Source organism: Hydrogenophilus thermoluteolus (assembly GCF_003574215.1).
Classification (GTDB): domain Bacteria; phylum Pseudomonadota; class Gammaproteobacteria; order Burkholderiales; family Rhodocyclaceae; genus Hydrogenophilus; species Hydrogenophilus thermoluteolus.
Window position 1 is genome coordinate 1,208,937 of the sequence record NZ_AP018558.1, and the last position, 55,958, is coordinate 1,264,894.

The 55,958-nt window shown below is 59.4% G+C and carries 57 protein-coding genes and 3 tRNA genes (2 of these 60 cut by a window edge); 23 read left to right on the forward strand and 37 right to left on the reverse strand.

What is annotated here, in order from left to right; translation table 11 throughout:
• Positions 1–860: the 3' portion of a glycoside hydrolase family 17 protein gene (locus HPTL_RS05845; RefSeq protein WP_179949073.1), read on the forward strand. It extends 694 nt beyond the left edge of the window; only the last 860 of its 1,554 coding nucleotides appear in the window; its start codon lies beyond the left edge, outside the window; it ends in the stop codon at positions 858–860.
• On the opposite strand, the gene HPTL_RS05850 is transcribed toward HPTL_RS05845, so the two are convergent.
• On the reverse strand, positions 787–1,200 hold the full coding sequence (locus tag HPTL_RS05850; RefSeq protein ID WP_119335137.1) for a hypothetical protein: 414 nt from the start codon (positions 1,198–1,200) through the stop codon (positions 787–789). The genes HPTL_RS05845 and HPTL_RS05850 overlap by 74 nt on opposite strands.
• 75 nt (positions 1,201–1,275) lie before the next feature.
• On the opposite strand from HPTL_RS05850, the gene HPTL_RS05855 reads away from it, so the two are divergent.
• The 16 genes from HPTL_RS05855 to HPTL_RS05935 all read left to right on the forward strand — a co-directional run bounded on the left by HPTL_RS05855 (position 1,276) and on the right by HPTL_RS05935 (position 16,011).
• Complete coding sequence (locus tag HPTL_RS05855) at positions 1,276–3,966, forward strand: glycosyltransferase (RefSeq protein WP_119335138.1); 2,691 nt, start codon at positions 1,276–1,278, stop codon at positions 3,964–3,966.
• An 85-nt stretch (positions 3,967–4,051) separates the two neighbouring features.
• The gene (locus HPTL_RS05860) at positions 4,052–5,338 is read left to right on the forward strand and encodes an NAD(P)/FAD-dependent oxidoreductase (protein WP_119335139.1); all 1,287 of its coding nucleotides are present in this window, start codon (positions 4,052–4,054) and stop codon (positions 5,336–5,338) included.
• Between the two features lie 138 nt (positions 5,339–5,476).
• Positions 5,477–7,144, forward strand: coding sequence for an energy-dependent translational throttle protein EttA (gene ettA, locus HPTL_RS05865; protein ID WP_119335140.1), 1,668 nt, complete (start codon positions 5,477–5,479; stop codon positions 7,142–7,144).
• A 122-nt stretch (positions 7,145–7,266) separates the two neighbouring features.
• Entirely contained in the window at positions 7,267–7,779 is a 513-nt protein-coding gene (locus tag HPTL_RS05870; RefSeq protein WP_119335141.1) for a hypothetical protein, read from the forward strand.
• Between the two features lie 85 nt (positions 7,780–7,864).
• A tRNA-Val gene (locus HPTL_RS05875) sits at positions 7,865–7,939 on the forward strand.
• 13 nt (positions 7,940–7,952) lie between these two features.
• Positions 7,953–8,028 (forward strand) — tRNA-Ala (locus HPTL_RS05880).
• Positions 8,029–8,194: 166 nt separating this feature from the next.
• Positions 8,195–9,370, forward strand: a complete 1,176-nt coding sequence (locus tag HPTL_RS05885) for a tyrosine-type recombinase/integrase (protein ID WP_119335142.1) — start codon at positions 8,195–8,197, stop codon at positions 9,368–9,370.
• Between the two features lie 4 nt (positions 9,371–9,374).
• On the forward strand, positions 9,375–10,148 hold the full coding sequence (locus HPTL_RS05890) for a hypothetical protein (protein ID WP_119335143.1): 774 nt from the start codon (positions 9,375–9,377) through the stop codon (positions 10,146–10,148).
• Positions 10,149–10,219: 71 nt separating this feature from the next.
• Positions 10,220–10,417, forward strand: coding sequence for a helix-turn-helix transcriptional regulator (locus HPTL_RS05895; RefSeq protein WP_119335144.1), 198 nt, complete (start codon positions 10,220–10,222; stop codon positions 10,415–10,417).
• A gap of 10 nt (positions 10,418–10,427) precedes the next feature.
• Complete coding sequence (locus tag HPTL_RS05900; protein WP_170141289.1) at positions 10,428–12,374, forward strand: AAA family ATPase; 1,947 nt, start codon at positions 10,428–10,430, stop codon at positions 12,372–12,374.
• 78 nt (positions 12,375–12,452) lie between these two features.
• Positions 12,453–13,619, forward strand: a complete 1,167-nt coding sequence (locus HPTL_RS05905) for an IS256 family transposase (RefSeq protein WP_119334379.1) — start codon at positions 12,453–12,455, stop codon at positions 13,617–13,619.
• 326 nt (positions 13,620–13,945) lie between these two features.
• Positions 13,946–14,572, forward strand: coding sequence for a hypothetical protein (locus HPTL_RS05915; RefSeq protein ID WP_119335147.1), 627 nt, complete (start codon positions 13,946–13,948; stop codon positions 14,570–14,572).
• Complete coding sequence (locus tag HPTL_RS05920) at positions 14,573–14,773, forward strand: hypothetical protein (protein WP_119335148.1); 201 nt, start codon at positions 14,573–14,575, stop codon at positions 14,771–14,773.
• A gap of 14 nt (positions 14,774–14,787) precedes the next feature.
• Positions 14,788–15,081: a hypothetical protein gene (locus tag HPTL_RS05925; RefSeq protein WP_119335149.1), complete on the forward strand. Its 294-nt coding sequence runs from the start codon at positions 14,788–14,790 to the stop codon at positions 15,079–15,081.
• Positions 15,078–15,362 (forward strand): LexA family protein, encoded by a 285-nt coding sequence (locus HPTL_RS05930; RefSeq protein WP_119335150.1) that lies wholly within the window; start codon positions 15,078–15,080, stop codon positions 15,360–15,362. Before HPTL_RS05925 ends, HPTL_RS05930 begins: the two co-directional genes overlap by 4 nt.
• A 124-nt stretch (positions 15,363–15,486) precedes the next feature.
• On the forward strand, positions 15,487–16,011 hold the full coding sequence (locus HPTL_RS05935) for a hypothetical protein (RefSeq protein WP_119335151.1): 525 nt from the start codon (positions 15,487–15,489) through the stop codon (positions 16,009–16,011).
• Between the two features lie 394 nt (positions 16,012–16,405).
• Here HPTL_RS05935 and HPTL_RS05940 read toward each other — a convergent pair whose 3' ends face one another.
• Complete coding sequence (locus HPTL_RS05940; RefSeq protein ID WP_119335152.1) at positions 16,406–16,960, reverse strand: L,D-transpeptidase; 555 nt, start codon at positions 16,958–16,960, stop codon at positions 16,406–16,408.
• The gene (tadA, locus tag HPTL_RS05945; protein WP_217127029.1) at positions 16,957–17,436 is read right to left on the reverse strand and encodes a tRNA adenosine(34) deaminase TadA; all 480 of its coding nucleotides are present in this window, start codon (positions 17,434–17,436) and stop codon (positions 16,957–16,959) included. The genes HPTL_RS05940 and tadA overlap by 4 nt, the downstream gene beginning before the upstream one ends.
• A 106-nt stretch (positions 17,437–17,542) precedes the next feature.
• Between tadA and HPTL_RS05950 the strand changes: the two genes are divergently transcribed.
• Positions 17,543–18,991: a putative nucleotidyltransferase substrate binding domain-containing protein gene (locus tag HPTL_RS05950; RefSeq protein ID WP_119335154.1), complete on the forward strand. Its 1,449-nt coding sequence runs from the start codon at positions 17,543–17,545 to the stop codon at positions 18,989–18,991.
• A gap of 11 nt (positions 18,992–19,002) precedes the next feature.
• Here HPTL_RS05950 and HPTL_RS05955 read toward each other — a convergent pair whose 3' ends face one another.
• From HPTL_RS05955 to HPTL_RS05975, 5 genes are read right to left on the reverse strand one after another with little or no spacing between them, the layout of a single operon-like run.
• Positions 19,003–19,893, reverse strand: coding sequence for a PilZ domain-containing protein (locus HPTL_RS05955; RefSeq protein ID WP_119335155.1), 891 nt, complete (start codon positions 19,891–19,893; stop codon positions 19,003–19,005).
• Between the two features lie 30 nt (positions 19,894–19,923).
• Positions 19,924–21,492: a glutamine-hydrolyzing GMP synthase gene (guaA, locus tag HPTL_RS05960; RefSeq protein ID WP_119335156.1), complete on the reverse strand. Its 1,569-nt coding sequence runs from the start codon at positions 21,490–21,492 to the stop codon at positions 19,924–19,926.
• 17 nt (positions 21,493–21,509) lie between these two features.
• Positions 21,510–22,970: an IMP dehydrogenase gene (gene guaB, locus HPTL_RS05965; RefSeq protein ID WP_119335157.1), complete on the reverse strand. Its 1,461-nt coding sequence runs from the start codon at positions 22,968–22,970 to the stop codon at positions 21,510–21,512.
• Positions 22,971–23,005: 35 nt separating this feature from the next.
• Positions 23,006–23,293, reverse strand: coding sequence for an RnfH family protein (locus HPTL_RS05970; RefSeq protein WP_119335158.1), 288 nt, complete (start codon positions 23,291–23,293; stop codon positions 23,006–23,008).
• Entirely contained in the window at positions 23,293–23,769 is a 477-nt protein-coding gene (locus tag HPTL_RS05975) for a type II toxin-antitoxin system RatA family toxin (RefSeq protein ID WP_119335159.1), read from the reverse strand. Before HPTL_RS05975 ends, HPTL_RS05970 begins: the two co-directional genes overlap by 1 nt.
• Positions 23,770–23,835: 66 nt before the next feature.
• Here HPTL_RS05975 and smpB point away from each other — a divergent pair, with 66 nt between their 5' ends.
• A complete protein-coding gene (gene smpB, locus HPTL_RS05980; RefSeq protein WP_119335160.1) occupies positions 23,836–24,285 on the forward strand; it encodes an SsrA-binding protein SmpB in 450 nt (149 codons plus the stop codon).
• 63 nt (positions 24,286–24,348) lie between these two features.
• Positions 24,349–25,146, forward strand: a complete 798-nt coding sequence (locus tag HPTL_RS05985; RefSeq protein ID WP_119335161.1) for an enoyl-ACP reductase FabI — start codon at positions 24,349–24,351, stop codon at positions 25,144–25,146.
• Between the two features lie 76 nt (positions 25,147–25,222).
• Here HPTL_RS05985 and HPTL_RS05990 read toward each other — a convergent pair whose 3' ends face one another.
• Positions 25,223–27,097, reverse strand: coding sequence for a SurA N-terminal domain-containing protein (locus HPTL_RS05990; RefSeq protein WP_119335162.1), 1,875 nt, complete (start codon positions 27,095–27,097; stop codon positions 25,223–25,225).
• Positions 27,098–27,199: 102 nt separating this feature from the next.
• Between HPTL_RS05990 and HPTL_RS05995 the strand changes: the two genes are divergently transcribed.
• Complete coding sequence (locus HPTL_RS05995) at positions 27,200–27,514, forward strand: DUF3579 domain-containing protein (protein WP_119335163.1); 315 nt, start codon at positions 27,200–27,202, stop codon at positions 27,512–27,514.
• Positions 27,515–27,603: 89 nt separating this feature from the next.
• Here HPTL_RS05995 and rpsT read toward each other — a convergent pair whose 3' ends face one another.
• Positions 27,604–27,867 (reverse strand): 30S ribosomal protein S20, encoded by a 264-nt coding sequence (gene rpsT / locus HPTL_RS06000; RefSeq protein ID WP_119335164.1) that lies wholly within the window; start codon positions 27,865–27,867, stop codon positions 27,604–27,606.
• A 77-nt stretch (positions 27,868–27,944) separates the two neighbouring features.
• Between rpsT and murJ the strand changes: the two genes are divergently transcribed.
• A complete protein-coding gene (gene murJ, locus HPTL_RS06005; protein ID WP_119335165.1) occupies positions 27,945–29,483 on the forward strand; it encodes a murein biosynthesis integral membrane protein MurJ in 1,539 nt (512 codons plus the stop codon).
• Here murJ and HPTL_RS06010 read toward each other — a convergent pair.
• The 25 genes from HPTL_RS06010 to HPTL_RS06130 form a co-directional block, all read right to left on the reverse strand.
• Positions 29,463–30,188 carry a putative bifunctional diguanylate cyclase/phosphodiesterase gene (locus tag HPTL_RS06010; protein WP_232000028.1) on the reverse strand — a complete coding sequence of 242 codons (726 nt, stop codon included), beginning with the start codon at positions 30,186–30,188 and terminating at the stop codon, positions 29,463–29,465. The genes murJ and HPTL_RS06010 overlap by 21 nt on opposite strands.
• The gene (locus HPTL_RS06015) at positions 30,071–31,942 is read right to left on the reverse strand and encodes a PAS-domain containing protein (protein ID WP_119335167.1); all 1,872 of its coding nucleotides are present in this window, start codon (positions 31,940–31,942) and stop codon (positions 30,071–30,073) included. The genes HPTL_RS06010 and HPTL_RS06015 overlap by 118 nt, the downstream gene beginning before the upstream one ends.
• Entirely contained in the window at positions 31,932–33,170 is a 1,239-nt protein-coding gene (locus HPTL_RS06020) for a diphosphate--fructose-6-phosphate 1-phosphotransferase (RefSeq protein ID WP_119335168.1), read from the reverse strand. Before HPTL_RS06020 ends, HPTL_RS06015 begins: the two co-directional genes overlap by 11 nt.
• Before the next feature lie 95 nt (positions 33,171–33,265).
• Complete coding sequence (locus HPTL_RS06025) at positions 33,266–33,835, reverse strand: NUDIX domain-containing protein (protein WP_119335169.1); 570 nt, start codon at positions 33,833–33,835, stop codon at positions 33,266–33,268.
• A gap of 15 nt (positions 33,836–33,850) precedes the next feature.
• A complete protein-coding gene (nuoN, locus tag HPTL_RS06030) occupies positions 33,851–35,323 on the reverse strand; it encodes an NADH-quinone oxidoreductase subunit NuoN (protein WP_119335170.1) in 1,473 nt (490 codons plus the stop codon).
• A gap of 16 nt (positions 35,324–35,339) precedes the next feature.
• A complete protein-coding gene (locus HPTL_RS06035) occupies positions 35,340–36,824 on the reverse strand; it encodes an NADH-quinone oxidoreductase subunit M (protein ID WP_119335171.1) in 1,485 nt (494 codons plus the stop codon).
• A gap of 15 nt (positions 36,825–36,839) precedes the next feature.
• A complete protein-coding gene (gene nuoL / locus HPTL_RS06040) occupies positions 36,840–38,837 on the reverse strand; it encodes an NADH-quinone oxidoreductase subunit L (RefSeq protein WP_119335172.1) in 1,998 nt (665 codons plus the stop codon).
• A 9-nt stretch (positions 38,838–38,846) separates the two neighbouring features.
• Complete coding sequence (nuoK, locus tag HPTL_RS06045; protein WP_119335173.1) at positions 38,847–39,149, reverse strand: NADH-quinone oxidoreductase subunit NuoK; 303 nt, start codon at positions 39,147–39,149, stop codon at positions 38,847–38,849.
• Between the two features lie 14 nt (positions 39,150–39,163).
• Positions 39,164–39,751, reverse strand: coding sequence for an NADH-quinone oxidoreductase subunit J (locus HPTL_RS06050; protein ID WP_119335174.1), 588 nt, complete (start codon positions 39,749–39,751; stop codon positions 39,164–39,166).
• Positions 39,752–39,762: 11 nt separating this feature from the next.
• Positions 39,763–40,248 carry an NADH-quinone oxidoreductase subunit NuoI gene (nuoI, locus tag HPTL_RS06055; protein WP_119335175.1) on the reverse strand — a complete coding sequence of 162 codons (486 nt, stop codon included), beginning with the start codon at positions 40,246–40,248 and terminating at the stop codon, positions 39,763–39,765.
• A 13-nt stretch (positions 40,249–40,261) separates the two neighbouring features.
• Entirely contained in the window at positions 40,262–41,311 is a 1,050-nt protein-coding gene (gene nuoH / locus HPTL_RS06060) for an NADH-quinone oxidoreductase subunit NuoH (protein ID WP_119335176.1), read from the reverse strand.
• A complete protein-coding gene (gene nuoG / locus HPTL_RS06065; protein ID WP_119335177.1) occupies positions 41,308–43,461 on the reverse strand; it encodes an NADH-quinone oxidoreductase subunit NuoG in 2,154 nt (717 codons plus the stop codon). The genes nuoH and nuoG overlap by 4 nt, the downstream gene beginning before the upstream one ends.
• Entirely contained in the window at positions 43,461–44,756 is a 1,296-nt protein-coding gene (gene nuoF / locus HPTL_RS06070) for an NADH-quinone oxidoreductase subunit NuoF (RefSeq protein WP_119336101.1), read from the reverse strand. The genes nuoG and nuoF overlap by 1 nt, the downstream gene beginning before the upstream one ends.
• 20 nt (positions 44,757–44,776) lie before the next feature.
• The gene (nuoE, locus tag HPTL_RS06075; RefSeq protein WP_119335178.1) at positions 44,777–45,274 is read right to left on the reverse strand and encodes an NADH-quinone oxidoreductase subunit NuoE; all 498 of its coding nucleotides are present in this window, start codon (positions 45,272–45,274) and stop codon (positions 44,777–44,779) included.
• An 11-nt stretch (positions 45,275–45,285) separates the two neighbouring features.
• Positions 45,286–46,539 (reverse strand): NADH-quinone oxidoreductase subunit D, encoded by a 1,254-nt coding sequence (locus tag HPTL_RS06080; RefSeq protein WP_119335179.1) that lies wholly within the window; start codon positions 46,537–46,539, stop codon positions 45,286–45,288.
• A 2-nt stretch (positions 46,540–46,541) separates the two neighbouring features.
• A complete protein-coding gene (locus HPTL_RS06085; RefSeq protein ID WP_119335180.1) occupies positions 46,542–47,132 on the reverse strand; it encodes an NADH-quinone oxidoreductase subunit C in 591 nt (196 codons plus the stop codon).
• 14 nt (positions 47,133–47,146) lie between these two features.
• The gene (locus HPTL_RS06090) at positions 47,147–47,626 is read right to left on the reverse strand and encodes a NuoB/complex I 20 kDa subunit family protein (RefSeq protein WP_119335181.1); all 480 of its coding nucleotides are present in this window, start codon (positions 47,624–47,626) and stop codon (positions 47,147–47,149) included.
• 3 nt (positions 47,627–47,629) lie between these two features.
• Complete coding sequence (ndhC, locus tag HPTL_RS06095; RefSeq protein ID WP_119335182.1) at positions 47,630–48,001, reverse strand: NADH-quinone oxidoreductase subunit A; 372 nt, start codon at positions 47,999–48,001, stop codon at positions 47,630–47,632.
• A gap of 168 nt (positions 48,002–48,169) precedes the next feature.
• Positions 48,170–48,254, reverse strand: a tRNA-Leu gene (locus HPTL_RS06100).
• Between the two features lie 54 nt (positions 48,255–48,308).
• Entirely contained in the window at positions 48,309–48,653 is a 345-nt protein-coding gene (gene secG, locus HPTL_RS06105) for a preprotein translocase subunit SecG (protein WP_119335183.1), read from the reverse strand.
• 2 nt (positions 48,654–48,655) lie between these two features.
• The gene (tpiA, locus tag HPTL_RS06110; protein ID WP_119335184.1) at positions 48,656–49,396 is read right to left on the reverse strand and encodes a triose-phosphate isomerase; all 741 of its coding nucleotides are present in this window, start codon (positions 49,394–49,396) and stop codon (positions 48,656–48,658) included.
• Between the two features lie 29 nt (positions 49,397–49,425).
• Positions 49,426–50,784: a phosphoglucosamine mutase gene (gene glmM / locus HPTL_RS06115; RefSeq protein ID WP_119335185.1), complete on the reverse strand. Its 1,359-nt coding sequence runs from the start codon at positions 50,782–50,784 to the stop codon at positions 49,426–49,428.
• 69 nt (positions 50,785–50,853) lie between these two features.
• Complete coding sequence (gene folP, locus HPTL_RS06120; RefSeq protein WP_119335186.1) at positions 50,854–51,705, reverse strand: dihydropteroate synthase; 852 nt, start codon at positions 51,703–51,705, stop codon at positions 50,854–50,856.
• Between the two features lie 19 nt (positions 51,706–51,724).
• A complete protein-coding gene (gene ftsH, locus HPTL_RS06125; RefSeq protein ID WP_119336102.1) occupies positions 51,725–53,629 on the reverse strand; it encodes an ATP-dependent zinc metalloprotease FtsH in 1,905 nt (634 codons plus the stop codon).
• Between the two features lie 178 nt (positions 53,630–53,807).
• Positions 53,808–54,431: an RlmE family RNA methyltransferase gene (locus tag HPTL_RS06130; RefSeq protein WP_119335187.1), complete on the reverse strand. Its 624-nt coding sequence runs from the start codon at positions 54,429–54,431 to the stop codon at positions 53,808–53,810.
• A 60-nt stretch (positions 54,432–54,491) separates the two neighbouring features.
• Here HPTL_RS06130 and HPTL_RS06135 point away from each other — a divergent pair, with 60 nt between their 5' ends.
• Entirely contained in the window at positions 54,492–54,887 is a 396-nt protein-coding gene (locus HPTL_RS06135; protein ID WP_119335188.1) for a YhbY family RNA-binding protein, read from the forward strand.
• Here HPTL_RS06135 and greA read toward each other — a convergent pair.
• Both greA and carB read right to left on the reverse strand, forming a co-directional pair.
• Positions 54,878–55,351, reverse strand: coding sequence for a transcription elongation factor GreA (gene greA, locus HPTL_RS06140; RefSeq protein ID WP_179949074.1), 474 nt, complete (start codon positions 55,349–55,351; stop codon positions 54,878–54,880). The two genes, HPTL_RS06135 and greA, sit on opposite strands and share 10 nt — an antisense overlap.
• Positions 55,351–55,958, reverse strand: partial view of a carbamoyl-phosphate synthase large subunit gene (carB, locus tag HPTL_RS06145; RefSeq protein WP_119335190.1) — the 3' portion only. The gene runs 2,629 nt beyond the window's last position; the window shows 608 of its 3,237 coding nt (coding positions 2,630–3,237); the start codon falls outside the window, past its right edge; the stop codon is at positions 55,351–55,353. Before carB ends, greA begins: the two co-directional genes overlap by 1 nt.

A 55,958-nucleotide genomic window follows, 5' to 3' on the forward strand; every position in this document is an offset into this window, starting at 1 on the left:
AAGTGCTCGGTGCCATTCCGATCGCGATCGGCGAGACCGGCTGGCCCAGTGCTGGCAAACAACGCGAAGGCGCCGTTCCCTCCCGGGTGAATCAGGCGAAATACGTTCGCGATGTTCTCTCACTGGCGGCTACGTTCAACTGGGACGTCAATTTCATCGAATCCCACGACCAACCGTGGAAACGCGCTTTGGAAGGGACCGTGGGTGGGTATTGGGGGGTTTTGAATACCGCTCAGGAACCGAAATTTCCCCTCACTGGGCCGGTTGCGGAGCGGGACACCCTCTGGCCCCCTTTGACTGCGGCGCTCATGGGCGCGGTGCTGCTGCCGCTCATCGCGTCGCTGCGACGCTGGCCGGTGACGCTTCTTGGGGCAGCGCTGGGATTCACGGCCTTTTGGCAATGGGAACATGCGGTGGTCGCCTATCGCAACGCGTGGGAATGGGGAGCATTGGGCGCTACCGGGGTCGTTGCGCTTGTCGTCGCGGTCGCGTTGGCGGCACGACCCACGTACCGCGCGACTCCACCAGACTGGCTGACCGTTGCGACCAGCTATCTCCTCTTTGCCCTGGCCGTCGCCAACGTTTGGCTCGTCGTCGATGGCCGTTATCGCGACTATGCCACCTGTCTCTACCTACCGCTTGCGTTGGTGGCGCCACTGCGTCACTGGTCCGTTACCCTCACCGAACGGCTCTGGAGTGCGATCGCACTCCTTTGCGCCGCGTTCGTCTGGCTGAAAGAGGCGATGAACGGCCAAGCGCTCTTGTGGTTTCTCACCACCGCGGCGATCACGCTGTCGCTTCCGCGCGCCCGCGCTGCGTCCAGCCAAGCCACACGGGTAGCGCCAACAGCGCCGCAATGACCCCCGTCGTCGCACTATAGAAAACCGTGGCGAAGAGTCCCAACCAAAGCGCCCCAAACGCGATCTGTCGCCAGGAAAAGCGGAACGCAGCCATCGCGAGCGCAACGGCGACCCAACCCGCTCGTTCCTCGATGAACGCTTGCACGAGCAAGGTCTTTGCAACACACGCCCAACCCAGTTCCGGCTGCCATGTCGCACCACACGCAAAGGGGGCTACCCCACTTTCCAACCACAGAAAACGCAGCGCCAGAAAACCGGCAAGACTTACGAAGAGAACGAACCAACCACCTTTTTCCGCGACTACCAGCCTGTTAGAATCCTGCCTGCCTGTCGTATCCACAGCCGTTCTCCGCCCGTTTTCCCGTTGTGTCGTGATTCTACCGATTTTCCTTCACGCGATTTCGTAGGGACCACCATGCTCCGCTCTGTCACGCCCCTCCTGCCACTGCTGCGCCGAACGCTCACGGCGCTCCTCCTCACCGTGCTCGTCCTTACCGCTTTCTGGCAAGCCTGGGCCTGGCACGTGCGGCTGGGAACCGAACCTGGGGTTGCTGGAGAGATCAACGGGTTTGCCTACACACCGTTTCGCCGGGATCAATCGCCGCTCGAAAAGCGTTATCCGAGCCCGGAGCAAATTGCGCAAGATCTCGATCTACTCGCTCTCTATACGAAACGGATCCGCACCTACGGGGTCACCGACGCCCCCGCCATCTACCCTCTGGCCCACCAGCGCAAATTCGAAGTGGCTATGGGTCTCTGGGTCTCCGCGGATCAAGCGCTCTCGGAACGCGAAATCGCAGCAGGGCTCGAAATGGCGGAACGCTACGACAACATCACCCGCATCGTCGTGGGCAACGAAGCGCTCTTGCGCAAAGAGATGACCGTTGCCGAAATGGCTGCCTACCTCGATCGCGTCCGTGATGAACTGCGCCGCCGCTTTCCCGACAAAAATCGCCGCCCGCTCGTCTCGACAGCCGAACCGTGGCACGTTTGGCTGAAGAACCCCGAACTGGCGGACCACGTCGATTTCGTGATGATCCACCTGCTCCCCTACCACGAGGGGATCGACGTCGCCCGGGCGCTCGATTACGCCTTTGGACGCCTTGAAGAAGTGCAAAAGCGTTTCCCGAAACTGCCCGTCGTGATCGGTGAGATCGGCTGGCCCAGTCGCGGCGAAGTCATGCCCAACCTCTTGGGAGGGGATGAACGGGCTGAAGCTTCGATCGAAAACGCTGCCCATTTCGTCCGTGGCTTTCTCTCCGACCCTCGCTCGCTCTTTCTCGACTATTACATCATGGAGGCGTTCGATCAACCCTGGAAGGTGGCCGTCGAAGGGTGGGCAGGAGCCCATTGGGGGGTCTTTGACGCCGACCGGCAACCGAAATATTCGCTCGATGGCCTCATCGTCCGCGACGTCCGTTGGCAAGAGAAGGCCAAACTTGCAACCTTCATCGGCGCGCCGCTCCTCTTTGCGCTCGCCTTTGCGCTCGCCAGCTGGAACCTGCTCGGGCGTCTGTGGTTGATGGGGCTGACGCAGCTCTGTGTGATCGTGCTCCTCATCGGCGTCTATCTCCCCAAAGACTATTACCTTTCGCGCGGGGATCTCGTCGGCCTGATCTTCCTCATCCTGGCAACACTGATGACCGCCGCAGTGCTCCTCTCCCATGGGTTCGAATTCGGTGAAGTGCTCTTCAAACGGCAATGGCGGCGACGCTTCACCCCTCTGCCCCCAGTTCCTCCTGAAAAAGCCCCATTCGTTTCGGTCCACCTTGCTTGCTATAACGAACCGCCCGAAATGGTGATCGCCACCATCGATTCGCTCGTTGCGATGGACTACCCCCACTTCGAAGTGATCGTCGTCGACAACAACACTACCGACGAAGCGCTGTGGAAGCCGGTCGAAGCCCACTGTGCCCAATTGGGCGATCGGGTGAAATTTTTCCATCTGCCCAAATGGCCCGGATTCAAAGCAGGGGCGCTCAATTTCGCGCTTCGGCAAACCGACCCACGTGCCGAGGTGGTTGGCGTCGTCGATGCCGATTACGTCGTCGAACGGGACTGGCTTGCGCGGCTCATCCCCCATTTCCTCGAGTCACCGCTGGTCGCGGTGGTTCAGGCGCCGCAAGCCCACCGGGAATATGAACACTCCTTCTTCCAACGGATGTGCAATTGGGAGTTCGAAGGTTTTTTCCGGATCGGGATGCACCACCGCAACGAACGCAACGCCCTCATCCAGCACGGGACGATGACGCTCATTCGCCGCCCGATGCTCGAAGCGGTTGGCGGGTGGTCCGAATGGTGCATCTGTGAAGACACCGAGCTGGGGTTGCGGCTCTTGGAGCGGGGCTACGAGATCCGTTACGTCGACCACATCTTCGGCCGCGGACTTACTCCTTCGGATTTCGCCGCGATCAAGTCGCAGCGCTTCCGCTGGGCGTTTGGGGCGATGCAGATCCTCAAAGCCCATATGCCGTATCTTCTGGGGAAAAAGCCATCCCAACTGACCTTTGCGCAACGCTACCATTTCCTCACCGGCTGGTTTGCCTGGTTTGGGGATGCGCTCCACCTCATCTTCGCGATGGGATCGCTCTTCTGGACGCTGGGCATGATCTACGCACCCAAAACCTTCACCCTTCCCGTTGCAACGCTGGCAGCACCGGTGCTCGGCTTCATGGCGTTCAAGTCGGCGTTGGGGCCGATCCTCTATCGCCGCACCATGCAGACGAAATGGATCGACATTCTGGGCGCGTCGATCCTTTCGGTGGGACTGTCGCACACCATCGCGCGCGGCGTGTTGGCGGGGCTCACCCACAAAAAAGGGACGTTCGTGCGCACGCCCAAAGGGTGGCGCGCTAAGGGCACCTTCGCCTTTTTCGGACCGATCCGCGAAGAGCTGGGTATGCTCATCGCGATCACCGCAAGCGGCGCGCTCCTCGTTGCACAACGGGGATGGCTCTCACTGGAAATCCAGCTCTGGGTTGCGATCCTGGCGCTGCAAACGATCCCTTACCTTGCGGCGGTGTTGTGCCAGATCTTTGCCTATCTGCCCGACAATACTCCACCCGAAACCGCTGCAAGCACCCCATCGCCAGCGCCACACTCCTGAAAACAGCGCATCGCTGGCGATACGGTTGACAAGCTATGATTATTAGAAAATAATTATATATACTATCACCAAAGGAGGCAGTGAAATGGCACACATCGTCATCCTCGGGTCGGGAATCGGCGGCATGCCTGCGGCATACGAAGCTCGTGAACTCATCGGGCCGCCGCACAAAATCACCGTGATCAACGCCACCGACTATTTCCAATTCGTCCCGTCGAACCCCTGGGTTGCGGTGGGGTGGCGCAAAAGAGAAGAGATCGTCTTGCCTATCCGCCCCTATCTCGAACGCAAAGGGATCGACTTCATCGCGCAGCCCGCGACACGGATCGACGCGAACCACAACACCATCACGCTCGCAAACGGGGAAACGGTCGATTACGATTTTCTCATCATCACCACGGGTCCGAAGCTGGCGTTCGACGAAGTCCCAGGATCGGGGCCCAACGGGGGCTTTACCCAATCGGTCTGTACCGTAGACCATGCCGAGCAGTGTTACACCGATTTCGAAAAACTGTGTGCCGATCCGGGCCCCGTGATCGTCGGTGCGATGCCGGGAGCGAGCTGTTTCGGCCCCGCTTATGAATACGCGATGGTGCTCGACACTGCGCTGCGCAAACGCAAACTGCGCAGCAAAGTTCCGATCACTTTCGTCACTTCCGAACCCTACATCGGCCACCTGGGGTTGGATGGCGTCGGTGATTCCAAAGGGATCATGGAACACGAATTCCGCCAGCACGACATCCGTTGGATCACTAACGCCAAAACCACGCGGGTGGAAGACGGCAAGATGTTCGTCGACGAGCTCGACCGCAACGGCCAACTGGTCAAGCAACACGAACTCCCGTTCAAGCACGCGATGATGCTCCCGGCGTTCAAAGGAGTCGATGCCGTGGCAGCGGTCGAAGGGTTGTGCAATCCCCGCGGCTTCGTGATCGTGGATGAGTACCAGCGCAGCCCCAAATATCCGAACATCTACTCGGCTGGCGTTTGTATCGCCATCCCTCCGGTGAGACCCACGCCCGTCCCCACCGGCGTTCCCAAAACCGGGTACATGATCGAGTCGATGGTGACCGCGATCGTCCATAACCTCAAAGAGGTGCTCGACGGCAAGGAGCCCTCGCACAAGGGAAGCTGGCAGGCGCTCTGCCTGGCGGACTTCGGCGACCGTGGCGCTGCTTTTGCTGCAATCCCGCAACTGCCACCGCGTGACGTCAACTGGTTCGCGTCGGGCAAATGGGTGCATTGGGCGAAGATCGGGTTCGAGAAATACTTCCTCAACAAGATGAAAACGGGCAACTCCGAACCGTTCTACGAAAAAGCCTTGATGAAGATGATGGGTTTCTCCCGACTCAAAGAGAAACTCCACCTCTGATCCATTGTGCGCACCTCCGCCCAGCGCGGCCGGAACCAAACGGTTCCCGCCGCGCTTCTTGCGTTTTCTGCGGCGCAAAACGCTCGAGCAACGCCGGTATATAATGAACCCTCATCAGTAAAACGAATGGGTACACCGATGGCGCAGTACGTGATGTCGATGTTTCGGGTCAGCAAAACCGTCCCTCCGAAACGGCAAATCATCAAAGACATTTCGCTCTCTTTCTTCCCCGGAGCCAAGATCGGACTTCTGGGGCTCAACGGTGCCGGAAAATCGACCGTGCTCCGCATCATGGCCGGCGTCGATAAAGAGTACGAAGGCGAAGTCCAGTGGCAGCCGGGGATCAAGATCGGTTATCTGCCGCAAGAACCGGAACTCGACCCCAACAAAACGGTGCGCGAAGAGGTCGAATCGGGGTTGGGAACGATCATCGAAGCGAAAAAACGGCTCGACGAAATCTACGCCGCGTACGCGGAACCCGACGCCGATTTCGACAAACTGGCCGAAGAGCAAGCCAAATACGAAGCGATCCTGGCCAACGCCGGTGCGGACATCGAAAACCAGATGGAACAGGCGGCCGATGCGCTTCGCCTACCCCCCTGGGACGCCAAAATCGCGAACCTCTCTGGCGGTGAAAAGCGTCGCGTGGCGCTCGCGAAATTGCTCCTCTCCAAACCCGATATGCTGCTTTTGGATGAACCGACCAACCACCTCGACGCCGAATCGGTCGAATGGTTGGAGCAGTACCTGGTGCGCTTCCCAGGAACGGTCGTCGCGGTGACCCACGACCGCTACTTCCTCGACAATGCCGCCGAATGGATTCTGGAGCTCGACCGCGGCGAAGGAATCCCTTGGAAAGGGAACTACAGCTCGTGGCTGGAGCAAAAAGAGAAGCGGTTGGAGCAAGAGGCCAAAGCCGAAGCAGCGCGCCTCAAAGCGATGAAACACGAATTGGAGTGGGTGCGCAGCAATCCCAAAGGGCGTCAGGCAAAATCCAAAGCGCGCTTGGCGCGCTTCGAGGAGCTCGCCAGCGTCGAGTACCAGCGGCGCAACGAAACGCAAGAGATCTTCATCCCACCTGGGGAGCGGTTGGGTGACCAGGTGATCGAATTCCGCAACGTCAGCAAAGGTTTCGGCGACCGGCTCCTGATCGACAACCTCTCGTTCATCGTCCCGAAAGGGGCGATCGTTGGGATCATCGGCCCCAACGGCGCCGGTAAATCGACCCTCTTTCGCATGATCTTGGGGAAAGAGCAACCCGACAGCGGCGAAATCCTGATCGGCCCGACGGTAAAAATCGCCGCCGTCGACCAAACCCGCGAAGGGCTCGACCCCAACAAAACGGTCTGGGAAGAGGTCTCGAACGGTCAAGACATCCTCAAGATCGGCAATTTCGAAATCAACAGCCGCGCCTACCTGGGCCGTTTCAACTTCAAAGGGGCGGACCAACAGAAGATCGTCGGGAAGCTTTCGGGCGGCGAACGCGGGCGTTTGCACCTGGCGAAAACCTTGCTGCAGGGCGGCAACGTGTTGCTCCTTGACGAGCCGTCGAACGACCTCGACGTCGAGACGCTGCGCGCCCTGGAAGAAGCGCTCCTCGAATTTCCCGGCTGCGCACTCGTCGTCAGCCACGACCGCTGGTTCCTCGACCGGATCTGCACCCACATCCTCGCGGCCGAAGGGGATTCGCAATGGACCTTCTTCGAGGGCAACTACCGCGAATACGAAGAGGACAAGAAACGGCGTTTGGGTGAAGAAGCGGCTAAGCCGAAACGGATCCGCTACAAGCCGATCACCCGTTCCTAGTCCGGAATGAACTGGATCGCCACGCACTGGCAGGAAGCCGGCCATCGTTCAGGCCGGATCGCGGGGCTCGCTCTTTGCATATCCCATGACCACACCAAAGGACAAACTGGAGACACACAACCATGAGCGACGCGATCTTCCGCAAAACCGAAAAAGGGCAGGAAGAGATCAAAACGCGCAGCGCGGGACTCAATCCGCGACAACGGCGCATCCTGATCCTCATCGACGGTCAAAAGAGCGTTTCCCAATTGCGGGAGCTAGCCGCTACCGACGATTTGACCCATGTCCTCAGTACGCTGGAAGAGCTTGGTCTGATCGAGCTGGTTGGGACGGTCGATGAAACAGGAGCAACGCAGTCGGTCGACCGCATCGAATCGATCACAGCGTTCCGCCCGCTCCCGGATCCCCCCAACCCGAAAGAGCTCGAAATGGCGCGCAATTTCATGATCAATACGCTGCGCACCTTTTCCGCGACGCCGATCGACCACTTGTCTTTGATCGAAGACATTGCCGCCGCACCAGACCATGAAGTCTTGCGCGCCCTCTTCGGTCGCTGGTACCAAGCGATCGTCGAGACGACGCAAGGAAGAGCGCGGGCAGAACAACTACGTCTCGACCTGTTGAAGGTCCTATGATCGTGCGAAAGATGCGTGCTTCGGGCGCAGCAGCTATTGACAGAGAGCGCGAAACACCGTATCATAAGCGTCTCTCGCACGTTGCGGGTGGTTAGCTCAGCGGTAGAGCACTGCCTTCACACGGCAGGGGTCAGTGGTTCGATCCCACTACCACCCACCAGTGAAGTACGTACGGGCCGGTAGCTCAGTTGGTAGAGCGTCGCGTTCGCAATGCGAAGGTCGTGGGTTCGACTCCCATCCGGTCCACCATCGCCCCGTTTCTCAACGTCTCAAAAAGTCTAAAAATCCTTGAGAATCAAGGAAATAAGCCAAAAATAGCGTCTCATTCGATTCCATAAAGTACCCTTGCAGCTCACCCAACCGCCGAGTAACATTTGAGTATCTCGAAAAGGGGTTGAGTAACAGGGGTACCGCCATGCCGAAACTCACCGACGTTGGCATCCGCGCGCTTGCGCCGAAAGAGAAACTATACCGCATCGCCGACGGCGACAATCTCTACCTGGAAGTCGCGCCCAACGGCAGCAAGCGATGGCGCTTTCGGTACATGAAGGACGGCAAGGCGACGATGCTATCGCTGGGCACTTACCCCAGCGTCACATTGGCCGAAGCGCGCCAGGAAGCAAAGCGCCTACGCGGTGAACTCTTCGCTGGCACCGACCCTATGGCCGCAAAGCGTTCTCGCCTGCTCGACGGCGCGCAAACCTTCGAAGCGATCGCCGCCGAGTGGTTTGAACGTCGCATGGCGGATCGCTCACCCAAATACCGTGAAGTCGTGCAATCACGTCTCAAGCGTGAAATTCTGCCCTACCTGGGCGCGCGACCCATTACCGAGATCAGAGCGCCCGAAATTCTTGCGCTGCTTCGGCGCATCGAAAACCGAGGATTGCTCGAAACCGCGCGCCGCGTGCGCACAGTGATTGGACAAGTCTTTCGTTACGGCATGGCGATTGGCGCGGTGGAATCCGACCCGACGATCGCATTGCACGGCGCACTCAAACAACCCAAAGTGCGCCACATGCCCGCCCCCACGACACCGGAGGAAGTGGCGGCAATCCTGCGCGCCATCTCGGCATTCAAGGGAACGCCCATCGTTTCGGCAGCGCTTCGGCTGTTGCCGTATCTCTTCGTTCGCCCTGGAGAACTGCGACAAATGCGATGGGCTGAAATCGACTTCGCCCGTGCCGAATGGCGCTTCACCGCATCGAAAACGGCAACCGATCACATAGTGCCCCTTTCGCGCCAAGCGCTGACGATCTTACGCGAAGAACTTTACCCGCTCTCTGGACGCTTCGTTTGGGTATTCCCAGGAGGACGCACCCCGGAGCGACCGATGAGCGACAACGCCATAGTCGCCGCGTATCGGCGACTGGGAATCGGCAAAGACGAACTCGTTGCGCACGGCTGGCGCGCTGTGGCCCGCACGCTGCTACACGAAGAACTCGGCTTCCCGCCGGAGGTGATCGAACACCAACTAGCACACAAGGTACCCGACCCGCTGGGACGCGCCTACAACCGCACGCGATTCATCGAACAACGGCGCGAAATGATGCAACGCTGGGCTGACTATCTGGACGCGCTGCGGGAAGGGTAACGCCGTGATCGAATTTTTGCCCGCAGTACCGCAAGCGGTTCGGGAAGGTATCGAGGCGATCTTCTCTGGGCGCAATGGGCTGGATTTTTGGGTAGCGGAGCGCGGACGACAACTCGCCGAAGCGCAAGCGGCATTTGCCCATGCCGTGAAGACTGGCGACACGAGAATCGATGAGTTTCGCCGCGCAATGAACAAAGCGCGCGAAGCGTTTGCCTCTTGCCAATCGGAACGCGAAAAACTCATCCGTCTGGTGACGCACCCCGAAATGGCGAAGGTTTATTCGCTGCTCGCCGATTCTCTTTCCGAAGAAGAGCAAGCGAGATTTATTCTCGCGGCCTGGGATGCTCAAATCGACTTCGGCAGCGTAAAGGGAACCCGAGCCAAAGCAAAAGAGCTTGCCGCCGAAATTGCAGACAAAGCAAAAGAGCTAGCGGCGCTGATGCACGAATTCAAATCGTTGGGTTTCGGTGTGGTCCAGTATGAGCAAATCGAACGAATCGAAAAGATCGCCGACACGTTCGCCACCTGGCGGCCCCTACACGGCAATATCGTTATCGACGCAGCGACCACCACCCGCCAAATCTCGCACAAGCAAACCTACCTGCGCGCCTTCATTGCCCTGCTGGCCGAAAAGGTAGGCATCTCATTCACCCCGAAAATCATCCGCGCCATTGCGATCACCGCAGAGGTGGCAATCGACGACCCAGACGTCACCGTAACCCCCCGCGAAGTGCGCCACGCAATCAAAAATTGGGAAAACTCGCGCGAAAAATTTTGACGAGTTTTCCTTTCCCTCGGCTGTCTTCATATAAATAATTATGAGCACCTTCAATACAAAAAAGGGTGCTCATGATGGAAAACACCAACCGCATCTTGCGTCTGCCTGAGGTGATCGCAATCACCAAAATCTCTCGCCCCACCATCTACCGTTGGGCGCGCGAAGGGTTGTTCCCTGCCCCGCTGAAACTTGGCCCGCGTGCCATTGGCTGGCGCGCCGATGAAATTGACGCCTGGCTGGAGTCGCGTGACAGAAAACAAAACGCGTGAGGAGGCCAGGATGACACAAGGAAACAAAAAACCGCCGATCACGGCGGCGGCAAACAAGGCTAGCTATGGCCCCATTGTATCAGAATTTGACGTCGTAAATCAGTTTCGCGACGCGATCATCGCGGCGGGATTGACGCCGCCGCGAGAGATCATCCCAGACGGGAAGCTTCATCGGTTCAGCACAAACGGAAAACGTGGCGACGATGCCGGGTGGTACTTGTTGCACCTTGACGGCATCCCCGCCGGCGCGTTTGGCGATTGGCGATCCGCTCTTTCGGAGACCTGGCGTGCCGACCTTGGGCGCGCCTTGACCCCCGAAGAGGAGGCCGCGCACCGCCGCCGCATCGAGGAAGCACGCCGCCAGGTGGAGGAGGAGCGACGCAAACGCGCCGAGCAAGCGGCGCGACTGGCGGCTACGGTGTGGCGCGCTGCACAACCGGCAAGGCCCGATCACCCTTACTTAGCGCGCAAAAAGGTTTCGCCGACCGCGACGCTACGGGAACTGCCGCTCGACGAACTGACGGAACTGATCGGATACGCGCCCCAGGCCAAAGGAGAGCTGTTGTGTGGTCGCGTGCTAATCGCGCCCGTTCGTGTTGCCGGAAAAATCGCAACCTGCGAGTTTATCGACGAAGCGGGGAGAAAGAGCGCGTTGGCGGGCGGTGTGAAAGGTGGCGGATTTTGGGCGACCGCAGCATTACCGGATCAAGGCCGCATCATCATCGCCGAGGGTGTTGCAACGGCGTTGTCAATCGCCGAGGCCCTGGGCGAACCCGTAGCGGCTGCTCTTTCGGTGGGAAACCTCGCCGCCGCCGGGAATGCCATTCGCGCCGAACACCCCAGTATCGAGCTTGTCATCGCGTCCGACCTGGACAAAGCAACCGGGCTGGCCCACCCGGAGGCGATCAAGGCCGCCGAAACGTTGAACTGCCCCCTGGTCGCGCCGCCGCGTGACCTACTGCCCGGCGGCACTGACTTCAATGACCTAGCATTGCGTGACGGGCTTGAGGTAGTGCGCGAGGCTTTTGCGCAGATCAAGCACCAAGGCGTCACGCTGCTTTCGGCTGCCGAGATCAAACCCGAACCGATTCGCTGGCTGTGGCCCGGCTGGTTGGCCCGCGGCAAGCTTCATTTGCTCGCCGGTCGACCGGGTACCGGTAAATCGACCCTCGCGTTTTCGCTGGCGGCGACCGTCACCACTGGCGGCGTTTGGCCCGACGGCACGCAGTGCGAATCTGCCGGAGATGTTGTCGTTTGGAGCGGCGAAGACGACCCGCGCGACACCATCGCCCCGCGTTTGATGGCTGCAGGCGCAGATTTGAGGCGCGTGCACTTCGTGCATGCAGTCATTGGAGCCGATGGAGCGCCAAGACCGTTCGACCCGGCGTCCGACATGCCGCGCTTGGCTGAGGCGCTGCGGAAAATTCGCCCAGCACTGTTGATTCTCGACCCGATTGTGAACGCCGTCGCTGGGGATTCCCACAAGAGCGCCGAAGTGCGCCGCGACCTGCAAGCGGTGGTCGATCTGGCGGCCGACCTTGATTGCGCCGTGATTGGGATTACTCACCTATCCAAGGGCAGCGCCGGACGCGACCCAACCGAACGGGTTCTGGGATCGGTGGCATTCGCAGCGCTGGCGCGTGTTGTGCTACTCGCTGCAAAAAATGAGTCGAAAGAGGGAGACGCGCCGCCCCGCATTCTCGTTCGGTCGAAATCCAACATTGGACCGGATGCCGGTGGCGTTGGCTACGATTTGCTTCAACGTGAGATTGGGGACGGTATCACTGCCAGCGCCGCTGTTTGGTGCGGCGTTGTTGACGGTGATGCGCGGCAGATTCTTTCAAGAGCCGAAAACGCCGCCGGACTGGAATCAGAAAGCGGCGGCGAACTTGCCGACGCGATGGGGTTTCTCGAATCGCTGCTCGAAAACGGCGGTTGTGTACCATCCTTTCTGTAAATTCCGTTTAGCGCCTCTGGCAGGAAGTGCGCGGCGCTCGGTCTGACGCCATGACTTCGAGAAAGGAGTATGCCCATCATGGCGATGCGTGTCGAAACCAATCCTTTGGAAATGGCTTATGCTGTGTTGCTCGAACACGGACTGGAGGGTGCCGGCGAGGCTCTGCGCATCCTCGTCAATGAAGCCGCCAAGATCGAACGATCCCAGTTCCTTGGAGCGGCGCCCTATGAACGTAGTGAGCGACGGCGTGACTACGCCAACGGGTACAAACCCAAGACGGTACTCACCCGCCTTGGTGAGCTGACCTTTCAGGTGCCCCAGGTGCGTTGCGGCGACTTCTACCCTTCTGCCCTCGAAAAAGGCACCCGCACCGATCAGGCGGTGCATCTGGCCCTGGCCGAGATGTACGTCCAGGGGGTCTCCACCCGCCGGGTGATCGAGGTACTGCAGCGCCTGCTGGGGCCGGAGATTTCGCTCTCCACCGCCCAGGTGAGCCGTGCCGCCGCCAGGCTCGACGAGGGGCTTGCGGCCTGGCGCGAGCGTCCTCTGGGCGAAGTGCCCTATCTCTTTCTGGATGCCCGTTACGAGAAAGTGCGGCTGGAAGGGCGAATCGTCGATTGTGCCGTCTTGATCGCCGTCGGCGTCGATGCGACGGGCAAACGGCGGGTGCTCGGTTGCACGGTGGCCACGTCGGAAGCCGAGATCAATTGGCGACGTTTCCTGGAATCCCTCCTGGCCAGAGGGTTGCACGGGATCAAGCTCATCATCGCGGATGATCATGCGGGCCTCAAAGCTGCCCGCAAAGCGGTGTTCCCTTCTGTTCCCTGGCAGCGTTGCCAGTTCCATCTGCAGCAAAACGCCGGCCAGTTCGTCACCCGACAGGAGGCGAAAAAGCACGTCGCCGCGACACTGCGCGCGATCTTCAATGCTCCGGACAAGGCAGAAGCCGAGCGGCTTTTGAAAGCCGCCCTGGACACCTGGCGCAAGGAGCATCCGAAACTGGCCGAGTGGGCCGAAACCGCGATTCCTGAATCCCTGACGGTGTTCGACTTCCCCGCTGCGCACCGTATCCGTTTGCGTACCACCAACGGGCTGGAACGCATCAACCGGGAACTGCGACGACGCACCCGGGTGGCCAGCATCTTCCCCAACATGGATTCCTGCCTGCGCCTGGTCTCGGCGCTGCTGGCCGAACTCGACGACGAGTGGATGACCGGCAAGGTCTATCTCAACCTCAACCCGTAACCCCGGCGTCATGACCAACACCACGGAAATTTACAGAAAAAAGGTTGCACAACCAAAACGGCCCTGTGCCGGTGAAGATCATCCAGAAGGAAGCGTCGGAGGCCGGTTACTCATGGGCGACGATTCGGCGCGCCAAGGAGCGCCTTGGCATCGAGGCGGAGCGAACCGGCGGTGTGGGAAAGGCCGGACGCTGGGAGTGGGTTTTGCCTAAGATGCTCAAGAATCCCCTAAGGTGCTCACTTTCTGAGGGTGAGCATCTTACGCATCTTAGCGAAAACTTGAGCACCTTAGGCGACAGCGATTCCGAATGGCTGGAGGTTTGAGCCATGGACGCCGCCCAAATCATTTTGGAACTCGCGCGTCACGGTGTGGCCGTTAGCCTGACCGATCGCGGCACGATCCGTTGCCCGGCGACTGTCGGCGATGAGGTGCTTTCTGCGATCAAGGCGAACAAATCGACCCTGGTCGAACTATTGACCCCGCCAGCCCCGTTTGTGGCGGCGATCGCAGACGGCGACCCGCCGAGCTATGCAGCGATCGAGGCGTTGCGCCACTGGCGGCGCGACAACCCTGAACCGGTGCGGTGCGCCGATTGCGCGCTGCTGGCCCCCGTTGGCTGCTTGTCGAAATCTTCCAGCATCCGCAACCCGCGGCGCGACTTGGCTGTTCTCAAAAATGGGCGCGCAGTGATCGAAGGCGATCGCCTGGAGCACCAATGCAGCGGGTTTTATTCCCACGAAGAGGCGGCGGCCCTGGCGCGGTGCTGGCTGGAGACACTCGCACGGCGCTACGGCTGGACGCCTGAAACGCCAAGCGAGCCGATGGCAGAAAACGAATCGCGCACGATTGCGCGTTTTCTGGCCGTTGAGGCCTCCACTGAAACGGTGGTGTCGCGCGCTGAAATCGTGGCCCGCGGCCATCTCTGCCGAAGGCTGCGGGAAACACTGCTATGAGTGGCCAACCCCATTGAGTCGCTAATCGATGAACTTGATGAACATTTTGAGGAGCGCGCGGCAATCCTCCAATTCGAAGGGGGGTTGCCTGCTGGCGAAGCGGAGCGCAGAGCGTTACGCGAAACGGTGGAGTGGGCGCGTGGCCGCGGCTGTCCGGCTGCGGTGCTAAGCGCCTGGCGAAATGAGAACCAAGCGGCATGACAAAGGAGAAAGCCATGAGCAATCGCGTTTTACCCAAAGCACCAAGCTACACGACCGGAATCACCGGCGAAGTTTCCATTACGCCGTTCCGTCTAAACCATCTGGCCCAAACGGCAAATGGCTTGGCTGTCCTGTCCGAGGTTATCACCGGCACGGTTCATGAAATGATCGAAACAGGCCAAGACCGCACGGCGACCCAACTGGAAGGCCTGGCCGAAGCACAAATGGCATTGGCGCGGCAACTGTGCGATGACATCTTCGACTTGATCGAGCTTGCCGAGAAACTCCAGGAAAGGGGAAGGCAATGACTTTGGTTTTTCGTGTCCAAGGCGATTCGATGACCGATTGCAGCGCCGACCTGTCGTTCAACCCTGGCGATTTGATCCTGGTTGCTCCAGACCATGAGCCGGAGGACGGATCGTTTGTTGTTGCGCAAGTCGGTGGCGAACAAGTGCTGAGGAAGCTTACCACCGAAAACGGCAAACGCTACCTGAAGGCGCTGAACCCTGCGTGGCCGGATATTCCGCTCGATGATGGCGTGGTGATCTGCAGCAGGGTGACATTCAAATGGGAGCCGATCACCGTTTGACGTAAGGCCCACCCCCTGCGGTGGGCTTTAGGTACTGTTCAGCGTTTCGATTCTGTGGGTGCGGCGACGCCCGGTTTTTGCCTAGGCACAGGGAAAAATTTTTGGTTTCGTTTCGGGGGATGACATGACTCTTGCGACCAAAACCGAACTAGCCAAGCTGACCGGTGTCACGCGCCAGTACATCTGCAAACTGGCGAAGATGGGCGTTCTCGACGGGTGCGAGCGGGACGGCAAATTCGACCGTGATTGCGCCGTCGCAGCGATCGAACGTTACCGAAGCGGTGCCCGCTGGCGTGCGAACGGTTCTCACCTGGCGATCGACCTTGCGAAGATCAGAAATTCGGAAGACTTGGCCGCTGCTCTCGAAGAGATTCCCGACCCGTTTTTGAAAGTGCGTCTGATGCGCGACTTCTGGAAGGCCCGCCTAACCGAAATCCGAGTGAAGGAACGATCCGGCGAGCTTGTGCGCGAGGCCGAAATCGTCGCGGCTGGTCAAAAGAAGGTCAAAGCCATGCGCGACAAGCTGCTTGCGATGCCGTCGAAACTCGCCCCGGTCGTTGTGACCATGTCCGAGCGGGAGGCGCTCGAGGTTCTGACCGCTGCGATCGAAGAGGCGCTCGAAGAGGTGGCCACTTTGGGCACCAGGTGAGGAAACCGGCCCGCGAGATCGCGTTCTATGCCGTTTTCTCGCGGCGGTCTATACCAGACTACTACCCGGACGGCTCTAGAGGCTTGTAGCGCGTTCTCGCGCGAATCGTTGGCGTTGTGCTATAGATGGCCGCTTTCGTTCCGCTCATGTCTTCGCAAATTGGGTAGTGGCAAATGTGCAACAAAAGCGAAGCATGGGAAACGAACCGCAGAAGCAAGTGAACCGCTTGAGTAACTCTTGAGTATGAGTAACTTGAGTATCGCAAAAAATCAATTTGTTTTCAAAGCGTTACAAACATTGTTCGGAGGACATCCGGTCCACCAACCCATTTTTTTCCTGCTTTTGCTCCGATCTCCTCAGTACAGCTGTCGTACAGTGACTCGCTGTTTGTTTCCTATATCCCTGCCGCTTGCGCCCACCACTTGCTGACGATCCACACCTTTGCCCCGGGCTGGATCACTGCAGCGAGTTCGACGATATCGAGGTTCCCCATCCGAATACATCCGTGCGAGCACGGTACCCCAAGCTTTTCCTCTTCTGCCGTGCCATGAAGGTAGATGAATCGCCGTTGCGTATCGACCTTCCCCAACCGATTCCAACCCACCTCTTCGCCACACAACCAAAGAATCCGCGTCAAAATCCAGTCGTGCGCGTCGGAACGCGCCAGACCGGCTCCGCTACCTTGCTTGCGCCCGTCCTGCCCCCATTGGGGAAGGAAGCCGCGAGCACCGGTCGGACGCCGCCCTTTGAAGACCGTCCCTAACGCCATTCCGGCACCGATCACCGCGCGGATGCGATGTCGCCCCAGCGGTGTCTGGCCACTGCCAAGCCGTTGCCCTACCCCGGCACGTGCTGTGGAAACGGGATAGATGCGTTGGCATACTCCGTCCCAATCGTAGAGAAAGAGGCGTTGGGTTGCGACGCAGATCACCACTTTTGCTGCGCTCATGATCGTTTTTTCCGTTGTGTGCGTCGAAGCTGAAAAAAATGGCGCAATTGCGCGATACACGCATCCCGCAGCACTCCGCCGCGAACCTCGGTATGCGGATTGAGCGCACGGTGGGCAAAAAGGTCGAGTTGTGAGCCCGCCACCCCGGTTTTGGGTTCCGGTGCGCCGAAAACCACGGCTGCGACCCGGGCTTGAAAAATGGCACCGGCGCACATCGCACAGGGTTCGACCGTCACATAGAGAATCGTCCCAGGCAACCGGTAGTTGCCCCGCTGTCGCGCCGCGGCGCGCAGTGCGACGATCTCGGCATGAGCGGTCGGATCGTCTGTGCCGATGGGCTGATTGCATCCCAACGCCACTAACGCACCTTCTGCTACCACCACCGCACCCACCGGCACTTCACCGCAACGCTCCGACAGTTTCGCCATAGCGATCGCCCAGCGCATCCACACCTGATCCCATAATGCCTGGGTCACCAGGGCATCCCGGCGATTGCGATGTGCCGAATGGGTCAAATTTGCTGCTCCGCAACAACCTTGACTCTATAATAGCAAAGTGCTGCGATCCCAAGGAATTCGACCTATGTCCCCCTCACAACAACACAACATTTTGTTCGATCCATTGGCGCGCTGGTGCACGCTAGGGCTCAAAACGTGTGCGGCAGACGATACCGCAATGGCTGTCGCACAGCAGATGGAAGCCCAAGGGGTCTCGAGTCTGATCGTCGAAAAAGCGGGAAAAGCCGTGGGTATCGTCACCGACCGCGACCTACGCAACAAAGTGGTTGCGCGTGGGCTTGCGCCGGAATCGGTTACCGCTGAGTCGATCATGGGGGCGCCGCTGGTGAGTTTACCCCGTCATGCGCCGCTTCACGCCGCTCTCTTGGAGATGGCGCGCCGCGGCATTCACCGCCTGGTGGTTTGTGATGAGGCAGACAACCCCATCGGAATCCTGTCGCAGAGCGATGTGCTCAAAACCCAACGCCATTCCCCCCATTTGATGGCGCTCGAAATCGAGAAAGCCACCGCTTTGGAGACGCTCAAGGAACTCCAACAGACGCTGCAAGAGTTGGTTGCGATCCTGGTTCGAACCCATACGCCCATTCAGGAGACCGTGGCGCTCATTGCCTATCTCAACGACGCGTTGGCGCGTCGGGTGGTGGAAATCACCGCGGAATCGGTAGGGTTGGGGTTGGACCGCTTTGCATTCGTCGTCCTGGGGAGTCAAGGGCGGGGCGAACAAACGTTGGCCACCGACCAGGACAATGCGCTCGTTTTGGCCGACGATCTCGACGAAACGGAAGTGGCGTTGGCTCAAACGCTCGGGGAACGCATTTCTGAAGGCTTACTCGCGATCGGTTTCCCGCCGTGCCCGGGAAACATCATGACCCGAAACCCCTTTTGGCGGCGCAGTGCGCAAGCGTGGCAAGAGCAGATCTCGGCGTGGGTGCAGCGGCCCACGCCCGAGCACGTGCTCAACGCGGCGATGTTTGCCGATATTCGGACGCTTGCGGGCAACGATACGCTCACACAGCAACTCGTGCAGAGGTTTTACACGGAAGCGGCGCGCGACAACCTCTTCTTTGCGCGGATGGCTCAGAACACGGTGCGCTTCGCGGTACCACTCGGCTGGTTGGGGCGGATCAAGACCAAACCCTCCGGTGCGATCAAGGCGGGGGTCGACCTCAAAAAAGCGGGGATTTTCGCGATCACCGATGGCATTCGGACACTTGCCCTGCGTCACCGAGCGTTAACGGGCAATACGTTCGCGCGAATCGAAAAACTCAAAGAAAAAGGCGTATTGCCTGAACACGAGGGCAAGGAACTGCGCTCTGCCTTGGCCTTCCTGCTCGATCTACGGCTGCGTGCGCAGCTCGACGCGATCGACGCAGGCATGCCCCCCAGCAATGTGATCGATCTCAAAGCGCTTACGCGGTTGGAGCGGGCCGAACTCATCGCCGCGCTGCGTACGGTCGAGCGCTTTCAAGCGTTCATCCGCATGCACTTCAAATTGGACTTGTTGCGCAACTGAGCAACACGGGATCAAGCGACCGCGCCAGCCTGAACGGCGCGGATATAGGTCATGAGCGCGATCGTCTCTTCTGGTGTCAGTTCGAGAAACTGAACGCCATAACCCTTCCCGTCGCGAAGATGGACGGCATCCAGCTTCCGTTGGGAGCGCACCTGGGCACGCACACTCAGAATGAGTTCGCTCCCCGCCAAGTCGATTTTGAACTTCAACGTCACGGTCTCGCCTACCTGCAACGGGTGACGAGTCGCCAACAAGCCGCCACCCAACGAAAGATCCAACAACACGCCGCCATGGGGTGTCCCATCTTCGGTGAGAACCGCACAGACGAGGCGAACCGGCACACGGTCGCTGCGGCGCAGGCGTAACGCCTTGACTTCGCCCGGGTAGGTCAAGTGATGGTAGGGAAAAGGCTTCGAGACGTTCGCCAAAAGCGACGCGGAAAAAAGGAAGGCATAGGAGCCCGACGTCCCTTTGATTTGAAGCGTTGTCCCTTCCTTGATGAAGATGGGGACGTCATTGCGCGTCACCGCATCGATCAGCAACGATTTGTTGCGCAACATGCCGACGTAACGCGACCAAAGGGGCTGCTCTTCACTGCCGATCTTGATTTGCAGCAACTCCCCAGGAACCAGATGGAGCTCATGGAACCCTAGGGAAACCGCCCTTTTTTCTTCGTCACTACCTTTGACTTCGACACGCTGCGCGCTTTCGAGTGCCGCGCGAAACCGTTCGTCGGTAGAAATGTCCCGCTCTGGACCCAATTTGAAGAGTTTTTGTTTTTCCTGATCGGTTTCGATCACATAACCGCGACGCAGCAGAAGCCGCCCGTCCCGGTCGTAGACGTCGAACGGCAACGGCTTCCCGACCAGGAGTTCGTGCAGTTTGACGGGGGCACGCAACATCGGTCAAACCTCTTTTCGCGAAAAAGCAAGTCACTCCCACTCGATCGTTGCTGGCGGTTTGCCCGAAATATCATAAACGACGCGGTTGACACCGCGCACTTCGTTGATGATGCGGTTCGCGACGCGCCCCAACAAGGCGTGCGGCAGTTCGGCCCAATGCGCGGTCATGAAGTCCTGGGTCTGTACTGCGCGCAACGCGATCACGTATTCGTAGGTCCGCCCGTCTCCCATCACCCCGACGCTCTTGACCGGCAAAAAGACGGCAAAGGCCTGGCTCACCTTGTCGTACCAATCGGCCGCGCGGAGTTCGTCGATGAAGATCGCATCCGCCTGGCGCAAAATTTCGGCGTATTCGCGCTTGACTTCGCCCAGAATGCGCACCCCGAGCCCGGGACCGGGGAACGGATGGCGATAGACCATTTCATGCGGCAACCCAAGCGCAATCCCCAACTCCCGCACCTCATCTTTGAAAAGTTCCCGCAGCGGTTCCAGGAGTTTGAGGTTGAGCGTTTCCGGTAACCCGCCCACATTGTGGTGGCTCTTGATGGTGTGTGCTTTTTTGGTTTTGCTGCCAGCCGATTCGATCACGTCGGGATAGATCGTCCCTTGCGCGAGCCACCGGGCATTGGGGCGCTTCGTCGCCTCTTCCTGGAAGACCTCGACGAAGACGCGACCGATGATTTTCCGTTTTGCTTCCGGGTCCGTTACGCCGGCCAGCGCTTGGAGGAAACGCTCTGACGCGTCGACGTGGATCACCCGCATCCCCAAATGGCGCGCGAAGGTAGCCATCACCTGTTGCGCTTCGTTGAGGCGCAGGAGCCCGTTGTCGACAAAGACACAGGTGAGCTGATCGCCGATTGCCCGATGGATGAGCGCCGCGGCCACGCTGGAATCGACGCCCCCCGAAAGCCCCAAGATCACCTCTTCGTCACCCACCTGCTCGCGGATGCGCGCGACCGCCTCCGGGATGAACTCGGGCATCGTCCAATCCCAACCGCAGCCACAGATCTCATGGACGAAGCGCCCCAGGATCTCTTTGCCTTTGATCGTATGGGTCACTTCCGGGTGAAACTGTACCCCGTAAAAGCCGCGCTCAGGATCGGCCATCGCAGCCACCGGCGTCGAATCGTTTTCTGCGATCACTTGAAACCCCGGGGGAAGCATGACCACGGCGTCGCCATGGCTCATCCAGACCTCTAGGTACGCGCGCCCCGATTCGTCGCGACGATCCTCGATGCCTTCGAAGAGCGGCGAGTGGTTGCGCAGCCGAACTTCGGCATAGCCGAACTCCCGTTTGCCACTGGGCGCGACCTTACCCCCCAATTGCTCAGCCATCGTCTGCATGCCGTAGCAGATCCCCAGTACCGGCACGCCCAGTTCGAAGACCGCTTGCGGCGCACGCCAGTCGACGGCGTCGTACGCAGAGTTGGGGCCACCAGAGAGGATGATCCCTTTTGCACAGAACGCACGGACGAAATCGTCGGAGACGTCGAACGGGTGGATTTCGCAATAGACCTGATGTTCGCGTACCCGCCTCGCGATCAATTGCGTGAGCTGCGACCCAAAGTCGAGGATCAAAATTTTGTCGTGTTGCGCCATGGTGCGCTCTTCCGCGGTCAGTCGAGGTGGTAGTTGGGCGCCTCTTTCGTGATCTGCACGTCGTGGACGTGCGACTCGCGAACGCCCGCAGAGGTGATTTGCACGAATTCGGCTTTCGCGTGCAACTCTTCGATGGTGCGGCAGCCCAGATACCCCATCGAGGAGCGAACGCCGCCAACCAACTGATGGATCACCGCAGCAACCGGCCCTTTGTACGGCACGCGTCCTTCGATCCCTTCGGGCACGAATTTGTCGACGTTTGCGGTGTTGTCCTGGAAGTAGCGGTCGGCAGCGCCCGCCTGCATCGCGCCCAACGACCCCATGCCTCGGTACGCTTTGTACGACCGGCCTTGATAGAGCACCGTCTCACCGGGCGCTTCTTCGGTACCAGCAAAAAGACCACCCAACATCACACAGTGGGCGCCGGCAGCGAGCGCTTTGGCAATGTCACCCGAGAATCGGATGCCGCCGTCGGCGATCAACGGCACATCGGTTCCCGCGAGCGCCTCCGCAACGTCAGATATCGCGGTGATTTGCGGCACCCCAACGCCAGCGACGATCCGAGTCGTACAGATCGAACCGGGCCCGATCCCAACTTTGACCGCGTCCGCGCCGGCGTCGACCAACGCTTTTGCCGCCTCAGCCGTTGCGATGTTGCCCCCGATCACTTGCACGTTCGGGAATTGGCGCTTGACCCAGCGCACCCGGTCGAGTACCCCTTGCGAATGGCCGTGTGCGGTATCGACGACGATCACATCGACACCCGCTTCGACCAGGCGTTCGGTGCGCTCTTCGGTACCCGCGCCGACGCCGATCGCAGCCCCCACCAGGAGCCGCCCGTCGCTGTCTTTCGCCGCGTTGGGGTGTTCGGTCGACTTCTGAATGTCTTTGACCGTGATCAACCCCCTGAGGGAATCGTCCGGACCCAGGATCAGCACCCGCTCCAAACGGTGTTCGTGCATCAACGCTTTAGCTTTCTCGACGCTCTCCCCTTCGCGGATGAAAACCAGCCGCTCGCGCGGGGTCATGATTTGCGCAATTGGCAGGTCCAGCCGGGTTTCGAATCGTAGGTCGCGATGGGTGACGATCCCCACCACGCGGCCTTCGTCGACGACCGGAAGCCCGGAAATTCCGAGTTGCTGTGTGAGCGAAAGCACCTCGCCTACGGTCAGCGTGGGCGGAATCGTCACGGGATCTTTGAGGATTCCCGATTCGAACCGCTTCACCTTCGCCACTTCGGCCGCTTGCTGTTTTGCGGAGAGGTTTTTGTGGATGATGCCGATCCCACCTGCCTGCGCGAGTGCGATCGCCAACCGCGCTTCGGTCACGGTATCCATCGCCGCCGACACCAACGGGATGTTGAGGCGGATGGCGCGCGTCAGCTTCGTCGAGAGGTCAACGTCGCGCGGCAAGACTTGGGAATAGGCAGGGACCAAGAGAACATCATCGAACGTGAGTGCGATTTTTTTGAGACGCATTGCGACACTCCAGCCAAAACGGGATTATATCGCGATTACTTCTGAGCCGCTTTTTTCCGCCGCGCTGCCTTTGGATCGGCGATAATCGGGCGATAGATTTCGATTCGGTCACGGTCTCTGAGCGGCGTGGCCAGGGTCACGGGTTTGGCATAGATTCCGATCCGATTCTTCCCATCGAGGTCGATCTCAGGATGGCGGGATAGAATCCCGGAGCGTTCGAGCGCGTCGGCAACGGTGCTTTCGGGCGGCAACTGCACCGTGACCAGATCGACTTGGTGCGGGGCTGGCGCATAAACCACCTCGACCGTGATGGTCTCTGTCATCACTCACTCCTCTCGCTACGGTACCCTGGCAACGCCGCCCAGACTTCTGGGGAAATCGCATGCGCGCGCGCGACGAACGCATCGACGAACGTTTGGGCGATTTTGTCGAAAACCGGCCCCAGTACCTTGTCCAACAATTTATTCGCAAACTCGTAATGGAGCTCGAACTCGATCTTGCAGCCGATCGCACCGAGCGGTTTGAATCGCCAGTGGCCGTGAAGGTGTTTGAACGGCCCCTCTTTGAGCGTGATCCGCATTTCCAACGGGGGCTGTTTCTGATTGACGGTGCGGAACTGGGTTTTCACCCCGTGGAAGTCGACCTTCAAGGTGGCGTCGGTCAGATGTTCCGTGCGCTGATGGACCTCAGTTCCACCACACCACGGCAGAAACTCCGGGTAGTGTTCGCAGTAATCGACCAGCGCGAACATCGCCTCCGCAGGACGATCGATCAAAACTTGCTTGTGTACCGTCGCCATTGGCAAAAACCCAAGCCACTCCTCGGTATAATCGGGCGATTGTACCGCAACGCATGAACCTCTTTTATGGCCATCGTCGAAAATCGAAAAGCCCGACACGAATATTTCATCGAAGAGACCTTCGAAGCTGGCCTTGTGCTCGAAGGTTGGGAGGTGAAAGCGATCCGTGCCGGACGGGTCAATCTGAAGGAAGCCTACGTCCTGGTTCGGCATGGCGAGCTTTTTCTCTTGGGCATGCACGTCTCGCCCCTTGCCAGCGCCTCGACCCATGTCCGCCCTGACCCCACTCGGACGCGTAAGCTTCTGCTCCACCGCCGCGAAATCGACCGTCTGATCGGCAAGGTTGAGCGCGCGGGTTACGCGCTCGTGCCGCTCGACCTCCATTACAAGAACGGTCGGATCAAAGCAACGATTGCGTTGGCGAAAGGCAAGAAACTTCACGACAAGCGGGAAAGCGCGAAGGAACGCGATTGGGCACGCGAAAAAGCCCGGTTGATGCGTGCTGCGGTGCGCTGAAGCACTGAAACACCGCGGAACGCTCATGATAAGATATTCCCAATTGTGACGAAGGAGTTGTCGATGGGTTTTTTGGCGGGTAAAAAGATCCTGATCACCGGGCTACTCAGCAACCGCTCGATCGCTTATGGCATCGCGCAAGCGTGCGCGCGGGAAGGCGCACGTTTGGCGTTCACCTACCAAAACGAACGGTTCGAAGGGCGCATCGCCAAGTTCGCAACGGAATTCGGGGCCGATTTCATCGCGCCGCTCGACGTGACGCGCGACGAAGAGATCACCGGGCTTGCCGATCGCATCGCTCAAGAATGGGAAGGGTTAGACGGTTTCGTCCATTCCATTGCCTATGCCCCGAACGAAGCGCTCGAGGGCGATTTTCTCGACGGGTTCACGCGCGAAGCGTTTCGCATCGCCCATGAAGTGAGCGCAGCGAGTTTTCCCCTGATGGCGAAAGCGTTTCGGCCGTTGATGCAAAACCGAAAGTCGTCGATGTTGACGCTCTCGTATCTTGGCGCTGTGCGCACGATGCCCAATTACAACCTGATGGGAATGGCCAAGGCCAGTCTGGAAGCGGGTGTGCGCTACCTGGCGGCAAGCTTGGGACCTGAGGGGATCCGCGTAAACGGTGTCTCGGCAGGCCCGATCAAAACCGTTGCCGCGTCGGGCATTGGCAGTTTCAGCAGACTCCTTCGCTACAACGAACACCATGCGCCGCTGCGCCGCAACGTCACGATCGAAGAGGTGGGCAACGCCTCGGCGTTCCTCCTTTCGGATCTCGCAAGCGGCATCACCGGCGAGATTCTCTACGTTGATGGCGGTTTTCACAACGTCGCGCTCGGCAACCCCGAACCGCTCGTCTTGTAAGGAAAAGCAAAACGGGGCAACGAAAAAGGGCGCGTGCTGCGCCCTTTTCGTTTTGCCCTACAGGATTTCTCGCCCGTTATTCGGCGGTGAATTCCCGCAACGCCTCTTGACGGATCTGGATGGGATAGCGCGCTTCCACCGTGCGCAACCACGCACGGTAATGCACGTCACCATAGAGGCTGTGCAATTGTGTCGCAAGCGATTTGGCCCGTGCATCGTTATCCGTGACGACCGGCGTTTCCACCGCGACGAGTTCGAGCAGCCATACGGCGTCACCGCTTGTAACCACGTTGTGAACGCCCGGTTTCCGCGGCAGCGCAAACGCGGCTTCCACCACAGTGCGCGGCAAGGTCGTATCGTTGCGTTGTAACCGCTTTTCGCCGTCCCATTTCGTGATCGACGCGTTCGTTTCTACCTGTTGCGCGAGCGAAGCCACCAATTGCGACTGCGCGTGATCGCGACGCCACGCGGCAATTGCGTCGGCTTTGGCCTCGGCAAAGGTGCGCGGTCGTGCGGGCTCAAAACGGGCAACCCGCACCACCACCATACGCCCATCGGGCAACGTGACCGGATCCAGGTTTTCGCCGCGGCGGGCATTTTCGCTCCTCAATTGCGCCACCAGTGCAGCTGGCAAAGGCGTGCCATCGTTGAGCGTGAGCGCATCGAGCGGCATGAGTGGCGTTTTCTCGATGGGTGCCCCGACCTTTTCCGCAACCGGGTCGAGGCGGTCCACCGCGTCAAACGCCAGATTGGGCAATTCCGCGGCCAATTCCGTGAACCGCCGCTTGCGCGCCTCTTGCTGCAATGCCGCGCGAATTTGCGGGGCAACCGCGTCGAAAGTGGGTGTTTGAGCCGGCTGGATCGCAGACAACCAAACCAGATGCCAACCGAAATCGGTGCGAACGGGATCGAGTAGCCCCGGGGTTTTCGCAGCAAAAACCGCTTCAGCCAACGCTGGCGGCAGCTCTTCCTTCGTGACCCACCCCAAGTCACCCCCTTGGGCGCGGGTTGCCGCATCCTCCGACCGGTTTTTGGCGATTTCGGCGAATTGCACTTCGTCTTTGCCGCGCAGTTGCGCAAGAAGCTGCGTGACTTCCGCAGGTAGCGTTTTGCCGTCGTCAAAGTTCGAGGCAGTGATCAAGATGTGGCGAATACGCCGTTTTTCCGGTTGTGCGATCGCTGCTTTCCGGGCCTCAAAGGCCTTGCGAACGTCCTCCTCTGGTACGGGCGGCACCTCAAGGTGCTTTTCGTCGAGCACTACGTATTCGAGAGCCGCTTCATCCGGTTTCTGGAAGCGATCCTGATGTTGTTGGAAAAACGCTTCGACCGCCTGCTCGTCGACCGGCAGCGACGCCGCAACGGCGTCGATCGAATGGCGTTGCCAGCGCACGCGCCGCACCTCTTCTTGCCACCGCAACAGCGTCAGGACATTTTGCGGAGGGACGACTGCAGCGCGAACCGAGCGCAGGAGTTTTTCGATCGCCAAATCTTCTTGGACCAGCGCTTCGAACCGCGCCGGCGTCATTCCCTGCGCCCGCAGCGCCGCTTCATACGTGGCAAAATCGAAACGGCCATCCTTCTGAAACACGGGAATCGCAGCCAGGGTTTTCTGCACCACCGTTTGCGGAACCTGCAGTCCGAGCCGCTGCGCTTCGTTCAAAAGGATTTGGCGTTCCAGCAATTGCCGCAGTACCTCCTCAACGAACGCTTGGCTGCGCACGAGCTTCGGGTCAAACGCCTCCCCCATCTGGGTACGCAAGCGGTCGCTTTGCCGCTGCAGCGCATCGCGCAGCGCCGCAACCGTTACCGCGGAATCCCCTACCGTTGCCACTTCGTTACGCGACGGACCTGTGGAAAAGTAACGCTCTACGCCAAAAAAGGCAAAGGGAATGATCAATATGAGCAAGATGATCTGCGCGATTCGCTTGCGGCGGCGAATGGCATCGAGCATTATCGTGACCTCGAACAAAATCGGAAGCCGTAATTATCGCATAAGCCGTTTCGTTGCTGCAGTGGCGTATAATTATCGTTCAGTTTTCTTGACATCGAAATTATGGAAAACGAAGTCAGTGACTTTCTGATTGTCGGACGGACGGTCGATGGGCGTCGTTTCCGCCCCAGCGACTGGGCAGAGCGCCTCTGCGGCATCATGGCAACGATGGGGGCCGACAACCGAATGCGCTACTCCCCCTATGTCCGCCCCGGCCCGATGATCGATGGTGCCAAGACCGTCGAAGTAGATGCCAAACTGTACCACGTTCAGCCGATGGCTTACCGTTTTCTTGTCAATTTCGCCAAGGACAACAACCTGGAAATTCGCTATCGCGACGTTTGTACGGTTGCCCCGCCCGAAAAAGAGGCCAGTTGAACGGCGCGGAGGGCGCAGCCGATACCGCAAGGAATAAAAAAGCGGCTCTTGGCCGCTTTTTCGTGTCAAAGCCGACGGGAAACAAACCATCACGCCATGGCTTTGATCTTGGCGACCAGCCGACTCTTATAGCGGGCAGCGGCATTTTTATGAATAATGCCTTTGCCCGCAATCGAATCGATCACCGATTGCGCTGCTTGGTACGCCGCTTGGGCCTGTTCTTTGTTGCCCGAAGCGATCGCAAGCCGAACCGACTTGATCGCTGTGCGCAGACGTGAGCGAAGACTGCGGTTATGGGCACGGCGCTTCAAGTCCTGCCGTGCACGTTTGCGTGCTTGTGCCGTGTTGGCCATCTTATCCCCAATCGAAATTCATGCACCAGAAACTATAATTCTAACTTTTTCATCACCCCTTTGCAAGGCGGTTCTGGATGAATTTCCTCAAAACACTCGCGCAGGTGAGCAGCCTGACGCTCCTTTCTCGCCTCCTGGGGTTCGCCCGTGACGTTTTGATCGCCGCCCTTTTTGGGGCGCAAGCGGCTACCGACGCATTCGTGGTTGCGTTTCGACTTCCCAACCTCTTGCGTCGCCTCTTCGCCGAAGGCGCGTTCTCCCAGGCATTCGTTCCCGTCTTGGCCCAGACGCAGCGCACTGCGCCTCCCGAGCGCACCAAAGCGTTGATCGACCGGGTGTTCACGGTTCTTTTCGTCACCGTTGGCGTCGTGACGCTCGCAGGCGTGCTTGGTGCCGAAGGGTTGGTCCGCGCAGTGGCGCCTGGGTTCGCTGCGGATCCGGAACGTTTCGCGCTTGCCGTCGCGATGACCCGCTTGACGTTTCCCTATATCTTGTTCATGTCGCTCGTGGCGTTTTCCTCGGCGCTTTTCAACACCTGGGGCCATTTTCGTCTGCCTGCGGCTACACCGATCGCGCTCAATGCCGCGTTCCTCTTACTCCTCACCACCGCGTGGGCGATTGGCGACAACGATCCGTATTGGCTTGCCTATTCGGTGCTTTTGGGGGGAATCCTGCAGTGGCTCTGGCACTGGTGGCAATTGCCGCGTCTGGGCTTGACGCCACGCTGGGACTGGCACCCACGCGATCCCGGCGTGCGGCGGATACTCACCCTGATGGGGCCAGCGGTCTTGGGGGTTTCCGCCGCGCAGATCTCGTTGCTGCTCAATACCCTCTTCGCTTCTCTACTCCCCACAGGAAGCGTCTCCTGGCTGTACTACGCCGATCGTCTGATGGAATTACCGGCAGGCCTTTTCGGCGCGGCGCTCGGTGTGATCCTCTTGCCGCATCTCAGTCGTGCGGTCGCGGAACGCAATGAAGTGGGGTATCAGCGCTTGGTCGACTGGGGTTTGCGAATGACGCTCCTCTTGACTGCTCCGTGCGCGCTCGCGTTCGTGCTGATTGGGGAACCGATCACCTTGGCGCTCTTTGCGCGTGGCGCGTTCACGGAACACGACGCGCACGCAACGGCATTGGCACTGACTGCGTATGCGTTGGGTCTGATTCCCCTCATCGGTGTCAAAATCTTGGCGCCCGGATTTTACGCGCGCGAAGACACACGAACCCCGGTCAAAGGGGCAATCCTTTCGCTGATCCTTACGCAACTTGGCAACGCCCTCTTTCTTTTCCTCTTCGATTGGGGCCACTGGGCCCTAGCGTTGTCGATTTCGCTCGCCGCCTGGGGCAACGCCGGGTTCTTGCTCTTTCACTTGCGCCGCCGCGGCCACTTCGCGTGGCAACCCAACTGGCTGCGTTTCCTGCTTTCCCTTACGGTTGCGCTACTTGTTCTTGCGCTCTTTCTCGCTACCACCGAGCCATGGGTGGCAGCGAAAACCGCATCCGGGCAATGGATCCGTTTGCTGGGCGTGGCGCTTTGGGTTACCGTTGGCATGGCCACCTATTTTTTGGCTCTTCGGCTCACTGGGTTTCGCTGGGCATCACTCAAACGGCCGTTGTGACGAGGCGGTTGTTTGCTCCTTTTGCCACAAATGGAAAAATTGGGCGGCAGAAAGCGGCCGAGCAAACCAATACCCTTGGAAAAAGTCGCAGCCCAGACGCAACAGATGGTCCCACTGCTGCGCGCACTCCACCCCCTCTGCCACCACCTGGAGTCCTAGCCGATGGGCCATCTGGATGGTCGCATCGACGATCGCGTCGTCGCGTTCGTCCGACGCCAGCGGCGTGACGAACGTGCGGTCGATCTTCAGCTCCGACAGCGGAAAGGTATGCAGATACGCAAGCGAAGAGTATCCCGTGCCGAAATCATCAACGGCAAAACGCACCCCCAACGTCGCCAAACGTTGCACCTGCTCCTGCGCAAGTGCCGGGTCGTGCATCATCGCCGATTCGGTAATCTCCAATTTGAGCGCACTGGGCTCGACACCGCTTGCGGTAAGCGCGGCGCAAACCGTCTCATAGAGCATCGTGTCGTAGAGCTGATGCGCGGAGAGATTGACCGCAATGCTCGGAAGACGCAAACCGGCTTGACTCCACTGCACCCACTGGTGCAACGCGTGCCGCAATACCCAACGACCGATGGCCGGCATCAGCCCGACCTGTTCGGCAACCGGGACGAAGCGTGCTGGCGGAACCTCTCCCAGCTCTTCATCGCGCCAACGCAAGAGTACTTCTGCACTGACGATCGCGCCTGTCCGATCGCAAATCGGTTGAAATACGAGATGAAACGCATCATGGTGGATCGCAAGGCGCAGCCGTTGCTCCAAACGACTGCGTGACGTCGCCGCTTCGTGCAAACTCCGGGTAAAAAAGCAAAACGGTTTCCCCCCTCCCCCTTTGCACGATACATCGCAAGACCCGCAGCGCGTAAGAGCGCGTTTGGATCACGCTCGTCGTCGGGATAGAGCGCGATCCCGATCGAAGGAGAGAGTTGCCATTGGTTTTCCCCCACTTCGAACGGCAAAGCGAACCGATCCAGCAAGCGCTGCGCCAATTGACTGGCTTGCGTCGCTTCGGTGACGAACGTCACCGCGACGAATTCGTCTCCGCCGACACGGGCAGCAAGATCACTGGCGCGCACCGTCGTGCGGAGCCGCTCAGCCGCAGCACGCAACACCGCATCGCCCACTACATGCCCGGCGGTGTCGTTCACCCATTTGAAGCGATCCAAATCGATGAACAACACCGCAAGGTACTCTTTGCGCCGCCTCGCCTCTTCGCACAAACGGGGCAGTTGGCTGAGCAACGCCGCTCGGTTGGTCAAACCGGTCAGTTCGTCGGTCAAAGCACGGCGACGCAATTCCGCTTCGATGCGGCGCTGCTCGGTCACATCTTGGTAGATCGAAACGAAGCCACCAGAGGGAACCGGTTGCCCGATGATATGGAGCACGCGACCGTCAGGGCGCGTCCGTTCGAGTTCGTGCGGCACAAAACTGCGCGCGGCGCGAAGCCGTTCCGCCAGATACGCTTCGGGGTCAGCGATTTCCCCGTACTCACCCCGCTCAAGGTTGAAGCGCAGCAACGTCGCGAAATCGACGCCTTTTTCAAGCAGTGACAACGGGAAATCGAAGAGTTCGGCAAACTTCTGGTTCCATGCAACCAATTTCAAGTCCGCGTCGAACAAGGTCACCCCACTGGGGAGATGATCGACCAGCGTTTGCAAGCGATCCCGCGTGACCTGTACCGCGGCTTCCGCCGCTTTGAGCGCAGTGACGTCGGTGAAGGTCGAAACGAAACCTGCCGGCCGCCCCTGCGCGTCGAAAAAGGGTTCTCCCTGCACCAGATGCCAGCGCCCGTCAGGGTGTTGGCGTTCGAGACGGTGCGGCTGGAATGTTTTGGCCAACGCAACCCGTTCCGCGACCAACCGTTCCGGGTCGCCCGGCCCATATTCGCCGCGGGATGCCGGAACCCGAATCAGATCGGCGAACGAAACCCCTTCGTAGGCCAACGAGCGGGGCAGATCGAGAATGGCGAACGCGCGGTCGTTCCAGTAGCGCAACCGCAGGTCGGCGTCGAAGACCATCAGACCAACCGGCAGCGCCGCGATCACTGCGTTGAGCGTACGCGCTTTTTCAGCGAGTGCGACATCGAGCGCCAAATGGCGATCGTCGAAACGGTTGATTCCGTAGGCGAGCCGTTTCCCTTCCGGCGTCGTGAGGACCACCACCTGCACGATACACGAACGGATTTGGCCCGCTTCAAGAACCACCCGATACTGAACCACCCCTTGTCCGCTGCGATAAGCCGCTTCCACTTGGCGTACGAACGCGTCACGATCCTCGGGGAGAAGATGCGCCAAAAACACTTCCCGCGTCGGGGATTCGTCAGCAGCGATGCCGTGCTGGCGGCGAAAGGTTTCGGACCAGACCATCGCACCGGTCGCCAGATCGCGAACCCAGTAGCCCCAGCCCAACGCATCGAGGACGCGGGCAAGCGCAGCGTTGAGATCATCACGGGGCATCGCTTCGCTCGGTCAAAGTGGCGAACGGAAAAAAATCGGGAAGCCCGTGTGCCCCACAGGGAATCTGCGGACACCCTTCCAAGAGCGGCAAAAGATAGTCGAGAAATGCGCTATCGACCTGAAAAGGCGCCGCAATCCACGATGCGGGAAAGCGCCGTTCGCGATTCCCTACGGTCGCGGCATCGACCGCTTCCATCCGCCAACCGCTGGTTGCTGGGTCACGCACGACCCCAACCATCACGCCCGAACGCGTCCCTTCGTCGGCCCAAGCGACTGCGGTCTCGCCCACCTGCCAGGCGACGCGGTGGTCGACTGCACTCACCCAATGCGCCGCGGCGCGCTGAAGGTAATCCGGGACCGCCACATGGACCTTTGCGCCCAGGGCGTCACGCAACCAACCACCAATCACGCTCCCCGCCCCGCCTAGCTGCACGTACCGCCGTTTTTCCGCCCCTTGATATGCAAGCGGTTCGCCATCCAGTGTCGCCCCTTCGGCGACGACCACGGTACAGTAGCCCGTGCGCGCGATCGCGGCATCCGCGGCAGCGAGCAACGCCGTTTTGTCCCAACGCATTTCCGGCAACACGATGAGATGGGGCCCCTCGTCGGCCAAAACCGCCGACGCTGCTTTCACCGCCGCGGCCAACCAACCGGCGTTGCGCCCCATCGTCTCCATCACAAACGCGCGCGCCCCTTTTGCCGGAAACGACGCGAGATCCAGTGACGCCTCCAGAAAGCTGGTGATCAAATAGCGTGCCGCCGAAGGGTAGCCAGGTGAGAAGTGGGTCCCTTCCAGATCGTTGTCGATCGTCTTGGGAATGCCGATCACGGTGAGCGGGATGCCCCGCCGTTTCGCTTCACGGTCGATCTGCGCGACCGTCGCGATCGACCCATTCCCACCGTTGTAGAGCAACGCGTCGATATCGTAGTGCGCTAGGACCTGAAACAACAGGTCATACGGAGTCGCATCGATTTCAGGATCCGGAAGATCACGCCGTGCCGTGCCAAAAATACCACCTGGCGTATAGCTGAGTCGCTGCAGTTGCTCGGCGGACAACGGCGGGACTGCGATCAGATCACCCGCGAGCAACCCGTGCATCCCGTAGCGCGCGGCAAAAAGGGTCAGCCCGCGGCGTTGCGCCTCGGCAATCACCCCGGCAGCGCTTGCGTTGATCACTGCCGTCATTCCCCCAGACTGGGCATAGACGATACGGCGAATCGCACCCATCGGTGGCTCCTACACAGTACCACCGTTCAATATAGCACAAGGGTGATGTCGTGAAAAAACGCGCGACCAGAAACGGGTGCGCCGATTCGAATCGCTCACCCGCCAAGTAGATGAGGCCGGGCCAAGCAAAGCGCTGCCAAAGACTTTCCGTCACGCAATTGCCCACGCTCAGCACGGGCAATCAATTCTGCAACCGGTAACAAGAAGACCTCGAGAAACTCCCCCTCGTCAAGCCGAGCAGCACCCGGGACGATTTCGGTTGCCAGCACCACGTGGATCACTTCGTTGCTGTAGCCGACACACGGCCAAAAGCTGCCGAGTAAGCGACACTGCTTTGCGGTATATCCCGTCTCCTCCTGCAATTCACGCTGCGCACAGGTGAGCGGATCTTCACCGGCGTCGAGCTTCCCGGCGGGCAACTCTTCGACCACGGTTCCAACCGGGTGGCGGTATTGCCGCTCCATCACCACCCGGTTGTGGGCATCGAGCGCAATGATCACCACCGCACCAGGGTGGCGGATATACTCGCGGGTTGCCGAACGACCGTCCGGCAAACGGACTTTGTCGCGCCAGACATCGAGTAGCTTACCCTGCCAGACGCGCATTGAAGCAACCGCTTTTTCGACGAGGTGACGATCTTCGTCCCGTTTGTTCGACTCGTTCATCGCACCGTCAAGCGGTTACAGCGATGCGATCATCGCGTACGCCGCAAGGGACATCAACCCCTGTGGCATCAAGCCAAAGAGCGCAAGCGCCAACGCATTCCCGGAAAGCAGCACCCGGGTTTCGCTGGAAGCGATCAGCGGCTGACGCTCCGTCGGCTCGTCGAAATAGGCGAGTTTGACGACGCGGAGGTAGTAAAACGCGCCGATCAACGACATCACCACCGCAACCACCGCGACCCACAAGTAGCCCGCCGCGACCACCGCTTGCAACACAGCCAATTTGGCGAAAAACCCGACGAAGAACGGAACGCCCGCAAGGGAAAACATCGTAATCAACAGCATCGCGGCGAACCACGGACTTTTTTGGTTCAGCCCCTTGACGTCGTCCAGCCATTCCGCTTCAAAGCCCGCGCGCGCCATCAGCAGAATCAGACCAAAGCTTGCCATGCTCATCACCGCATAGACGATCGCGTAGAAAAGGGTCGCGCTGTAGGCATTCAGGGCTAATTGATGGTTCCCTTCCACTACGCCGACCGCGAGTCCCAGCAGAATAAAGCCCACATGGGAGATCCCAGAGTATGCGAGCATCCGCTTGAGGTTTTTCTGCGCGATCGCCGCAAGATTCCCCAACACGATCGACGCCACCGCCAGGATCATCAGCATCGGTTGCCAATAGTGGGCGTATTCGAAAAAGCCAAAGACGAGCAGGCGAAACGCGAGCGCAAACGCAGCCAGTTTCGGCGCCGAAGCAAGGAGCAGCGTCACCGGAGTGGGTGCGCCATGATAGACGTCGGCGACCCACATATGGAACGGAACCGCACCGAATTTGAACGCAATACCCGCGACCAAAAAGGCGAGGCCAAAACCGAAGACACGTTCGTCGCCAGGGCGGAGCGCGGCCACCGACGAAATTTCGGGAAGCGACAACGTAGCCGTAGCGCCGTAGATCAGCGAAAGACCGTAGAGGATCAAACCGGAGGCGAGCGCCCCGAGCACGAAATACTTCATCCCCGCTTCGGCACGCAACGCGTGGTTGCGGTCAAACGCGACGAGCGCATAGAGCGCGAGCGACATCAACTCCAAACCGAGGTAGAAAAGGAGCAGATGATTCGCGACCGTGAGAATCTGCATGCCCAAAAGGGACAACAAGACCAGTGCGTAATACTCGGCCCGCTCCAGCCCCCGCTCGATCAGATAGAAACGGCCGTAGATCAATGCCGCAAAAACCGACAGGTAGATGAAGAGCTGCACCACCAACGTGATCCAATCGACCAGAAAGATCCCGCCGAACGTGGTCTGTACGCGCGGATCGCCGGAAGTGAACACCGTAAGCAGCGTCGCGACGATCACCGCCAGTTGCGCGACCACATAGTTCCACTGCCGCCACCGCTCACGCGCAAAGGCCCCAGCGGTCATCAAAACCAGCGCAGCGAGCGCGATCACGATCTGCGGGGCCAACAACGCAAAATTGGGAAGTTCCAATGCCATGGTGTCTCACCCTTCCTTAGAGTTTTCCGGCTGCCACATGGGCCAACAACGCATCGACCGAGGTATGCATCACCTCGAGCAGCGGCATGGGCCAGATCCCCAACAGCAGGACGAAGAACGCCATCGCTGCCAAGATCATGAATTCCCGCCGGTTGATATCCTGCAGCGCAGCAACCTGCGGGTTGGCTATGGCGCCAAAAACGACCCGCTTGTACATCCACAACGAATAGGCGGCACCCAGAATCAACGTCGTCGCCGCTGCGGCTGCGATCCAGAAATTGACCTTCACCGCAGCCAACGTCACCATGAATTCGCCGACGAAACCGCTCGTGGCTGGAAGTCCCGAATTGGCCATCGCAAAAAGGAGGAAAAACGCGGCAAATTTGGGCATGGTATTGACCACACCGCCGTAATCGGCGATCCGGCGCGTGTGCAGGCGGTCATAGAGCACGCCGATGCACAAGAACATCGCACCCGAAACGAAGCCGTGCGACACCATCTGTACGATCGCCCCTTCCATTCCCAGTGCGTTGAAGAGGAAGAACCCCAACGTGACGAACCCCATGTGCGCCACGGACGAGTAGGCGACCAACTTCTTCATGTCCTCTTGAACGAGTGCCACCAAGCCAATATAGACGACCGCAATGAGCGACAGCGCCACCATCAACCCTTGGAATGCCTGCGCCGCATCCGGCGCGATGGGCAACGAAAAACGCAAGAAACCGTACGCCCCCAACTTCAGCGCGATTGCCGCCAGCACCACCGACCCACCCGTGGGCGCCTCGACGTGCGCATCGGGCAACCAGGTATGCACCGGCCACATCGGCACCTTGACCGCGAAGGCGAGCAAGAAACCCAGGAAGAGCCATTTCTGTTCGGTGAGGGTAAGCGGCAACCGGTGCCACTCCAAGAGGTCGAAACTGCCACCCGACGCGGCGAAGAGGTAGAGGATCGCCACCAACATGAGGAGCGAGCCCACCAACGTATAGAGGAAGAACTTGATCGCGGCATAGACGCGATTGGGGCCGCCCCAAATCCCGATGATCAAATAGAGCGGGATCAACGATGCTTCGAAAAAGACGTAGAACAAGACCGCGTCGAGCGCCGAAAAAACGCCGTTGATGATCCCGGACATGATCAGGAATGCCGCGAGATATTGCGCGACCTGCTTCTGGATCACCTCCCAACCGGCGATCACGACGATCAAGGTGATGAAGCTGTTCAACACCACGAACGGCATCGAGATCCCATCGACCCCCAAGTAATAGCGGATGTTGTAACGCGGGATCCATTCGCGCAACTCGACGAATTGCATCGCTGAGGTCGTGGGATCGAACTGGAACCACAACGGCAACGTTACCGCAAACCCGAGCGCAGCTGCAAACAGGCTGATCAAGCGCGCCTCGAACGCACGGCGGTCATTGCCTGCCGCTGCGAGAACCAGCACCCCGCCAATGATGGGGATCCAGATCGCGAGACTCAGTAAGGGCATTCCCGACATAACGGTCATCCACGTTCAAACGAGGTAAAGGAAAAGGAGCAAAACGGCAATTCCCAGAATCATCGAGAAGGCGTAATGGTAGAGACGCCCACTTTGCAGCGCCGCGCCAGCTTCCGCTACTTCACCGACGATTTGCGCCGAGCCGTTCACCATCGCGCCGTCGATCACCGTGCGATCACCGATTTGCCACAACCAACGACCCAAACGGCGGGCGCCACCGGCAAAGACGATCTCGTTGAAGCGGTCGAAATAGTAGTGATTGACGAGAATCGTGTAGAGCCAACGCACGCGCGCCGCGATTCGATCGGGCAGATCGGGCCGCACCAGGTAGAAGAACGCAGCCAACGCCACGCCTGCCAGCGCAAGGAAGAACGGCAGCGAAGCCAAGCCGTGCAACCCCATTGCGAGCGCACCGTGAAACTCTTCCCGGAGCGCCTCCATCGCGCCGTGGCGCGCTTCATCGACGAAAATGACATTCGCGAACCAGCCGCCGAAAAGCATCGCGTCGATCGTGAAGGCGCCGATCACCAGCGAAGGAATCGCGAGCAAGACGAGTGGCACGGTTACCACCTTAGGCGACTCGTGCGGTTTTTCCCCTGGCGCCAGACCGTGGTGATGGTCATCCGAACCGTGCGCTGCGTGATCGTGATGCGCGTGCGCTTGACCGAAGCGCTCTTTGCCGTGGAACACCAAAAAGATCATGCGGAAGGTATAAAACGCAGTGACGAACACCCCAGCCATCACGCAGAAATAGGCATAGGTTGCGCCAGGAATCTGCGCGTGCGCCACTGCGATCAGAATCGAGTCTTTGGAATAGAACCCGGAAGTAAAGGGCGTTCCAATCAACGCCAACGCCCCGATGAGCGCGGTGAGCCAAGTCACGGGAAGGTACTTCCACAATCCCCCCATGTTGCGCATGTCTTGATCGTGGTGCATTGCGATGATCACGGAACCTGCGGAGAGGAAAAGGAGCGCTTTGAAAAATGCGTGCGTCATCAGGTGGAAGATCGCCACTGAATAGGCCGAAGCGCCCAAAGCCACCGTCATATACCCCAGCTGCGAAAGGGTTGAATAGGCGACCACTCGCTTGATGTCGCTCTGGACGATCCCAAGAAGGCCCATGAAAAACGCCGTGGTCGCACCGATCACCAACACGAACGAAAGCGCGGTATCGGAGAGCTCGAAAAGCGGCGACATCCGGGCGACCATGAAGATCCCGGCAGTGACCATCGTCGCGGCGTGGATCAGCGCCGAAATCGGGGTCGGACCTTCCATCGAATCGGGAAGCCAAACATGGAGCGGCACCTGAGCCGATTTCCCCATTGCCCCGATGAACAACGCGATGCAGATCGCAGTGATCAGCGGCCACCCTGTGACCGCCTCATTCATCGTGGCGAGTTTTTCCGCTTGCGCGAACGTCTCGGCATAGTCGAGCGTACCGGCGTACGCTGCGATCAACCCAATCCCCAGCAAAAACCCAAAGTCCCCCACGCGGTTGACCAGAAAAGCCTTGAGGTTGGCGTAGATCGCGGTTGGCCGCGTGTACCAGAAACCGATCAACAGGTAGGAGACCAATCCCACCGCTTCCCAGCCGAAGAAGAGCTGCAAAAAGTTGTTGCTCATCACGAGCATCAACATCGAAAAGGTAAAAAGCGAGATATAGCTGAAGAAGCGGCAATACCCGGGATCGTCGGCCATATAGCCGATGGTATAGATATGAACCATCAGCGAGACGAACGTGACGACGAGCATCATCGTCACCGTGAGCGAATCGATCAAGAAACCGACCTCGAAGGTCAAACCGTCACTCGTTCCCCACGTGTACAGAGGACCATTGAAGGTATTGCCATTCTGCACGTCGAAAAAGATCGCGACCGACGCCAGGAACGCGATCAACACCCCCAAAATCGTGATGCGGTGTGTTGCGGTTCGCCCCAGGCGATTGCCCCACAATCCGGCAACGATCGCGCCAACGAGCGGCGCAAAGGGGACGACCGTATAGAGTAATTTCATGCTCCCTCCTTACCCACGCAGCTCGGTGAGATCATCGACGTGGATCGACTGCCGGTGCCGGAACAGGACCACCAGGATCGCCAAGCCGATCCCAGCTTCCGCGGCTGCCACGGTCAATATGAAGAAAACGAAGACCTGACCGTGGATGTCGCCCAGAAAATGGGAAAACGCGATGAAATTGGTATTGACCGCGAGGAGCATCAATTCGATACACATCAGCAAAACGATCAAATTCTTCCGGTTCAAGAAGATGCCCACGACGCTGATCACGAACAATGCGCCTGCGAGCAACAGATAGTGCGTAAGGGTCATCGCGAATGCTCCTGTCACTCTTTTTCCGCAGGGAGCGAAACCACCTTGAGCCGCTCGCTCGCTTTCACCGCGATCTGCTCTTCCGGCTTCACGACACGAACATCGGTCCGCTTGCGATGGGTCAATGTCACCGCGGCGATCATCGCGACGACCAGAATCATCGCCGCGACTTCGAATGGATAGGCATAAACGGTGTAGAGCACTTCGCCGATCATCTTGGTATTGCTGCCCTCGACGGCGGGGGCTGCGGCCCGGTCAAACGCGGGGCTCGTCAAGATCAGGTAGAGTTCGATCGCCAACGCGCCGCCGACGAGCAACGCCAGCGGTGCGTTGTGCCAGAACCCTTCCCGCAACTTGGCCAAATTGAGGTCCAACATCATCACGACGAAGAGGAAGAGCACCATCACTGCGCCGACATAGACCAGCACGAGCGTGAGCGCCAAAAACTCCGCTTGCAGCAACAGCCACACCCCACCTGCCGAAAAGAAGGTGAGTACCAACCACATCGCGGCAGCAACGGGGTTGCGGCTGAAGACGGTACCCAACGCGCCTAGGAGGAGGAAGAAGGCAAAAAGGGAAAAGACGAACGAGACCACATCCATGAGCGGAATCCTCAGCGGTATTTGATGTCTTTGGCGCGATCGGCGGCAATCTGCGCTTCGTAGCGGTCACCAACTGCCAACAACATCTCTTTGGTCATGTACAGATCGCCCCGCTTCTCGCCGTGATACTCGAAAATCCGCGTCTCCACGATCGCATCGACCGGGCAGGCCTCTTCGCAAAAGCCACAAAAGATGCATTTCGTGAGGTCGATGTCGTACCGGGTGGTTCGCCGAGACCCGTCCGCGCGCGGCTCGGCTTCGATCGTGATCGCCATCGCCGGGCAAATCGCCTCACACAGCTTACAGGCGATACACCGCTCTTCACCGTTGGGGTAGCGCCGCAATGCGTGCAACCCCCGGAAGCGCGGACTCAACGGAGTCTTCTCTTCGGGGTACTGCACCGTGATCTTCGGCTTGAAGAGGTGACGCCACGTCACCGCCATCCCTTGCCGCAGCTCGGTCAGGAAAAGGCTTTTCAGGAAATTCAGTGCGCTCATCGCAACGCTCCCATTAGCGCCAGATCGACAGCGGAGTCAACATCCAAACCGCCACCACCAGCAACCAGACGATGGTGATCGGCACGAACACCTTCCACCCCAACCGCATCACGTGGTCGTAGCGAAAGCGCGGGAAGGTGGCGCGGATCCACAGGTAGAGGAAAAGGAAGACGCTGGCTTTGATCAGCAACCAATGTAGCCCATCCGGAAGGAACGCCACTGGGCTCAACCACCCGCCGAAAAAGAGGATCGAGGTGAGGAACGAGACCAGGATCATGTTGGCGTATTCCGCCAAGAAAAAGAGTGCAAACGCCATACCGGAGTATTCGACCATATGTCCGGCGACGATCTCCGACTCCCCTTCCGGCAAGTCGAACGGGGCCCGGTTGGTCTCGGCAACCCCCGAAATGAAATAGACGACGGCGATCGGCAGCAACGGCAACCAGTTCCAGGAGAGGAACGATAAGCCGTGGTCGGCGAACCAGCCGGTTCCTTGTTGCCGCACGATCTCACTGAGGTTGAGCGTACCCGAAACGAGCAGCACACAGATCAAGCCGAACCCCATCGCCACTTCGTACGAGATCATCTGCGCCGAGGCACGCATCGCGCCCAGAAATGCGTATTTCGAGTTCGACGCCCAACCGGCGATGATCACCCCATAGACTTCGAGCGAAATCACCGCCATCACGAAGAGCAACCCGGCGTCGAGATCGGCGATCACCCAACCGTCGTTCACGGGAACTGCCGCCCAGACCAACAGCGACGGCGCAAGCGCCATCGCCGGACCGACGAAATAGAGGACCTTGTTGGCCTGGCTGGGGACGATCACCTCTTTGAAGAGCAGTTTGAGCGCGTCGGCGATCGGCTGCAACCACCCCTTAGGCCCAACACGGTTCGGCCCGATGCGCACCTGCATGTAGCCGATGATCTTACGTTCCGCGTAGGTCAGATAGGCAACCGCGAGTAGGAGCGGCACCAGCAGCACAATGATTTTGAGCACGTTCCAGACGACCGGCCACGCTGGTCCCAGCCAGCCTTGCGCCAACGAGAGCCATTCGTTCATGCTGCGGCCTCCTCACTCGGAATGGTTGCTCCCCGTTCCGCTTTCGCGTCGTCCGTGGCTTGCAGCGACGCAGAACGGCGAACGATCATATCGCCTTGATAGAGCGTGACGCGGTCGAACGCGGGAATGGCGCTCGCGTGCAGCGTTGGCGCGGGGGCGATTGCGGTGAGGCCATGTTGCGCCAGTTGGGTACGCCACCCTTGCGGCAGCGCGGCATCCCGAACGGCGTCGCTTGCCGTGTAGGCCACCGATCTCCCCGTGCGCATCGCGGTGAGCGCAGCCAAGACTTTCCAACCCGGTCGCGTCATTTCCAGCGGCCGCACAACTGCGGTAAAGGATTGCAACCGCCCCTCGATATTGACGAAAGAACCCGAAGTTTCCGTAAAGGGGGCAACGGGCAAAAGGACATCCGCAGCCGCTTTGAGCGATTCACTGGCAAACGGAGTCAGCGCAACGACGGTGCGTGCCCGTGCGAACGAATCGGAAACTGCATCGGGCGCAGCGAAATCTTCCGGCTCGAGATTGAGCAGCAGATAGCCCGCTTTCGCAGCACAGGCCAATTGATGTGCGGTTTCCGCCGCCTGCGCACCGACGGCAGCCGCACCCACCGCGTTCGCGCCATCAACCAGCCAACCGAGCTTCGCGCCCAGCGTACCGGCAATCGCTTCGGCCAGCCATTCGAATTCGGCGGCATTGGGATGGGCGAGCAACGGGCGGCCAAGCCAAATCCGCCGCTTCTGAGCGCCCCGCAATGCGGCGCTGAGCGCGTCGAATTCGGACGCCGAGACGGGCGAACGCTGTTGCGTCAGACCAACCGCCCAATCTGGGAGCGCGACTCCCAGGTGTTTCGCGAAATGGGCCAACGCCACGAGCATTGCGGGCGCGGTCAGTTTGTGCGGTTCCGCACCAGGCACGCGCCAATCGTCGTCGCTGTCGTCCCAGCGGACGATGCGAGCCCCGGCTTTCGCCGCAGCACGAAGCCGAACCGCCATGAGAGGCAGTTCGCGGCGGACGTCCGCACCCAGGAACCAGTGACCATCACTCTCGGCGATTTCGGTAATTGAACCGTTGAGCCAAGCAACCTTGCCGCGTGCCAGGTCTGCGCGCGCGTCGCGCTGGCGAATCCGGGTGTCGACCGCTGCTCCGAAAGCGGCCCCGAGCGCTTTGAGCAGATAGAGCTCTTCGACGGTGCTCATCGGGTGCGCGAGGAAGGCAAGCGCGTCGCTCCCGTTCTCTTCGGCGACACTGGCAAGACGATTCGCAGCCACTTCGAGCGCGGTTTGCCACGCCACTTCGACCCAGCGGCCGTCGGTCTTCACCATCGGCCGCGTGAGGCGATCCGCCGCATTCAGCCCTTCATAAGCGAAGCGGTCACGGTCGGAGAGCCAACATTCGTTGATCGCTTCGAATTCGAGCGGCAGAACCCGTTTGACTGCGTCATGTTTGCTTTGCACGATCAGGTTCGAACCCCAGGCGTCGTGGGGACTGATGGAGCGGCGCCGCGTCAATTCCCAGGTACGCGCCTGATAGAGAAAAGGTTTGGAGGTCAGCGCCCCTACTGGGCAGAGGTCGATGACGTTGCCCGAGACCTCCGAATGAACGGTCTCCCCCAGAAACGGCAGGATCTCGGCATGCTCACCGCGAAACGCTTGCCCCAGTTCTTGAAAGCCGCCGATTTCGGCCAAGAAACGCACGCACCGCGTACAGTTGATACAACGGGTCATGAAGGTGTCGATGAGCGGCCCGAGGTCTTTGTCGGCGACCACGCGCTTCGCTTCAGCGAAGCGATGAGCGCTCTGACCATAGCCGACCGCCAGATCCTGTAACTGGCATTCGCCGCCCTGATCACAAATGGGGCAGTCGAGCGGGTGGTTGATGAGCAGGAACTCCATCACCCCCTTTTGCGCCGTGATCGCTTTCCGGGAATGGGTCCGCACCTTCATTCCGTTGGTCGCTGGCGTCGCACAAGCAGGTAGCGGCTTCGGAGCGCGCTCCACTTCGACCAGGCACATGCGGCAGTTGGCGGCGATCGACAGCTTTTTGTGGTAGCAGAAATGGGGAATGTAGATGCCGAGTTTGTTCGCGGCGTCCATCACAGTGGCGCCGTCTTCGACCTCGACCGGTTTGCCATCAATCTCGAGCGTCAGCATCACGCCTCCACGTAGATGTCGCTACCGGCCCACTGGACTTCTGGAGGGACCAAGCAGCGCTTGTGTTCGATGTGGTAGAGAAATTCGTCGCGGAAATGCTTGATGAAGCTTTGCACCGGCATCGACGCCGCGTCGCCGAGCGCACAGATGGTCCGGCCCATGATGTTGCTGGTTGCCGACTCAAGGAGCTCGAGATCCTCGACACGACCCTGGCCGTGTTCGATGCGGTGGACGATTCGGTAGAGCCAACCGGTCCCTTCGCGGCACGGCGTACATTGACCGCACGACTCCTCATAGTAAAAGTAAGAGAGTCGCTCCAGCGCTTTTACCATGCAGGTCGTTTCGTCCATCACGATCACCGCACCAGAACCCAGCATCGAGCCAGCCTTCGCGATGGAGTCGTAATCCATCGTACATTCCATCATCACGTCTCCCGGCACGACTGGCGCGGAAGAGCCACCCGGAATCACCGCTTTGAGTTTGCGCCCGCCTCGGACACCGCCAGCCAGTTCCAAGAGCTCCGAAAATGGCGTTCCCATGGGAATTTCGTAGTTTCCCGGGCGATTGACATGTCCCGAGACCGAAAAAATCTTCATCCCGCCATTGTTGGGCTTGCCCAAATGCAGGAACTGCTCGCCCCCCATCGCAAGCAGAAAAGGAACCGAAGCAAACGTTTCGGTGTTGTTGATGGTGGTGGGTTTTCCGTAAAGGCCGTAACTGGCGGGAAATGGCGGCTTGAACCGTGGCTGCCCTTTTTTCCCTTCGATCGATTCCAAAAGCGCCGTCTCTTCGCCACAGATATAAGCCCCGTAGCCGTGGTGGGCATAGAGTTCGAAGTGGAAACCACTCCCCAAGATATTCTCACCCAAGTAGCCAGCGCGGCGCGCCTCTTCGAGCGCTTCTTCGAAACGCTCATAAACTTCGAAAATTTCACCGTGGATGTAGTTGTATCCACGGTTCGCCCCCATCGCGTAACCGGCAATGATCATCCCTTCGATCACGCTGTGTGGGTTGTAGCGCAGAATGTCGCGATCTTTGAACGTTCCGGGTTCGCCTTCATCGGAGTTACACACGACATATTTTTCCCCAGGAAACTGCCGGGGCATGAAACTCCATTTGAGCCCGGTTGGGAAGCCAGCACCCCCACGCCCACGCAGCGCCGAGGTCTTCACCTCTTCGATCACCCGTTCTTGCGACCAGTTTTCCGTGAGGATACGCCGCAGAACTTGGTAGCCACCCCGCGCTTCGTAATCGGCCAACCGCCAGCGGGATTCATCGCAATCCTTGAGGATCATCTGACCCAGCTTGAGCGTACTCATTGGGTATTCTCCGTGGCTTGGCGCTTGAGGGTTTCCAAAAGGGCGTCGAGCCGTTCGCGTGTCATCCGGCAGCACATGCGGTGGTTATTGACGAGCAGCACCGGAGCATCTCCACAAGCGCCCATGCACTCACCCTCTTTCAGTGTGAAAAGGCCGTCCGGTGTGGTCTCGTTGAAATCGATGCCGAGGCGCTCCTTGAGATGTTCTGCCGCGTGGTAGCCGCCAGAGAGCGCACAGGGCAGATTGGTGCACACCGTGAGTTTGTATTTGCCTACTGGTGTCAAATCGTACATGTTGTAGAAAGTGGCGACTTCATAGACCGCGACTGGCGGCATCTCGAGATAGTCCGCGACGAACGCGATCGTCTCTTCCGAAAGCCACCCTTTCTCTTCTTGCGCAATCCGTAGCGCCGCCATCACCGCCGACTGCTTCTGCCCCGCCGGGTATTTGGCGATTTCACGGTCGATGCGGGCCAACGCCTCTGGTGAGAGCATCGAAAACTCCTTTAGCGGTCGATTTCGCCGAAGACGATATCCATGGTGCCGATGATCGCAACGACGTCCGCAATCAAATGTCCGCGCGCCATCTTGTCCATCGCCGAAAGGTGCGCAAACCCGGGGGCGCGCAGTTTGACCCGGTAGGGTTTGTTGGCACCATCGGAGATCGCGTAGACGCCGAACTCCCCTTTCGGATGTTCCACTGCGGCATAAACCTCACCTGGCGGCACGTGGATTCCTTCGGTCATCAACTTGAAATGGTGGATCAGCTCTTCCATCCCCGTTTTCATCTTCTCGCGGGGAGGCGGCGCCACTTTGTAATTGTCCGTGATCACCGGGCCGGGGTTTTTCCGCAACCAGTCGATGCACTGTTTGATGATGCGGTTCGATTGCCGCATCTCCTCCATGCGCACCAGGTAGCGGTCGTAACAGTCACCGTTGGACCCCACCGGGATATCGAATTCGAGCTGATCGTAGACTTCATAGGGCTGCTTCTTGCGCAGGTCCCACGCCACGCCAGAGCCGCGCAGCATCGGCCCGGTGAATCCCCACGCCAGCGCCTCTTCCGGGGAGACCACGCCGATCCCCACGGTCCGCTGTTTCCAGATGCGGTTGTCGGTAAGGAGCGTATGGTAGTCGTCGAGATACCCTTCGAACCGCTCACAGAAATCTTCCAGGAAGTCGAGCAGCGACCCTTCACGAGCGCGATTGAGCTCCTTGACCCGTTTTTCGTCTTTGTATTTGCTGACGGTGTATTTGGGCATTTCGTCCGGCAGGTCGCGGTACACCCCGCCTGGGCGATAGTACGCTGCGTGCATCCGCGCACCGGAGACCGCCTCATACGCATCCATCAGATCTTCGCGCTCACGGAAGGTATAGAGCACCATCGTCATCGCGCCGATATCGAGCGCATGGGTACCGATATTGAGAAGGTGGTTGAGGATGCGCGTGATTTCATCGAACATCACGCGGATGTACTGCGCGCGAATCGGCACTTCGATCCCAAGCAGCCGCTCGATGGCCAGGCAGTAGGCGTGTTCGTTGCACATCATCGAGACGTAGTCCAACCGGTCCATATAGGGAACCGATTGCACCCAGGTGCGGGTTTCCGCCAATTTTTCTGTACCGCGATGCAACAACCCGATGTGCGGGTCGGCGCGCACCACCACCTCCCCGTCGAGTTCGAGGATCAGGCGCAAGACACCGTGGGCCGACGGGTGCTGCGGCCCGAAGTTGATCGTAAAGTTCTTGATTTCGGCCATCGTCACACGTCCCCGTAGTTCGCTTCACGGACGATTCGCGGCGTGTTTTCGCGCGGCTCGATCGTCACCGGTTGATAGACGACGCGCCCTTTCTCCGGGTCGTAACGCATTTCGACATGGCCGGTCACCGGGAAGTCTTTGCGCAGGGGGTGGCCGACGAATCCGTAATCGGTCAAAATGCGCCGCAAATCGGGGTGCCCTTCGAAGAGGATCCCAAAGAGGTCGAACGCTTCGCGTTCATACCAATCGACACTGGGCCAGATCTCGATCAACGAAGGAAGGGTCGGCCAGTCGTCGTCTACCGCAAAGGTCTTCAGCCGCAACCTTACGTTATGGGTGAGCGAAAGCAGATGGACGGCAACGGCGAAACGCGGTCCCACCCACGGACGGTTCGCGTAGGTGGCATAGTCGATACCGGAAAGGTCGATCAACTGTTCGAACGCAAAATCGGAATCGTCGCGCAACGTTTGCGCGATCGCCAGATAGTTTTCCTTGTCGACGGTCATCGTCACTTCCCCGTGGTGCTCCTGCACCACGACTTGATCGCCGAACCGGTTCCGCAGTCGTTGCGCCAAAGCTTCGGTTCTTTTCATCGACGCCCCCTAGGCTACGTGCGCGCGATCGTGGACGTGCGCTTGATTTTGTTCTGAAGCTGAATGATGCCGTACAAAAGCGCTTCAGCCGTTGGCGGACAGCCGGGAACGTAGACATCGACCGGCACGATGCGGTCACAACCGCGCACCACGGAATAGGAATAGTGGTAATAGCCGCCCCCGTTGGCGCAGGACCCCATCGAGATCACCCACCGCGGCTCGGGCATTTGGTCATAGACTTTGCGCAATGCGGGTGCCATTTTGTTGCAGAGCGTCCCCGCAACGATCATGAGATCCGATTGTCGCGGGCTGGGACGAAAAACGACACCGAAGCGGTCGAGATCGTAACGCGAACAGCCAGCATGAATCATCTCGACGGCGCAACACGCCAACCCGAAGGTCATCGGCCACAGCGACCCCGTCCGCGTCCAGTTGATGACCGTATCGAGCGACGTGGTCATGAACCCTTCGCGCATCACTCCTTCAATGCCCATCGCTCACTCCCAATCGAGCGCGCCGTTCTTCCATTCGACCGCATAGCCCAAGACCAACACGGCGAGGAAGATCAGCACGGTAGTAAAAGCGTACCAGGCGTTTGCGCCTGCAGTGATCATTTCATTGAACGTAACGCCCCACGGAAACAAGAGCGCGATTTCCAAGTCGAACAGAATGAACAGGATCGCAATCAGGTAATAGCGAACGTCGAATTTGATACGGGCGTCTTCGAACGGCTCGAAACCGCATTCGTAGGGGGAGTATTTTTCGGGATCAGGACGGCGTGGGCCAAGGATCCACCCAAACACCATCGGCAGTACGCCGATCGCCAGCGCGACTACCAGGAAAACCAGGACCGGAAAGTAGCTTTCCATTACGGCCGCTCCTCATCTTCGGGCGACCGATAGGATACACCTTTTTGGTTCTAAATGCAGCGCGAAGCCAAAAAACAAGCTATCAAAAAAATCTAAGTTATTTGAATTTTTTTTGATAAAAATTCTTTTTGCAACAAAAAAAGCCGCTCATGAGCGGCTTTTTTTGTTTGGTGCCGACGGTGAGATTCGAACTCACACGGCTTTCGCCACCACCCCCTCAAGATGGCGTGTCTACCAATTCCACCACGTCGGCAGCAACGAAGCGAATTATACCGGAATTTTGCCGCAGCGCAATACCTCGCACCAGTCACTCAGGGATTTTCGACTCCGGTGCTGGCGATTGTTGTTGCGGTTGCGGTGCAGCAGCGCCAGCGTCCTGTTGCATCACGCTCGATGGCGCAGAAAGATGCGTTTTGCTCGCGAGGTAGGTCATCGCGAGACTGGTCAGGAAGAAAACCGTGGCGAGGATCGCGGTGGTTCGGCTCAAAAAGGTAGCTCCGCCGGAGGCCCCAAAAAGACTCGCCGAGCTTCCGCCCCCAAACGCGGCACCGGCATCGGCGCCCTTGCCGTGTTGCAACAGCACCAGAATGATCAATGCCACGGCAACGACTAGGTGAATCGTCAGAACGATCGAAAAAGCCAAACTACCCATTGTTACTCCTTTTCAGCAGCCGCGACGATCGCGGCAAATTCCATAGCACTCAACGACGCGCCGCCGATCAGCCCACCATCACACCCTTCGACGGTAAACAGTTCCGCAGCGTTACCCCCTTTGACACTTCCCCCGTAGAGAATGGGAAGGTCTGAGCGCGCCCCAACCTCAGAAAGCACCGTGCGCAACCAACCATGCGCCGCAGCAACGTCTTCGGGCGTGGCATTGCGTCCGGTTCCAATTGCCCAAACCGGTTCGTACGCAATGAGAACGTTTTCGACCGCTGCGGCACCGACGATTTCGACCACCTCGACGATCTGCTGACGCAATACGTCTTGCCAGGCGCCGCGCTCCCGCTCTTCCAGCGTCTCACCAACACACCAGATCGGCGTAATCGCCACCGCATTGAGCCGCTGGATCTTTTCTGCGATCTGCGCATTGGTTTCGCCGAAATATTGCCGCCGTTCCGAATGACCGACGATGGTCAACCGGCATCCGAAATCACACAACATTTCGGCGTGGACTTCACCGGTATAGGCCCCAGGGCCGAACGGGCTGACATTCTGTGCGCCCCAGAGCACCTTGCTCTCTTGCAACATACGCTGTGCTTGCGCCAGATAAGGGAACGGCACGCAGACCCCTACACGCGTATTCTCGCAAACTAGCGCTTTGAGCGCGACGAGTAGCGCTTCGTTCTGCGACCATGCGCCGTTCGATTTCCAGTTACCGATAACCCATTTCATGGAAAAAACTCCTCACCCCAATCAAACCATCACCGACGCACCTGCTCGGCGATCCGTTCCGCGGTTTCCGCAAGCGCCGCTACGATAGCGTCGACCACCGCCGCCTCTTCCCCTTCGACCATGATGCGCAAAAGCGGCTCGGTGCCCGAAGGGCGGATCAGAATCCGTCCACGATCGGCCAGTTCGGATTGGGCACGCGCTACGGCGTCCCGAAGCGCCCCGTGGGCTTGCCAGTCCTCTCCCTTGGGCCAGACGACATTGCGCAACCTTTGGGGGTAGGTCTGTAACGGCGCGGTCCATTCCGCCAAGGTGGTCTCATGGCGCACCAACGCGGCCAGGACCTGCAACGCGCTGACGATCCCGTCGCCCGTGGTGTGTTTGTCCAAACAGAGGATATGCCCCGAATTCTCCCCACCGTAGCACCAACCCCGTTCGCGCAAACGCTCCGCGACGAAACGATCGCCCACCGCGGTCCGTTCAAGCGGCACACCGTAGGCAGCGAGCGCACGCTCCAACCCCAAATTGGTCATCACCGTTCCCACGACACCGGGCACGGCAACCCCCGCAGCCAAACGGTCGCGAACGATCGCGAACAACAGGGCGTCGCCATCGTACAACCGCCCTTCCCGGTCAATCATCACCACGCGATCCCCGTCACCGTCGAACGCGATCCCAAGGTCTGCCTGGTGCGCTTCGACCGCGCGTTGCAAAGCATCTGGATGGGTCGCACCCACCGCGCGGTTGATGTTGAAGCCATCCGGTTCTGCGCCGATCACCGTGGTCTTCGCGCCCAATTCGTGAAAAACGTGCGGCGCTACCTGGTACGTTGCGCCATGAGCGCAATCAAGCACCAGGTGCCAGCCATCGAGCGTAAGGTCCGCGGGAAAAGTATTCTTACAAAATTCGATGTAACGCCCTGAGGCGTCGTCGATTCGCTTCGCTTTGCCCAACGCGTCTGCTGTAACCGATTCGACGGGCGCTTCCAGCCACTCTTCGATCTGTACTTCCAGCGCGTCGTCGAGTTTCGTCCCCGCTGCGGAGAAAAATTTGATTCCGTTGTCGTAATAGGGGTTGTGCGACGCGCTGACGACGATTCCTGCATCGAGCCGCATCGCCCTAGTGAGGTAGGCGATCCCCGGTGTCGGCAAAGGCCCTGTCAGCAAGACGTCTACTCCGCTACTGGCTAACCCCGCTTCGAGTGCCGCTTCCAGCAGATAACCAGAAACCCGCGTGTCTTTGCCAATCACAACCGTCGGACGCCGCAAACCGGTATGAGCGCGTGCCAAAACCTTGCCTGCGGCAAAGCCCAGCCGAACGACGAAATCGGGTGCAAGGTGGGGATCCCCGATGCGCCCGCGGATGCCGTCGGTACCAAACCAGCGTGCCATAGGTTACCCAGTTCAAAAAAGTGCCATTGTACCAGGGGGATCGTACAAAGCCGCTGTTTCGCTACGCGTTCACGCCAGCGCACGCCAAACGCGCAGTGCATCGACCGTCGCCGCGACATCGTGCACCCGCACGATCGAAGCGCCCAACGCCACCGCTTTGAGCGCGGCGGCAACACTGCCAAAGACGCGCGCCTTGGGTTCGTCACGACCGGTGATCGCCTGAATCATCCGTTTGCGCGAAACACCAACGAGGACGGGATACGATGCGACAAAACGCGGCAACGCGCGAAACAGCGCCACGTTGTGTTCCAACGTCTTCCCAAAACCAAAGCCGGGATCCCAGACGATGCGGGCAGGGGCCACCCCTGCCGCTTCAAGCGCGCGGGTCTGGGCATTGAGAAACGCATATACTTCACCGACCACATCGTCGTAGTGCGGTGCCGCTTGCATCGTTTGCGGCTCCCCTTTCATGTGCATCACACACAAGCCACACCCGCTCTGCGCAGCGACCCGAACCGCGTCAGCAGTGCGAAAGCCCGAAACATCGTTGAGGATGTCCGCACCGAGTTCGACGGCACGCGCCATGACCTCTGGTTTACGGGTATCGACCGAGATCGCGACTGGCCACTTCGTGACTGCCCGCAGCACCGGCTCCAACCGTTGCCATTCCACCTCTGCTGGGACAGGCTGCGCCCCCGGCCGGGTCGATTCGGCACCGAAATCGAGCACTGCGGCGCCCGCTTCGACCGCGGCCTCGGCCTGCTTGAGTGCCGCTGTAACGTCGGCGTCCACCCCATCGCCTGAGAACGAATCGGGCGTGAGGTTGACGATCGCCATCACGAGCGGTTCGTGCAACGACAAACGGAAACGCCCCGCGCGCCAAACGCGGGGCTGAAGGGAATCGACCGTTTTGGGTTTCATCGACGGTTTTTCACCGCGTTCATCCAGCCGGTTCCGCTTCGGGCGGCTGCCCGCCAGGCGAAGCGGGGCGCGTCCCTTTTTCTTCTTGTGCCGATGCGTCGGCAACTACCCCTTCCCCGCTCGGCGGCGTTGCGTTGCGCTGGTTCGTGTCTGATTTTTTTGGCGGGCGCGGCGGTTTTCCCGCCATGATGTCGTCGATCTGGTCGGCGTCGAGCGTCTCATATTCGAGCAGCGCTTCGGCCAGCGCGATGACTTTGTCCCGGTTCTCTTCGATCAAGCGGCGCGCGAGCGCGTATTGCTCGTCGATGATGCGGCGCACTTCGGCGTCGACCTTTTGCATCGTTGCTTCAGAGATGTTGCGGTGGGTGGTCACGGCGCGACCAAGGAAAATTTCCCCTTCCTCTTCGCCATAGACCATCGGCCCCAGGATATCGGACATTCCCCACTGGGTGACCATTTTGCGCGCGATATCGGTTGCCCGTTGAAAGTCGTTCGACGCCCCCGTTGTCATCTGGTTCATGAAGATCTCTTCGCAGATCCGTCCGCCGAACAGAACCGCGATCGTGTTCAGCAGCCGTTCTTTGTCCTGACTGTAGCGGTCGCCCTCCGGGAGCTGCATCGTCACCCCCAGCGCACGGCCGCGCGGGATGATCGTCACCTTGTGCACCGGGTCGGTTTTGGGCAGGAGCTTCGCGACTACAACGTGCCCAGCTTCGTGGTACGCAGTATTGCGCCGCTCCTCTTCGCTCATCACCATCGAGCGCCGCTCCGGCCCCATCAGGATCTTGTCTTTCGCGCGCTCGAAGTCCTCCATTTCAACATAGCGCTTGTTCGCGCGGGCAGCAAAGAGCGCGGCCTCATTGACCAGATTGGCGAGATCGGCGCCCGAAAAGCCAGGCGTGCCCCGCGCGATGATCGCGGGGTCGACGTCTTGCCCCAACGCGATTTTGCGCATATGGACCTTGAGGATCTGCTCACGACCCCGTACGTCGGGTAGCGACACCACCACTTGCCGGTCGAAACGGCCCGGCCGCAAGAGCGCCGGATCGAGCACATCCGGACGGTTGGTCGCAGCGATCACGATGATGCCGCTGCTGCCTTCGAAGCCATCCATTTCGACCAGGAGTTGGTTAAGGGTCTGTTCGCGTTCGTCGTTGCCACCGCCCAACCCGGCCCCCCGCTGCCGTCCGACCGCGTCGATCTCATCGATAAAGATGATGCACGGGGCGTGTTTTTTCGCTTGTTCGAACATGTCGCGCACCCGCGCGGCACCGACACCGACGAACATTTCGACGAAGTCAGAACCGGAGATGCTGAAAAACGGTACTTTCGCTTCACCTGCGATCGCTTTGGCCAACAGTGTCTTCCCGGTTCCCGGAGGGCCGACCATCAACACCCCTTTCGGGATGCGTCCACCCAGTTGCTGGAATTTGCTGGGGTCTTTCAAAAAGTCGACGAGCTCTTGCACCTCCTCTTTGGCCTCATCGCAACCGGCGACATCGGCAAAGGTGACGGTATTGCTCGATTCATCGAGCAATCGCGCCCGCGACTTCCCGAACGAGAACGCGCCCCCTTTCCCGCCACCGCTCATCTGCCGCATGAAATAGACCCAGACCGCGATGAGCAAGAGCATCGGAAACCAAGAAACGAAGATGTTGGTAAGCAGCGATTGCCCTTCGTCCGGCTTCGTCGCGGCAATCGAAACGCCGTATTTCATCAGGTCGGAAACCATCCACAGATCCATCGGCGGAGCATAGACGGTCACTTGACGACCATCGTTCATCAGGGCGCGTACCGTTCGCCCATCGATGATCGCCTTCGTTACCTTCCCCTCTTTCGCCGCTTCCATGAATTGGGAGTATTCCATGGTCGACGCCGGCGCGGTGCGGTCGTTGAATTGGTTGAACACCGTCATCAGCACCATGCCGATGACGAGCCAAATCGCTAGATTGCGAAAAAAACTGTTGCCGTTCAAAGGGGGACTCCTTCTACCTACCTACGCACGATTCGCATCTTCGAGTCGATTCTAACCGCTTGGGTTCCACACGGCAATAGAAAAATTCGATCGCCACGATAGGATCTATGCGCTGTCCATGACGAGATCAGCGCCTTTTGGGTCGTTTACCCAAGAAATAGAGCTCGCTGCTTTCCGAACGGGACGCTTTGGGTTTGCGCGGGAGCACCGTGTGGAACGCGCTTTGCAGCTGCTGCCGGTACGCGTCGATCCCTGGGCCCTGGAACACTTTGACGAGGAAGGCACCGTTTGGTGTCAGATGCTCGAGCGCAAACGCCAACGCCAATTCGGCAAGATGAAAACTTTTTGCCGCATCGGTGATCGCGATACCGGAGAGGTTGGGCGCCATATCGGAAAGCACGAGATCGACCGGTTGTCCCTCGAGCGCCTGTTCCAGGGCGTTCAGGACCGTTTCGTCGGTGAAATCTCCTTGGATCACCGTCACACCGGGAAGCGACACGATCGGCAAGCGATCAAGCGCAAAGACCTTGCCGGTTGGCGCGACCCGAGCGGCGGCAATCTGCGACCATGCCCCAGGCGCTGCCCCCAGATCGACCACCCGCATCCCGGGTTGCAGCAAGCGATCTTTTTCGTCGATCTCGAGGAGCTTGTACGCAGCCCGCGAACGGTACCCTTCCTGTACGGCGCGCTGGACATAGGGGTCGTGCACATGCCGGTCGAGCCAAGCTTTTTTGCTGCGGTGTTTTTTCATGTGGACTCAGGTTTTCTGCGATAATTGCAAGTTCCGCGTATCGTGAAAGAACGATCCACCATGGCTGCACTGACAATCGATTCCGACCAGCGAAGAGCCTTGCGGGCGCAGGCCCACCATTTGAAACCGGTCGTGATGATCGCCAGCAAAGGGCTAACGCCAGCCGTGCTGGCCGAAATCGACCGGGCGCTCACGGCGCACGAATTGATCAAAATCCGTGTTACGGGAGCCGAACGCGACATTCGCGCCCAATATCTGGAAACGATTTGCGACACGCTCGATTGCGCTCCGGTCCAGTTGTTGGGTAATCTGCTCCTTGTTTGGCGCCCCAACCCAGAAAAGCGCGCAGAAACGCCACGCGCATCTCGTGCGAAAACCGCTGATAACAACAACGCTGCCGCGTTCGTTCGGCGCGCACGTCGGCAAGCCCTGACGAAAAAACGGAATCACTCGTAACGGACGTCGAGAATTTCGTATTCGCGGGCGCCGCCGGGCGCCTGCACGACCACGACATCTCCTGCATATTTGCCGATCAAAGCACGGGCGATCGGCGAAGTAACCGAAATTTTTCCTTCACGCACGTCGGCTTCGTCTTCACCAACGATTTGATAGGTGACCTGCTCACCAGATTCCGTGGCCTCCAAATCGACCGTGGCGCCAAATACCACCCGTCCGTCGGCGTCGAGGGTTTTCGGATCGATGATCTGGGCGTTCGCCAATTTCCCTTCGAGCTCCATGATCCGTCCTTCGATGAACGCCTGCCGTTCGCGCGCCGCGTCGTATTCGGCGTTCTCCGAAAGGTCTCCATGGCTACGCGCCTCGGCAATCGCCGCGATCACCGCGGGCCGCTCCACCGTTTTCAGGCGATGGAGCTCTTCTTTGAGCTTTTGTGCGCCGCGCACCGTCATGGGATATTTCATCAACCGTTCCTCCGAGCTGCCAACGCTTCCCGATGGAGTTGTTGTAACGCATAGACGTCGAACCGTTCGGCCATTTCGATTCCCATCACCGCGGCCTCAGCCCCTTCGATCGTCGTATAGATGGGGGCTTTCGCTGCAAGCGCACTCACCCGAATCGAACGGGAATCGATCACCGCTTGACGGCGGGCCTCGACCGTATTGATCACCAGCGCAATCTCGCCGTTTTTGATCATGTCGACGATATGCGGCCGCCCTTCGTTGACCTTATTGACGACCTGCACGGGAATGCCTGCCGCTTCGAGCGTGCGCGCCGTACCCCTCGTCGCCACGATCGTAAAGCCGAGATCGTGCAGGCGGCGTCCAACCGCCACCGCCGCGGGGCGGTCGCTCGGTTTCACACTCAAAAAGACCTTTCCGCTTCGGGGCAATACCACGCCTGCGGCCAACTGCGATTTGTAGAACGCTTCGGCAAAGGTCCGGCCGATCCCCATCACTTCGCCCGTCGACTTCATCTCGGGCCCCAGGATCGGGTCGACACCCGGAAACTTGTTGAACGGGAACACCACCTCTTTGACCGAAAAATAGGGGGGAACGAGCTCTTCGGTCA

What these genes read in the sequence shown, in the direction of transcription:
- HPTL_RS05855 (WP_119335138.1), top strand. Translation starts at nt 1,276, where the DNA reads ATGCTCCGCTCTGTCACGCCCCTCCTGCCACTGCTGCGCCGAACGCTC.
- HPTL_RS05860 (WP_119335139.1), top strand. Translation starts at nt 4,052, where the DNA reads ATGGCACACATCGTCATCCTCGGGTCGGGAATCGGCGGCATGCCTGCG.
- ettA (WP_119335140.1), top strand. Translation starts at nt 5,477, where the DNA reads ATGGCGCAGTACGTGATGTCGATGTTTCGGGTCAGCAAAACCGTCCCT.
- HPTL_RS05870 (WP_119335141.1), top strand. Translation starts at nt 7,267, where the DNA reads ATGAGCGACGCGATCTTCCGCAAAACCGAAAAAGGGCAGGAAGAGATC.
- HPTL_RS05885 (WP_119335142.1), top strand. Translation starts at nt 8,195, where the DNA reads ATGCCGAAACTCACCGACGTTGGCATCCGCGCGCTTGCGCCGAAAGAG.
- HPTL_RS05895 (WP_119335144.1), top strand. Translation starts at nt 10,220, where the DNA reads ATGATGGAAAACACCAACCGCATCTTGCGTCTGCCTGAGGTGATCGCA.
- HPTL_RS05900 (WP_170141289.1), top strand. Translation starts at nt 10,428, where the DNA reads ATGACACAAGGAAACAAAAAACCGCCGATCACGGCGGCGGCAAACAAG.
- HPTL_RS05905 (WP_119334379.1), top strand. Translation starts at nt 12,453, where the DNA reads ATGGCGATGCGTGTCGAAACCAATCCTTTGGAAATGGCTTATGCTGTG.
- HPTL_RS05915 (WP_119335147.1), top strand. Translation starts at nt 13,946, where the DNA reads ATGGACGCCGCCCAAATCATTTTGGAACTCGCGCGTCACGGTGTGGCC.
- HPTL_RS05925 (WP_119335149.1), top strand. Translation starts at nt 14,788, where the DNA reads ATGAGCAATCGCGTTTTACCCAAAGCACCAAGCTACACGACCGGAATC.
- HPTL_RS05930 (WP_119335150.1), top strand. Translation starts at nt 15,078, where the DNA reads ATGACTTTGGTTTTTCGTGTCCAAGGCGATTCGATGACCGATTGCAGC.
- HPTL_RS05935 (WP_119335151.1), top strand. Translation starts at nt 15,487, where the DNA reads ATGACTCTTGCGACCAAAACCGAACTAGCCAAGCTGACCGGTGTCACG.
- HPTL_RS05940 (WP_119335152.1), bottom strand. Translation starts at nt 16,960, where the DNA reads ATGAGCGCAGCAAAAGTGGTGATCTGCGTCGCAACCCAACGCCTCTTT.
- HPTL_RS05950 (WP_119335154.1), top strand. Translation starts at nt 17,543, where the DNA reads ATGTCCCCCTCACAACAACACAACATTTTGTTCGATCCATTGGCGCGC.
- HPTL_RS05955 (WP_119335155.1), bottom strand. Translation starts at nt 19,893, where the DNA reads ATGTTGCGTGCCCCCGTCAAACTGCACGAACTCCTGGTCGGGAAGCCG.
- guaA (WP_119335156.1), bottom strand. Translation starts at nt 21,492, where the DNA reads ATGGCGCAACACGACAAAATTTTGATCCTCGACTTTGGGTCGCAGCTC.
- guaB (WP_119335157.1), bottom strand. Translation starts at nt 22,970, where the DNA reads ATGCGTCTCAAAAAAATCGCACTCACGTTCGATGATGTTCTCTTGGTC.
- HPTL_RS05970 (WP_119335158.1), bottom strand. Translation starts at nt 23,293, where the DNA reads ATGACAGAGACCATCACGGTCGAGGTGGTTTATGCGCCAGCCCCGCAC.
- HPTL_RS05975 (WP_119335159.1), bottom strand. Translation starts at nt 23,769, where the DNA reads ATGGCGACGGTACACAAGCAAGTTTTGATCGATCGTCCTGCGGAGGCG.
- smpB (WP_119335160.1), top strand. Translation starts at nt 23,836, where the DNA reads ATGGCCATCGTCGAAAATCGAAAAGCCCGACACGAATATTTCATCGAA.
- HPTL_RS05985 (WP_119335161.1), top strand. Translation starts at nt 24,349, where the DNA reads ATGGGTTTTTTGGCGGGTAAAAAGATCCTGATCACCGGGCTACTCAGC.
- HPTL_RS05990 (WP_119335162.1), bottom strand. Translation starts at nt 27,097, where the DNA reads ATGCTCGATGCCATTCGCCGCCGCAAGCGAATCGCGCAGATCATCTTG.
- HPTL_RS05995 (WP_119335163.1), top strand. Translation starts at nt 27,200, where the DNA reads ATGGAAAACGAAGTCAGTGACTTTCTGATTGTCGGACGGACGGTCGAT.
- rpsT (WP_119335164.1), bottom strand. Translation starts at nt 27,867, where the DNA reads ATGGCCAACACGGCACAAGCACGCAAACGTGCACGGCAGGACTTGAAG.
- murJ (WP_119335165.1), top strand. Translation starts at nt 27,945, where the DNA reads ATGAATTTCCTCAAAACACTCGCGCAGGTGAGCAGCCTGACGCTCCTT.
- HPTL_RS06015 (WP_119335167.1), bottom strand. Translation starts at nt 31,942, where the DNA reads ATGCCCCGTGATGATCTCAACGCTGCGCTTGCCCGCGTCCTCGATGCG.
- HPTL_RS06020 (WP_119335168.1), bottom strand. Translation starts at nt 33,170, where the DNA reads ATGGGTGCGATTCGCCGTATCGTCTATGCCCAGTCTGGGGGAATGACG.
- HPTL_RS06025 (WP_119335169.1), bottom strand. Translation starts at nt 33,835, where the DNA reads ATGAACGAGTCGAACAAACGGGACGAAGATCGTCACCTCGTCGAAAAA.
- nuoN (WP_119335170.1), bottom strand. Translation starts at nt 35,323, where the DNA reads ATGGCATTGGAACTTCCCAATTTTGCGTTGTTGGCCCCGCAGATCGTG.
- HPTL_RS06035 (WP_119335171.1), bottom strand. Translation starts at nt 36,824, where the DNA reads ATGTCGGGAATGCCCTTACTGAGTCTCGCGATCTGGATCCCCATCATT.
- nuoL (WP_119335172.1), bottom strand. Translation starts at nt 38,837, where the DNA reads ATGAAATTACTCTATACGGTCGTCCCCTTTGCGCCGCTCGTTGGCGCG.
- nuoK (WP_119335173.1), bottom strand. Translation starts at nt 39,149, where the DNA reads ATGACCCTTACGCACTATCTGTTGCTCGCAGGCGCATTGTTCGTGATC.
- HPTL_RS06050 (WP_119335174.1), bottom strand. Translation starts at nt 39,751, where the DNA reads ATGGATGTGGTCTCGTTCGTCTTTTCCCTTTTTGCCTTCTTCCTCCTC.
- nuoI (WP_119335175.1), bottom strand. Translation starts at nt 40,248, where the DNA reads ATGAGCGCACTGAATTTCCTGAAAAGCCTTTTCCTGACCGAGCTGCGG.
- nuoH (WP_119335176.1), bottom strand. Translation starts at nt 41,311, where the DNA reads ATGAACGAATGGCTCTCGTTGGCGCAAGGCTGGCTGGGACCAGCGTGG.
- nuoG (WP_119335177.1), bottom strand. Translation starts at nt 43,461, where the DNA reads ATGCTGACGCTCGAGATTGATGGCAAACCGGTCGAGGTCGAAGACGGC.
- nuoF (WP_119336101.1), bottom strand. Translation starts at nt 44,756, where the DNA reads ATGATCCTCAAGGATTGCGATGAATCCCGCTGGCGGTTGGCCGATTAC.
- nuoE (WP_119335178.1), bottom strand. Translation starts at nt 45,274, where the DNA reads ATGCTCTCACCAGAGGCGTTGGCCCGCATCGACCGTGAAATCGCCAAA.
- HPTL_RS06080 (WP_119335179.1), bottom strand. Translation starts at nt 46,539, where the DNA reads ATGGCCGAAATCAAGAACTTTACGATCAACTTCGGGCCGCAGCACCCG.
- HPTL_RS06085 (WP_119335180.1), bottom strand. Translation starts at nt 47,132, where the DNA reads ATGAAAAGAACCGAAGCTTTGGCGCAACGACTGCGGAACCGGTTCGGC.
- HPTL_RS06090 (WP_119335181.1), bottom strand. Translation starts at nt 47,626, where the DNA reads ATGGGCATTGAAGGAGTGATGCGCGAAGGGTTCATGACCACGTCGCTC.
- ndhC (WP_119335182.1), bottom strand. Translation starts at nt 48,001, where the DNA reads ATGGAAAGCTACTTTCCGGTCCTGGTTTTCCTGGTAGTCGCGCTGGCG.
- secG (WP_119335183.1), bottom strand. Translation starts at nt 48,653, where the DNA reads ATGGGTAGTTTGGCTTTTTCGATCGTTCTGACGATTCACCTAGTCGTT.
- tpiA (WP_119335184.1), bottom strand. Translation starts at nt 49,396, where the DNA reads ATGAAATGGGTTATCGGTAACTGGAAATCGAACGGCGCATGGTCGCAG.
- glmM (WP_119335185.1), bottom strand. Translation starts at nt 50,784, where the DNA reads ATGGCACGCTGGTTTGGTACCGACGGCATCCGCGGGCGCATCGGGGAT.
- folP (WP_119335186.1), bottom strand. Translation starts at nt 51,705, where the DNA reads ATGAAACCCAAAACGGTCGATTCCCTTCAGCCCCGCGTTTGGCGCGCG.
- ftsH (WP_119336102.1), bottom strand. Translation starts at nt 53,629, where the DNA reads ATGGTGCTGATGACGGTGTTCAACCAATTCAACGACCGCACCGCGCCG.
- HPTL_RS06130 (WP_119335187.1), bottom strand. Translation starts at nt 54,431, where the DNA reads ATGAAAAAACACCGCAGCAAAAAAGCTTGGCTCGACCGGCATGTGCAC.
- HPTL_RS06135 (WP_119335188.1), top strand. Translation starts at nt 54,492, where the DNA reads ATGGCTGCACTGACAATCGATTCCGACCAGCGAAGAGCCTTGCGGGCG.
- greA (WP_179949074.1), bottom strand. Translation starts at nt 55,351, where the DNA reads ATGAAATATCCCATGACGGTGCGCGGCGCACAAAAGCTCAAAGAAGAG.